Origin of the sequence: Nocardioides sp. Bht2, from assembly GCF_047308515.1 — a bacterium.
Taxonomy (GTDB): domain Bacteria; phylum Actinomycetota; class Actinomycetes; order Propionibacteriales; family Nocardioidaceae; genus Nocardioides.
Map to the genome: position 1 here is coordinate 53316 of NZ_JBLBWI010000008.1, position 57671 is coordinate 110986.

The window sequence follows — 57671 nt, forward strand, 5'->3', positions numbered from 1 at the left end:
AAATGCGCCTAGCGTTCGTGACCTGCGTCTCTTCGGAGTTCTGTGGCGCAATGTGTAACTCAGAGTTACATTTTCTCTATGTCCCTCCTCAAAGCAACCAAGGACGCCGTCTCACCCGGTGGCAAGTACGGGGTGAGCAAGAGCGAGTCCCGCGACCCCATCGGCCTGGCTGTGCTGGCCCTGAACAAGCTGGCCCAGAGTGAGTTGATCGACCGGATCGGCCTGCGCAAGCAGACCGAGCGGGGCGTCTTCAACGTCACCCGCAGCGGCTTCAAGGCTGCCGGTTCGGCGAGCCGCGCCTTCGCCCGCAAGGGGAAGAAGGACGTTGCCGGCGTGCGGGTGCCGGCCGCGAACCCGACCGGGATCTTCGACCTCACTCCCTCCGAGGACGAGCAGATGCTGGTCGACGTGGTCAGCGACTTCGCCGCCGAAGTTCTGCGGCCCGCCGCGGCCGAGGCCAACGAGGCGTGCGTCGCCCCCGCTGAGCTTCTCGCCGCCAGCCTGGAGATCGGGCTGCCGATCCTGGGCGTACCGGAGTCGCTCGGGGGCATCTCCGAGGAGCGTTCCGCGATGGCGGGAACCCTGGTTGCCGAAGCGCTGGCCAAGGGCGACATGGGCCTCGCGGTCGCCGCGCTGGCTCCCGGCTCGGTCGCCACCGCGCTGTCGTTGTGGGGCAGCGACCAACAGCAGGCCACCTACCTGCCGGAGTTCACCGGCGACGCCGTTCCGGCCGCGGCACTGGCGCTCAACGAGCCGACCGTGCTCTTCGACGTCCTCGACCCGAAGACCACCGCGGTCAAGGACGGCAGCGACTACCTACTGAACGGGACCAAGTCCTTGGTCGTCCGGGCAGCTGAGGCGGAACTCTTCGTCGTCGGTGCCCGGCTCAACGGCGCGAACGTGCTCTTCCTGCTGGAGTCCGGCAGTGAAGGCGTCACCGTCGAGGCCGACCCGTCGATGGGTGTCCGCGCAGCCAGCCTCGCGACGCTCCGCCTGGAGAACGTCCGGGTCAGCGCCGACGCCGTCCTCGGCAGCACCGACGGCAGTACCTACCTGGAGTGTGTCCGGCTCGCCCGCCTTGGTTGGTGCGCGCTCGCCGTCGGCACCGGCCAGGCAGTGCTGGAGTACGTGACCACCTACGTCAACGAGCGTCAGGCTTTCGGTGAGCCGATCAGCCACCGCCAGGCCGTCGCTTTCATGGTCGCCGACATGGCGATCGAGCTGCAGGCGATGCGTCTGTTGACCTACCGGGCCGCCTCGCGTGCCGCCCAGGGCAAGGATTTCAGCCGCGAGGTCGCGCTGGCCCGCAAGGCCTGTGCCGACAAGGGCATGCGGATCGGCCTCGACGGCGTCCAGCTGCTCGGTGGCCACGGCTTCGTCAAGGAACACCCGGTCGAGCGGTGGTACCGCGATCTGCGGGCCATCGGAGTGATGGAAGGAGGAGTCCTGGTCTGAGGCTCTGGCCTTAGACAGGAGACACCACCATGATCAATCTTGAGACTCCCAAGAAGCACCGCCAACTCATCGACCAGGCCCACCAGGTCGCGATGAACATGCTGCGCCCGATCTCGCGCAAGTACGACCAGGCCGAGCACTCCTACCCCAAGGAGCTCGACATGCTGGCCGCGATGATCGACGGGCTCGCCGACTCCGGCGCCTCCGAGGGTGCCGGCGCGACCGGCGTCCGCCGTGACGACAAGGCCGACGAGAAGGGCGTCAAGAACGGCGCGAACCTCGCCTCGGTGCAGTCCGTCGCCGAGATGTGCTGGGGCGACACGGGCCTCACCCTCGCGATGCCGCGTCAGGGCCTCGGCAACTCCGCGATCGCCTCGGTCGCCAACGACGAGCAGCTGAAGCGGTTCGAGGGCACCTGGGCATCGATGGCGATCACCGAGCCGTCGATGGGTTCGGACTCCGCCGCGCTGACCACCACCGCAGTCAAGGACGGCGACGAGTACGTCCTCAACGGCGAGAAGATCTTCGTCACTGCCGGCGACCGCTCCGACTCCGTCGTCGTCTGGGCCACCCTCGACAAGTCGCTCGGCCGGGCCGCGATCAAGTCCTTCGTGGTCACCAAGGGCACGCCCGGGCTGAAGGTGGAGCGGCTCGAGCACAAGCTCGGCATCCGCGCCTCCGACACTGCGGTGATCACCTTCACCGACTGCCGGGTGCCGGCCGAGAACCTGCTCGGCAGCCCCGACATCGATGTGAAGCAGGGCTTCGCCGGTGCGATGGCCACCTTCGACAACACCCGTCCGCTGGTCGCCGCGATGGCGGTCGGCTGTGCCCGGGCCGCCCTCGACCTGACCCGTGGCCTGCTCGAAGAGGCCGGTGTCGTCATCGACTACGACCGTCCGGCCCAGGTGCAGTCGGCGGCCGCCGCGAAGTTCCTCCAGTTGGAGTCCGACTGGGAAGGTGGCCGTCTGCTCACCCTGCAGGCCGCCTGGATGGCGGACAACCGGCAGCCCAACTCGCTGGAGGCCTCGATGGCCAAGGCGAAGGCGGGCCGGGTCGGTTCGGACGTCACCCTCAGCTGTGTCGAGCTGGCCGCCTCGGTCGGCTACAGCGAGACCGAGTTGTTGGAGAAGTGGGCCCGCGACTCCAAGATCCTCGACATCTTCGAGGGCACCCAGCAGATCCAGCAGCTGATCGTGGCACGCCGCGTGCTGGGTCTCTCCAGCGCCGAGCTCAAGTAGCTCAGGCACAAGCAACTGGCCCGGCCTCCAGGGGGGAAGCCGGGCCAGTCTTGATTTCAGTTGGCGGGGGAGTGCGGGTCATGCGACCTCGCGGAACGGGTCGTGCTCAGACAGGATCCGGTCGACGCGGGCCTGGTCGATCCGGGCATAGACGGCCTGGTTCTCCTGGGCATCGCGCACGCACTTGGCGAGGGTGAACGACGAGGTGGTCAGGAAGAGCGTGCCGAGCGCCAGGAAGGCGCGGATCCACGGGTCCACCGGGAGGTAGCAGACGGCGAGGACCATGGTCAGCAGCGCGATGCCGAAGGCGATCGCAGCCTGCAGGAAGAAGGCGTTGGTGTTCTTGGTGGGGATCGTGTTGGTCATGGTTACCAGCCTGGACGCTGGCAACGGCCAGCACAGTGGGCGAACTACCTGAATGCGGATGAGTAGCGGCACTCAGACCGATTTCCCCCAGCGGGGCCTGGATCTCTGATCGGATAGCGCCATGAGGTTGTACTCCGGACACGAGCCGCGCCGTCGCCGTCAGATCACCACCGACCTCCTGGTCGGCCTCTGGGTCGTCTTCTGGCTCTGGCAGGGATGGAGCATCGCCTCCTCGATCGACCAGGCCGCCGAACCGACCCGACGGGCCGAAGTGATCACCACCCGGATGGCCGAAGACCTGACATCGCTGAAGAGCCAGGTCGAGGCCGTCCCGCTGCTCGGCGGTTCGATGGGGTCGATCATCTTCACCATGACCCAGCGGGTCGAACAGTTGGCGGAGCTCAGCGCTGACGGCACCGAGACGGTCGAGGGAATGGCGTGGAAGGCCGGGCTCGGTGTGGCGTTGACGCCGAACGTGCTGATGCTGGCCACCTATCTGCCCCGCCGGGCGCGGTTCGTCCGTCGCGCCCGCGTCGAGGGTCCGCTCGATCCCGCCGTCTATGCCCTGCGGGCGATCACCACCCAGCCCACCGATCTGCTCAGGGAGTTGGTTGCAGACCCGGTAGGCGGCTGGCGCGCCGGTGACCCGGAGACGATCCGGGCCTTGGCCGAGTTCCAGGCGCGGTACGAGGGCGTGCGTTAACCCGCGTCGATCAGACCGGCACGTGGCGCCCCGCCACCGGTGTCCAGCAGTTTCAGGCCGTTCCAACCCCAGGCCTCCCACGCCGCGTCCAGCGCGGCGAGGACCCCTACGGCGTGTTCGTCCGGAACGAGCAGGACGGCGGCCCCACCGAAGCCCCCACCGGTCATCCGAGCACCGGCCGCTCCGGCGTCGAGGGCGGTGGTGACCAGCAGGTCGAGTTCGGGACAGCTCACCTCGAAGTCGTCGCGCAGGGAGAGGTGAGAGGCGGTCAGCAGGTCGCCGATGATCCCCAGGTCGCCGGCGGCCAAGGCGGCGACGGCGTCCCGGACCCGCTGGTTCTCGCTCAGCACGTGCCGCACACGACGGCGGAGCACGGGATCGCTCAACTCAGCTACGGCGTTTGGGTCCGCCTGGGAGAGGTGCTCGACGCCGAGCGCGGCAGCCGCCCGGTGGCACTCGTCGCGTCGCTCGGCATATCCACCGGCGGCGAGATCGTGGCGCACTCCACTGTCCACGACGAGCAGGCGGTAGCCACCCAGCCGCACCGGGACCGCTGTTGCGCCAGGAGTTCCAGCGTCGTCGGGTCGCCCGAAGTCCAGGAGCAGCGCGCCGTCGGCCGGGGCCAGCATCGCGATGGTCTGATCCAAACCCCCGGTCGGAGCACCGACCACCTCGCGCTCTGCCCGCATCGCGGCCGCAGCCAACCGCGGACGTCCGACATCAGTCACCAGGTCGGGACGGACGGCGCTCGCCACCGCGCAGGTGAGCGCCGCCGAGCTGGAGAGGCCGCTCCCGGCCGGAACCCGGGAGTCGATCAGCAGGTCGGCACCGCGCTGGATCCCCAACGCCCACAGGGTTCCGGTCACATAGCCCGCCCAGCCCTCCGCCGTCGGGAGGTCAGCCAGCGAGCCACTCCAGGTTCCGACCCCGAGGCTCTGGACCCGCACCTGGTCGTCGTCGCGCGGAGCGAAGGCCACGTACGTGGCGTGGGGAAGGGCCATCGGCAGACAGAGCCCGCCGTTGTAGTCGGTGTGCTCACCGATCAGATTGACCCGCCCCGGTGCCCTGGCGAGCTGGTGCGCCGGGTGTCCGTACCGGGCGACGAACTCGGTGCGCAGCGCCGCGGCGATCTGAGACGGCTCGCCGGGAGTGATCGCTTCCACGAGCGCAGGTTACGTGGCTGTGGAGCGGCGGCGTAGATTGCCGACGTGCGATTCCTCCATGACAGCAGGCCGCCCCACGATCTGACCTATGACGATGTCTTCATGGTCCCGGCGCACTCGAAGGTGTCGAGTCGCTACGACGTCGACCTGACCACCGACGACGGCACCGGGGCGACCCTGCCCATCGTGGTCGCCAACATGACCGCGGTCGCGGGCCGCCGGATGTCGGAGACCGTCGCCCGTCGTGGTGGCCTCACCGTGCTGCCGCAGGATATTCCGGCGTCGGTGGTGCGTGACGTCGTCGGCTGGGTCAAGGCGCGGCATCTGGTGCTCGACACCGCGATCGAGCTCGCCCCGGACCAGGCGGTCGAGGCCGCGCTCTCGTTGATCCCGAAGCGAGCCCACCGGGCAGCGGTCGTGGTGGACGCCGAGCGCCGCGTGCTCGGTGTTGTCTCGGAGAAGAACTGCGCCGGTGTCGACCGGTTCGCGCAGGTCCGTGACGTGATGGTCGCCAACCCGGTCACCATCTCCGCTGACGCCGACCCGCGCGAAGCGTTCGAGGTGTTGGACCACGCCCGGGTGCCGCTGGCACCGGCCATCGACGCCGACGGTCGGCTGGTCGGCGTGCTGACCCGGCTCGGTGCGCTGCGGTCCACCGTCTACCGCCCGGCGCTGGATGCCCAAGGACAGTTGGCGATCGCGGCCGCGATCGGCGTCAACGGCGACGTCGCCGGTAAGGCCGCGGAACTGCTGGCGGCCGGCGTCGACGCGTTGGTGATCGACACCGCCCACGGGCACCAGGACCGGATGCTGACGGCACTGCGTGCCGTGCGGGCACTGAACCCGCAGGTGCCGCTGGTGGCCGGGAACGTGGTCTCTGCGGCTGGAACCCGGGACCTGATCGAGGCCGGTGCCGACATCGTCAAGGTGGGCGTCGGCCCGGGCGCGATGTGCACCACCCGGATGATGACCGGCGTCGGACGTCCGCAGTTCTCAGCCGTCCTCGAGTGTGCGCAGACCGCCCGCGACCTCGGCGGCCGGGTCTGGGCCGACGGCGGCGTGCGGCACCCGCGCGACGTCGCGCTGGCGCTGGCCGCCGGTGCCTCCTCGGTGATGGTCGGCTCGTGGTTCGCGGGCACCCATGAGTCACCCGGCGACCTGATGCGGGACGGCGAGGGCCGCGCTTTCAAGTCGTCCTTCGGGATGGCCTCGGCGCGAGCCGTGGCGAACCGGACCTCGGGGGAGTCCGCCTTCGACCGGGCCCGCAAGGGTCTTTACGAGGAGGGGATCTCCAGCTCCAGGATGTACCTCGACCCGCAACGTCCCGGGGTCGAGGACCTGATCGACCAGATCACCGCAGGGGTCCGCTCCTCGTGCACCTATGCCGGTGCCAGCACCCTTGCGGAGTTCCGCGACCGTGCCGTGGTCGGGATCCAGTCCGCCGCCGGCTACCACGAGGGTCGTCCCCTCTCCAGCTCGTGGTGAGCTACCTGGTCGTCTCTGCCACCAAGGCCGAGGCGGCGTACGTCCCTGCCGATGTTCCGGTGGTGATCACCGGTGTCGGGAAGACTGCCGCGGCGGTCGCGGTGACCCGGGCACTGGCCGAGCTGCCGAACCGGGATGACCTGGTCGTGGTCAACATCGGCAGTGCCGGTGCCCTCCGCGACGGGATGGCCGGGGTCTACGAGCCGGCCGCCGTCTGGAACCACGACCTGAGCGCGGACGCGATCCGCGCCCTCGGTTTCGACCCCCAGGACGTCCTCGAGTTGAGTGACGAGGAGGGCGTCCTGCTGGCCACCGGCGACATGTTCGTCAGCGACCCGGCGGTCCGAGACGCACTTGCGCAGCGGGCCCACATGGTCGACATGGAAGGGTTCGCCGTGGTCTGGGCCGCCCGGAGCTTCGGCGTCCCCGTCCGGTTGATCAAGCACATCTCCGACAACGCCGACGAGGGTGCGATGGAGTGGGTGACGCTGGTCGACCGATCGGCCCGCGCCCTCGCCGAGCGGCTCGCCGAAATAATGTCGGCCGCGGAGCGAACCTAAACCGCTGCTGGTGCGTCATACCCAGCGACGCCGGTTTTCCGGGGCTGCCGGGTGAGGACGAAGGAGTAGGTAGATGAGATTGCGACGAGGCTGGGTGACCTTGGGTGTCGCCGCGCTGCTGGCGTTGGGCGGGCTCTCGCCGGCGTTGGCGGAGCCAACGGGCGAAACGTCCACGACGGCGGAGACGCCGCGCGGAAGTTGGCGGGTCGATGCGACCCCCGGCGGATACCTGGTGAGCTGGACCTCGCCGACCGATCTGCCGATGGGTGCCGACCGGCCGAGCATCGTGGACGCGGCCGGTCTTCCGCTCGGTCCGACCAGCGTGGACGCCACCGGCCGGGTGGTCTCGGTGGAGGTCACCGGATCCGCCCCCGAGGGGGCGACCCTGGATGTCGTCCTCTCCGGCGACCGGCTCGACGTCGAGGGTGACGATCGGGCGCGGACCGATCTGTTCGCCGTCGACACGCTGCCGCGCCTGGTGGCCGGCCGGAGTCCGCTCGCCAGCGACCCCAGCAAGAAGGGCCCGTACGCCGTCCGGACCTCGAACTACACCCGGCCCGGGGTGAAGATGCCGGGGATGCCGCAGCCGATCGAGATGGTCGGCCATGTGGTGGAGCCTGTGGCAGACGCGGTTACCGGTCCACGCCCGCTGGTGGTCTTCCTGCACGGACGCCACAGCGTCTGCTACGGCAAGGGCCAAGGCCCGCAGACCGGCGATGGCTGGCCCTGCAAGCCGCAGAAGGAGATCCCGAGCCACCTCGGCTACGACTACGTCCAGCAGGTGCTGGCCAGTCAGGGCTACGCCACCGTCTCGATCCGAGCCAACGGCATCAACGCCCAGGACTACCGGCTCGCAGACGGCGGTGCAGAAGCGCGGGCCTCGTTGATCGACGCCCACCTCGACTACTTCAAGACGCTCGCCGCCGCGCGCCAGATCGACCTGGACAAGGTGATCCTGATCGGGCACAGCCGTGGTGGCGAGGGCGTCAACCGGGCCTCGCTGCGGACGCCGCTGGACGCCGGTTACACGATCGCTGGCCAGGTACTGGTCGCGCCGACCGACTTCGCCAGTCAGAGCGCGCCCTACGTGCCCACCGTCTCGCTGCTGCCGCACTGCGACGGCGACGTCTCCGACCTGCAGGGGCAGCGGTTCGTCGACTTCAACCGCGACGTGATGGCCGACGACACCTCGCTGAAGAGCGCTGTGATGGTCTTCGGGGCCAACCACAACTACTTCAACACCGAGTGGACGCCGAGGATCGCTGCGGCTCCGTCCTGGGACGACTGGGGCGGCAACCCCACCGCCTTCTGCGGCCGGAAGCACGAGGGGCGCCTCAGCGCCGCCGAGCAGCGTCGGGCCGGGACCGTGCTGATGGCTGGGGCTGTGCACCTCTTCGCCAAGGACGACCAGCAGATGCTGCCGCTCTTCGACGGCACCGGTGCCACCCTCACCTCGCTGGGTGACGCCAAGCTGATGTCCGCCGCGATCGGTGGTGGCCGCGACGCCCGGCGCCCCGGCGTCGACGCGACGCTGACGGCCAGCCCGACCGCCACCTCGCGGCTGTGCCGGACCGTGGTCAGCGGCCGTCCCTCGACGGCGTGTGAGGTGATGGGCGACAGCACGTCGCCACACTGGACCCAGGCCGAGGAGCGGGTCGCCGTCCGCAAGGCGTGGGAGGTCTCCTGGAAGGCGGTCGGGCAGAGCGCCGGCCTCACCTTCCCGACGCCGTTGGACGTGACCGGACGTCGTCTGGAGCTCCGGACCGTCGTCGACGCCAAGACCGGTTCGACCCGGGTCGGGGTCCGCCTGACCGACGCGGACGGTGCCAGCGCCACTCTCACCCCGACCAGCGGTGAGAAGCTGGTTCCGCTGCCGGGGAGCCGGTACCTGGTGCGGAACTGGGCCCAGAGCGTGATCGTGGACCCGAGCAGTGCTGCGATCGACCTGTCCCGGATCAAGTCCGTCGAGCTGGTCGCGAAGTCCGCGAAGGGCAAGGTCTGGGTGCTCGACATGGCAGCCGCTGACACCAACCTGCCTGCTGCTCCGGCCAAGCGGGCTCCGATCATCGATGTCGGCAAGGTGACCGTCGACGAGGGTGATGCGCCGAAGCAGGGCACCGCTCAGGTGCCGCTGAAGGTGCACGGCACGCTGACGGCACCGGCGACGGTCCGGGCGGTGCTGGACGGCGAAGGCAGCTGGGGCGGCCGCCCGGTGACGATCACCATCCCGGCGGGTGCGACCAGCGGCATGGTCGACGTCAGCTATGAGCGCAACACCACCCACGAGCTCTACCCGCGTCGGCACCAGGTGGCGCTTGCCGCGCTGTCGGGGGCGATGACCAACAACTACATCGGTGGTCTGACGATCCGTGACGACGACCCGGCCCCCAAGGTCACCATCAAGGTGCTCACCAAGAAGGTGCGTGAGGGGCAGCCGATCAAGATCGCGGTGATCGGTGACGCGCGGGTGGGCGACTGGTGGCCGGTGAAGTACCGGTTCGTCAAGGGAAGGGGTCCGGTGCTCCGGGTCGCCGACGTCGGCAAGTGGTGGGAACAGCGCTTCGGCAAGACACCTGGAACCAAGCCGCTGTACGTGAACAGCTATCCGCTGGGTGCCGATCTCTCCGCGGAGCGCCGCCGGGTCGTCGTCAAGGTTCCGACGGTGCGAGATGGGAAGAAGGAGGGCACCGAGTATGTGACCCTCCGGTTCCGCGACAAGCAGATGACCAAGAAGGTCACCGTCCGCGTCGTGGATTGATCGCCCACCGGCCAGGTAGGTTGCCGAGCATCGGGTGCTGGAGGAGGCGCGGTGCGACTGCAGATGATCGTTGAGGCGTGGGAGGCCGTACGGGCCACTCGGTCTCGACTGGCGAAGCGGGCGGCATTGGCTGCGATCCTTGCCGAAGCCGGCGAGAGTATCGAACTGGCAGCCAGCTACCTGGCCGGTGAGCTCCAACAACGCAGGACCGGAGTGGGGTGGGCGACCCTCCGGGACCTGCCACCAGCGTCGACCTCGGCCACCCTGTCGGTGGCCGAGGTCGACGCTGCATTTCAGGAGATGGCCGAGCTTGCCGGGCCCGGGTCAGCCGGACGGCGTACCGCGTTGGTCTCCGAGCTCTTCGGACGGGCCACCGAGCCGGAACAGGCGTTCCTTCGCGGGCTGATCACCGGTGAACTGCGCCAGGGGGCGTTGGATGCGGTGCTGCTCGACGCGATCGCCGAGGCAGCTGCGCTGGACGTCGCCCTGGTGCGGCGGGCTGCGATGCTCGGGGGCTCGATCCCGGCGGTTGCTCGCGCAGCGTTCCGAGGCGGTGCCGAAGCGCTGGAGGAGTTCTCGCTGAAGATAGGGCGTGCGGTCCGGCCGATGTTGGCGGGCAGCGCGCCCGACGTCCTCAGCGGTTGGGAGAGCATCGACGGCGGTAGCGCCACGGGTGCGGTCGGCGTCGACACCAAACTCGACGGGGTCCGGGTGCAGGTGCACCGCCGCGGCGAACAGGTATGGATCTTCACCCGCAGCCTCGACGACGTCACGGACCGGATGCCCGGCGTCGTCGCTCAGGCCCTGACGTTGCCCTGCGACACCGTGGTGCTGGATGGCGAGGCGTTGCTGATCGGCGGCGACGGACGGCCCCGGCCGTTCCAGGAGACGGCGTCCCGCTCGGCGACCCGATCCGGCGAGGAGGAGCTCCAGGCGTTCTTCTTCGACCTACTGCACCGCGACGGAGTCGACCTGATCGATGCACCATTCGCGCAGCGACGCGATGCCTTGGTCGAGCTGGCGCCGCGGATGGTGACCGACTACCGAGCCCCGGGCCAGGTCACCGAGGCCGAGGCTTTCTTCGTCGACGCCGTCGCAGCCGGTTACGAAGGGGTGATCCTGAAAGCGCTCGATGCGCCCTACGCCGCCGGGAGACGCGGCGCGGGCTGGGTGAAGGTGAAGCCTCGGCACACCCTCGACCTGGTGGTGTTGGCCGTCGAGCGGGGGAGCGGGCGGCGCCGCGGCTGGCTCTCCAACATCCACCTCGGCGCGCGCAACCCGGACGGCACCTTCACCATGCTGGGCAAGACGTTCAAGGGGATGACGGACGAGATGCTGGCCTGGCAGACCGAACGATTCCGTGAGTTGGAGGTCGCCGACGACGGCTACGTGGTGACGCTGCGGCCCGAGCAGGTGGTGGAGATCGCCTTTGACGGCGTGCAGCGGTCCAGTCGGTATCCGGGTGGCGTCGCGCTCCGCTTCGCACGCGTGTTGCGGTACCGCGACGACAAGAACGCGGCAGCGGCCGACAGTCTGGCGTCGGTCCAGGCACTGCTGGTCTGAACCACAGCACCTGATCACTGCCGGTTCGCGGCATTCGGCCCCGCTGCAGCGCTTTCTGGGCTTGGCTTCAGGTCAGCGACCGCGCCCGAGAGCGGTCGCCCGGAGTGAGGAAGAGGGTAGAGCGATGAGGTTTCATCACCTGGCCGTGGGCCTGGCGTCGGCAGCGTTGGCCATCGGACCGTTGAGCATGGTGCAGAGCGCTGAGGCGGCGATGCCCAAGCAGTTCAAGAACTGCACCGCGTTGCAGAAGGTCTATCCGCACGGGGTGGGCCGCAACAATGCAAAGGACCGGACCAGTGGGAAGCCGGTGACCAACTTCAAGCGGTCGACCGCCATCTACAACAAGGCGATGAGCCACAACAAGCGGCTCGACGCCGACAAGGACGGTATCGCCTGCGAGAAGCGCTGAGCCGGTGCTACCGCTCGGGGTAACTGGTCGGGTCGTATCCGATCAGCGCCGCGTGCTCCTCGTAGAGCGCACGCGTTGCCGCAGGCAGGATGAAGACTCCCTCGGCTTCGACGCAGATGCCGTCCGCGTCGCTGATCGTGCCGCTGACGAAGGTCTTGACCCCTTCGTGGTGGGTGGCCTTCGCCTCGACCCGCAGTGCCCCGAGCGGGGTGCCTCGGCGGTAGCGGACGGTCAGGGTCCCGGTCATCCCGGGGGCGCCCGAGACCTCGGCAGCGACACCCAGGGCCTGGTCCAGGATCATCGCGGAGACGCCGCCGTGGATCAGGTGGTTGGGCCCCTCGTAGGCGGCCCCCAGCGTGAACTCCGCCCAGACCGTGCCATCCGCCTCGGCGGTGAAGTTCACCGGCGGAGCGATCGGGTTCCGGTGACCAACCACGGCATTGCCCCAACTGAGCCGCTTGCCCTGTGAGGTCCAGGTGACCCCGAGCGGACCGTCGACCTGCGCGTCGCGCAGCCGGGCGGTCTGGGCCCGGACGATGGCGGCGACGTCATCGAGCTCTTCGGTTCCGACGGTGGTCCGCACCGTTGCGTCGATCAACTCGCGCACCGCCTCGGTGAGCCCGGCGTAACGCTCACGCTCCGCGGCGATCCCGGCGTCGTCGAGATCGATCAGACGGGGCGGCGGGGGAGTCTTGTCGGTGGAGATCGCAGTCACGTCGGGAACCTACCCGACCGACTTCTGCATCCGTAGAACGGCCCGGAACTCCGTCGCGATCGCTGCAAACGAAGAATCCCACTGCAGTCCGGCTGATGAGCCGATCTTGCAGTGGGATTCTTGCTTGTTACTTGTGTCCGAGGGGGGACTTGAACCCCCACGCCCGATAAAGGGCACTAGCACCTCAAGCTAGCGCGTCTGCCTATTCCGCCACCCGGACGAGTGCGGTGAAACCATAACAACATCAAGGCCTACAACGCACATCGGGCCCCCATCAGTGAGATGACAAGATGGCGGCATGGCTGATCAGAGCACCCCGAAGACCTATGACGCGGCCGCTGAAGTCGTCGAGTTGTGCCGCGACCTGATCCGGATCGACACCTCCAACTACGGCGACGCCGAGGGCCCGGGGGAGCGCAAGGCGGCGGAGTACGTGGCCGCACTGCTCGATGAGGTCGGGATCGAGAGCACTCTCATGGAGTCCGAGCCCGGACGCACCTCGCTGGTAGCCCGCTGGGGAGACGGCGACGGCGAGCCGCTGCTGATCCATGGCCACCTCGACGTCGTCCCGGCTGCGGCCGAGGACTGGAGGTTCGATCCGTTCGCCGCCGAGATCCACGACGGCTACCTGTGGGGACGCGGGACCGTCGACATGAAGGACTTCGATGCGATGGCGCTCTCGGTGGTCCGGGCACGCGCCCGCACCGGCGCCCAGCCCCGACGCCCGCTGGTGCTCTGCTTCACCGCCGACGAAGAGGCAGGCGGCCACAAGGGGGCGCAGTACGTCGTCGAGCAGTACCCCGACCTGATCGCCGACTGCACCCAGGCGGTCGGCGAGGTGGGCGGCTTCACCACCACGGTTCGCGGTAAGCGGATCTACCTGATCGAAGCCGCCGAGAAGGGGATGGCCTGGCTCAAGCTCACCGCCCGTGGCAAGGCGGGGCACGGCTCGATGATCAACACCGACAACGCGATCAGCCGCCTCGCCGGTGCGGTGGCACGGATCGGCGCCCACCAGTGGCCGGTACGGCTCACCCCGGCGATGGAGGTCCTCCTGGCAGCCGTCGCCGACATCGCCGGTACCGAGGCCACCCCGGAGAACGCGCGGGCCCTGGTCGAGGAGTTCGAGTCCAGTGCCGCGATGTTGGGCTCCACGATCGCGAACATCTGCAACCCGACGATGTTCGACGCCGGCTACAAGGTGAACGTGATCCCCAGCGAAGCGATGGCGCACGTCGACGGGCGCTTCCTGCCCGGCTACGAGGAGGAGTTCTTCGCCACCCTCGCCGAGCTCTGCGGGGACGGCGTCACCTGGGAGGCGGTCTCGCACCAGCAGCCCTGGGCCTCTCCGTTCGAAGGACGCATCGTCGACGCGATGACGGCCTCGCTCCTGGAGGCGGATCCGGACGCCGTGGTGGCGCCGTTCCTGATGGGCGCTGGCACCGACGCCAAGCACTTCCGCAAGCTGGGGATGGACTCCTACGGCTTCGCGCCCTTGCGGCTGCCGGCCGACCTCGACTTCGGCTCGCTCTTCCATGGCGTCGACGAGCGGGTGCCGTTGGAGGCGCTCGAGTTCGGGGCGCGGGTCTTCGACCGGTTCCTCGACCTCGCCTGATCAGCGGATGCTGGGCTGATCAGAAGGTGAAGGTGGGCCGGGTCTGCCGGATGATCTTGCGGCGCAACACGATCCGGCGGATGCCGTCGCTCTTGATCTGAACGCGATCCAGCTCCCAGCCGCCGTTCTCCGCGCGGTCCACCAGGATCCTGGTGACCAGGCTACGGCTGAGCTCGCGCGGCAGTACCAGGCGATCGAACTCCCACTCCATGCCCTTCCGCAGGGCGCGTCGCTCAACCGCCGGCATCGTTCACTCTCCCGCTGAGACGTCGTCGAGTGCGTCGATCAACGCCGGCGGCAGGGCCAGCTCGTCGATCGTCAGGGAGGCCCGGAGCTGGGCCGCCGTACGGGCGCCCACGATGGGCGCGGTGACACCGGTGCGGTCGCGGACCCAGGTCAGCGCGACCTCGATCGGCGTCCAGCCCAGACCGTCTGCAGCAGCGATCACAGCCTCCACGATCCTCTGATTGCGCGGAGTCAGGTAGCTGCCGACGAAGTTGGCGAAATGCGCGGAGGCGGCGCGGGAGTCGGCGGGGGTGCCGGTGCGGTACTTCCCGGTCAGCACGCCGCGGCCCAACGGGGACCACGGGAAGACGCCGAGACCCATCGCCTCGGCGGCGGGGAGCACCTCCTGTTCGACCTGACGGGCCAGCAGCGAGTACTCGACCTGGGTCGAGGCCAACGTCGCCCGGCCGGGCACCGCGCGCTGCCAGGTCGCTGCCTGGGCCGTCTGCCAGCCGCTGTAGTTCGAGATCCCGACGTAGGCGGCGCGGCCGGTGCTCACCGCGTAGTCCACCGCCGAGAGCGTCTCCTCCAGGGGGACGTCGTCGACCCAGGTGTGCACCTGCCACAGGTCCACGTGGTCGACACCGAGCCGCTTCAGCGACTGGTCGAGCGACCGCAGCAGGGTGCCGCGTGAGGTGTCGGACTCGCGGACGCCGCGCCGTCGGGAGATCCCTGCCTTGGTCGCGATCACGAGCTCGTCACGGTCCACGACGTCGCCGATCAGGCTGCCGATCAGCTCCTCGGAGGCGCCGTCGCCGTAGCCCGCCGCGGTGTCGATCAGAGTGCCGCCGGCCTCGGTGAAGGCGATCAGCTGGTCACGTGCTTCGTGCTCGTCGGTGTCGCGACCCCAGGTCAACGTGCCCAGGCCGAGACGAGAGACCTTCAAACCGGTGTTGCCGACGGCACGCTGCTGCATGCGGGAAACGTTAGGTCACACACCCACACGGCTCGGACGCGGCTCGCCGTGGAGGGTGCAAGCTGAGGCTTTCCGTGGCATCTAGGCTTCGGATTTGTGATCGAGTTCCTCAAAGCGGTGTTCCTGGGCGTCCTGCAGGGTCTGACCGAGTTCCTGCCCATCTCCAGCAGCGCCCACCTGCGGATCTTCCCGGAGCTTTTCGGCTGGGGCGACCCCGGTGCCGCGTTCACCGCGGTGATCCAGATCGGTACCGAACTGGCGGTGCTCATCTACTTCCGCAAGGACATCTGGCGGATCGCCACGATGTGGCTGCGTTCGCTGGTCCGCGCCGAGTACCGAGGCCACGCCGACGCCCGGATGGGTTGGTACATCATCATCGGCTCGCTGCCGATCGTCGTGCTCGGTGTCCTGCTCAAGGACATCATCGAGAAGGACTTCCGCAACCTCTGGGTGATCGGTACCGCCTTGATCGTGCTCGGCGTGATCCTCGGGATCGCGGACCGCACCAGCCGCTCGAACAAGACCATGAAGGACGTCGGCGTCCGTGAAGCGCTGCTCCTGGGCGGTGCCCAGGCCGCGGCGTTGATCCCGGGTGTCTCCCGCTCGGGTGCCACCATCTCGATGGGCCGCTTCCTCGGCTTCGACCGTGAGGCCGCAACCCGCTTCGCCTTCCTCCTGGCGATCCCGGCGGTGGTCGGGGCTGGGCTCTTCGAGTTGAAAGAGATCCCGAACGGTCACAACGATTTCGGCTGGGGGCCGACCCTGACCGCCACCGTCGTCTCCTTCATCGTCGGCTACGCCGCGATCGCCTGGCTGTTGCGCTACGTCTCCACGAAGTCCTACACGCCGTTCGTGATCTACCGGGTCGCGCTCGGCGCGTTCGTGCTGGTCATGTTGGCCGCCGGCGCGATGGCGGCCTGATCACAGCCAGCCGGACCGCTTGAAGAAGATCCACGCGGCCAACGAGGACAACGCCATCAGGCCGAGCGCGAACGGATAGCCGAGCGCCCAGTGCAGCTCGGGCATGTGGTCGAAGTTCATCCCGTAGACCGAGCCGATCAGGGTCGGCGCGGCGACCAGGCCGACGCCTGCGGAGATCTTCCGCATGTCGTCGTTCTGCTGCACCGAGATCCGGGCCTGCTGGGCGTCGAACGCCGACGAGAGCAGGCCGTCGAGGTTGTCGATGGTCTCGCTGACCCGGATCAGGTGGTCGCCGATATCGCGGAAGTACGGTGCGGCTTGGGACGACAAGCCACGGACCCGAGCCTCGGTGATCCGCCGGATCGGCTCGCGCAGCGGCAGAACCGCGCGGCGCATCTCCGCAAGCTCGCGCTTGAGGATGTAGATCCGTGGGGAGTCGTCGCTGCGGACGGGGGAGAAGACCGACGCCTCGACCTCGTCCACGTCCTCCTCCACCTCTGCGGCGACCGCCTCGTACGCGTCGACGACGCGGTCGCAGATCGCGTAGACGACGGCTGTCGGCCCGTGCGCGGCCAGCTCGGGGTGGGATTCCAGGTAGCCCCGGGAGGTCCGCAGTTCGCTGCCCTCACCGTGCCGGACCGAGACCACGAAGTCGGGACCGATGAAGAGGTTCACCTCGCCGGTCTCGACGGCGTCCTCCTCGTCGACGTACCAGAGGGTCTTCAGCACCAGGAACAGCGAGTCCTCGTACAGCTCCAGTTTGGGGCGCTGATGGGCTTTCACGGCGTCCTCGACGGCGAGGCGATGCAGTCCGAAGATCTCGGCGACGGTGGCCAGCTCCTGTTGGTCGGGTTCGTGGAGACCGACCCAGATGAAACTGTTCTCGTCCTGGCAGCTGGCGCGCACCGACGCCAGGTCCGAGATGGCACTGTTCAGCGGTACCCGGACGCCGTCGCGATAGAGCGCACTGTCAACGATCACATTCGCGAGGGTACGCCGCGTAGGCTCCCCGGCATGGCAACCGTGATCCTGTTGCGCCACGGGCGCAGCACCGCCAACACCGGCGGAGTCCTCGCCGGCCGCTCGCCGGGCGTCCACCTCGACGAGGTCGGTGCGGCGCAGGCCGACAGCGCCGCGGAGCGGTTGGCCGCGCTGAGGTTGAGCGCCGTCGTCTCCAGCCCGATGGAACGGTGCCAGCAGACCGCGGCTCCGGTGCTCGCCGGACGTGAGCTTCCACTGCGGATCGAAGAGGGCCTCACCGAGTGCGACTACGGCACCTGGACCGGCCGTCCGATCAAGGAACTGGTCAAGGAGCCGCTGTGGGGAACGGTGCAGCAGCATCCGGCCGCGGTGACCTTCCCCGAGGGTGAGTCGATGCCCGCCCTGGCCGCACGCGCGGTGGCGACGGTGCGTCGGATCGACGCCGAGCTCGAGGCCGCGGACGGCGCCTCGGCGGTCTGGGTGGCGGTCAGCCACGGCGATGTGATCAAGGCGCTGCTGGCTGATGCGCTGGGTATGCACCTCGACCTCTTCCAGCGGCTGCACGTCGACCCGGCGTCGATCTCGGTGATCCGGTACACCGCGCACCGGCCGTTCGTGCTGGCCAGCAACACAGCGGCCGGAGAACTCTCCTGGCTGGCCCCGAAGGAAGCGTCCGCCGACGCGCCGGCGACCGATGCCGTCGTCGGTGGTGGCTCCGGCCACTGAGTGGCACGGGCTACTAGGCTTACTCACATGGCTTCTGTGGTGCACCTGTTCGATCCGCCGGACCGTTTCATCGTCGGGACGGTCGGCGAGCCTGGGCAACGTGCCTTCTTCCTGCAGGCGCGTTCGGCGCGCCGACTGGTCACGGTGGCGATCGAGAAGCAGCAGGTCGAACTGTTGGCGCAACGCCTGGACAACATGCTCGACAACCTGATGAACGACGAGGGCACGAAGTCGTTGATCCCAGCGGTCGCACCGGTGCTGCTGGAGGACAACGGTCCTTTGGAGCAGCCGATCGAGGTGGAGTTCCGGGTCGGCACCATGACGTTGTCGTGGGACACCCGCGACGACCAGGTGATCATCGAGGTCTTCCCCCACGATCCGGACTTCGACCCCGAGGCAGAGCTGGAGGATGATCTGGACGGTGAGGCGGACGAGGTCTTCCTGGTCCGGTTCGCTCCGGGCGCCGCTCGGGCCTTCGTCAAGCGGGCCGAGACCGTTGTGGGTGCGGGCCGGGACACCTGCCCGTTCTGTGGCGGCCCCATAGACCCCAGCGGACACCTCTGCGTCCGGGCCAACGGCTTCCGGCGGCGTGACCCGTGACCCTGCCCGAAGCGGTAGGGGAGCTGGTGCTGCGCGGACGGGTGATGCCGGCGTCCAACGCCACCTTCATCTGTCAGCTCGGTGAGTTGCAGGTCGTCTACAAGCCGGTCCGCGGTGAGCAGCCACTCTGGGACTTCCCGGACGGCACGCTGGCCGAACGGGAGTACGCCGCCTATCTGGTGTCCGAGGCGTTGGGCTGGGACGTCGTCCCTCCGACCGTGCTGCGCGACGGTCCGCACGGCGTCGGGATGGTGCAGGAGTGGAAGGAACCCGATCCCGCCTTGGCTCCCGTGGACATCGTCGCCCGTGGCGAGCTTCCCGAGGGCTTCCTCCACGTCTTCGACGCCGAGGACGGCGCCGGCCGTCCGGTCGCACTCGTCCACGAGGAGTCGGAACCACTGCGCCGGATGGCGATCTTCGACGCCGTGATCAACAACGGTGACCGCAAGGGCGGCCACGTGCTGGCGATGGCGGACGGGCACCGATACGGCGTCGACCATGGCGTCGCCTTCCACGTGGAACCGAAGCTGCGCACGGTGCTCTGGGGCTGGGCGGCCGAGCCGTTGCGGGCCGACGAGATCGCTGCGGTCCGGCGGCTCGCCGACGACGGGGAACTGCGGGAACGGCTCTTCGAGCTGTTGACGGTCAGCGAGGTCGAACAGTTCGGCGTGCGTTGCCGGGAGCTGGTTGCGGACGGTGTTTTCCCGCTGCCCGACGGCTCGTGGCCCGCGATTCCCTGGCCTGCCTTCTGAGCGGGTTTCCGCGATCCTCTAGGCTTCGCGGCATGCGCACCTGGTCAGCTCCAGAGGTCCCGTCCCTGCCCGTGAACGGTCCGCAGGTCAGCCTGCACAACACCGCCACCGGCCAGTTGCAGAAGACCTCGCCGACCGGTGCCGCCCGGCTCTACGTATGCGGGATCACCCCGTACGACGCCACCCACATCGGTCACGCCGCCACCTACGTGGCCTTCGACCTGCTCAACCGCGCCTGGCGCAACGCCGGTCACGACGTCACCTATGTGCAGAACGTCACCGACGTCGACGACCCGCTGCTGGAGCGGGCGAACAAGGTCAAGGTCGATTGGGTCGAGCTCGCCGAGCGGGAGACCCAACTGTTCCGCGAGGACATGGAAGCGCTGCGGGTGCTGCCCCCGGCCCAGTACGTCGGTGCCGTGGAGTCGATCCCGCTGGTGATCGAGTTGATCCAGCGTCTTCAGGAGACGGGAGCGGTCTACCAGGTGGAGACCGACCTCTACTTCTCGGTGAGCGCCGACGCCGCCTTCGGTTCGGTCTCGAACCTGGAGCGCGACGTGATGCTCTCGATCTTCGCCGAGCGCGGGGGAGACCCGGAGCGCGCCGGCAAGAAGGACCCGCTGGACTGTGTGTTGTGGCGCGGTGAGCGTGAGGGCGAGCCGAGCTGGGACAGCCCGTTCGGTCCGGGACGTCCGGGATGGCACATCGAGTGTGCTGCGATCGCTCTCGAGCACCTCGGCACCAGCTTCGACGTCCAGGCCGGGGGCAGTGACCTGGTCTTCCCGCACCACGAGATGTGCGCCGGCGAAGTGCAGGTGGCACACCCCGGCTCGACGTTCGCGCAGCTCTACGCGCACGCCGGCATGGTCGCTTTCGACGGTCAGAAGATGTCGAAGTCGTTGGGCAACCTGGTCTTCGTCTCCGCATTGCGGCTGAGCGAGGTCGACCCGATGGCGATCCGGCTCACCCTGCTCCGCCAGCACTACCGCAGTGACTGGGAGTGGACCGACGACCAGCTGTGGGCGAGCGTCGACACCCTCGACACCTGGCGGCTCGCGCTGGCCCGTCCGGCCGGTGCCCCGAGCGCTCCGCTCGTCGCGGAGGTGCTGGCTGCGCTGGCTGACGACCTCGACGCCCCGCGCGCGGTTGCGGCTATCGAGAAGTGGGTCGCCGACTCCAACGCCGGCGACACCAGCGAGCCGGAGGCCGGCGCCGTGGTTGCCAAGCTGCTCGACGCCGCGCTAGGCCTCAGCATCTGATCCACTGCAGTATCTGAATCAACGCCGGGGACCGGCCAGGGCACTCAGCCCTGGTCGGTCCCGCGTCGTTTGAGGTAGCGCTCGAACTCCTTGGCGATCGCCTCTCCGGACGCCTCCGGGAGATCCGCGGTGTCGCGGGCCTCTTCCAGGGCACGGACGTAGTCGGCGATCTCTTCCTCCTCCTGGGCGAGCTCGTCGACGCCGCGCTCCCAGGCGCGCGCCTCCTCGGGCAGATCACCGAGCGGGATGCTGGTCTCCAGCAGCTCTTCGAGGTGGCCGATCAAGGCGAGGGTCGCCTTCGGGCAGGGCGGCTGCGCGACGTAGTGCGGCACGGCGGCCCAGTAGCCGACCGCCGGCAGGTCATAGCGGGCACACGCGTCCTGGACGACGCCGACGATCCCGGTCGGGCCCTCGTAGGAGGACTCCTCCAGGTCGAGCCGGTCGACGAGCTCGGGTTCGCTGGCGATGCCGGTCACCGGCACCGGGCGGGTGTGCGGGGCGTCGGCCAGCAGCGCGCCGAGGGTGACCATCATCGTGGCGCCCAGTTCGTCGCAGGCGACCAGTAGTTCGGAGCAGTACTGCCGCCACCGCATGTTCGGTTCCAGCCCACGGATCAGGATGACATCGTGGTCGAGCCCGGACGGGGAGGCGACGGCGATCTGGGTGCCGGGCCAGCTGATCGTGCGGTGCCCGTCGTCGTTGCTGCCGATCACCGGACGGTTCATCTGGTAGTCGTAGAAGTCGTCGGGATCGACGGCGCCGATCACCCGTGCCTGCCAGACATCCATCAGATGATCCACGACCCCGGACGCCGCCTCACCGGCGTCGTTCCATCCCTCGAAAGCGGCAATCACGACCGGATCCACCAGGTCGGGAACTTCTTCGAACTCGATCACCCCAAGAAGCCTAGGGCACCGGTCCTCACGTCGTCGGAGAGCGTGGATGCCCAGTGGACGGATGTTGTGCACATCCTGCGGGCCGGAGTCGTAAGATCACGGGTACCGAGAGGCGTTGCAACGGGCATCGACCCGCCACGCTCGGCGATGTTCAAGGACGCCTTCCATTACGGGAGGTAGCCATTTTGTCCGTCCAGGTGAACAGCAAGTCGAAGGTGAACGTCCGCCCGGACGCCACCGAAGCGCTGAAGGCTGCCTTGAGCGCCAAGATTCTGGTGATCGACGGCGCCATGGGCACGATGATCCAGCGGCACTCGCCCGGTGAGTCGGAGTACCGCGGCGAGCGTTTCGCCGACTGGCCCAGCGACATCAAGGGCAACAGCGACGTGCTGGTGTTGACCCAGCCCGCGATGATCCGCGGCATCCACGAGGAGTACCTCGCAGCCGGTGCCGACATCGTCGAGACCAACACCTTCTCGGCGACCACGATCGCCCAGGCCGACTTCGGCATGGAGGCGCTGGCCTACGAACTGAACTTCCACGGGGCCCGGCTGGCCCGCGAGGCGTGCGACGCCTACGCGACCCCGGAGCGTCCGCGCTACGTGGCCGGTGCGCTCGGCCCGACCAACCGGACGGCGTCGATCTCGCCGGACGTCAACGACCCCGGTGCCCGCAACGTCAGTTACGACCAGCTGGTCGCTGCGTACCTGGAGCAGGCCAACGGTCTGGTCGACGGCGGCGCCGACATCCTGCTGATCGAGACGATCTTCGACACCCTCAACGCCAAGGCCGCGATCTTCGCGCTGGAGACGTTGTTCGAGGAGCGCGGACGCCGTTGGCCGGTGATCATCTCCGGCACCATCACCGACGCATCCGGTCGCACCCTGAGCGGCCAGACCACCGAGGCGTTCTGGAACGCCGTACGGCACGTCCGTCCGCTGGCGATCGGCCTGAACTGTGCGCTCGGTGCCGCAGAGATGCGGCAGTACGTCGCCGAGCTCAGTCGGCTCGCGGACTGTTTCGTCTCGGCCTACCCGAACGCCGGCCTGCCGAACGCGTTCGGTGAGTACGACGAGACCCCGTCGCAGATGGCGACCGTGGTCCAGGAGTTCGCCGAGGCCGGACTGGTCAACCTGCTCGGTGGTTGCTGCGGCACCACTCCCGACCACATCGCGGAGATCGCGCGCTCGATCGAGGGCCTGCCGGTGCGGGTCCCCGCCCAGCCGCCGGTAGCGATGCGGCTCTCCGGCCTGGAGCCGTTGAACATCACTGACTCCTCGCTCTTCGTCAACGTGGGCGAGCGGACCAACATCACCGGCTCGGCCCGGTTCCGCAACCTGATCAAGGACGGCGACTACGACACCGCGTTGTCGGTCGCCGCGCAGCAGGTCGAGAACGGCGCCCAGATCATCGACGTCAACATGGACGAAGGCATGATCGACGGCGTCGCGGCGATGGACCGTTTCCTCAAGCTGGTCGCCAGCGAGCCGGACATCAGTCGGGTCCCGGTGATGGTCGACTCCTCGAAGTGGGAGGTGATCGAGGCCGGTCTCAAGTGTGTGCAGGGCAAGCCGGTGGTCAACTCGATCTCGATGAAGGCCGGTGAGGACGAGTTCCGCGCCCAGGCGAAGCTGTGCCGCAAGTACGGCGCGGCCGTCGTGGTGATGGCCTTCGACGAGGAGGGCCAGGCGGACAACCTCGAACGCCGTAAGGAGATCTGCGCCCGGGCCTACCGGATCCTGGTCGACGAGGTCGGCTTCCCGGCCGAGGACATCATCTTCGACCCCAACGTCTTCGCGGTCGCGACCGGTATCGAGGAGCACGCCAACTACGGCGTCGACTTCATCGAGGCCACCCGCTGGATCTCGCAGAACCTGCCGGGCGCCAAGATCTCCGGTGGTATCTCGAACGTCTCCTTCTCGTTCCGCGGCAACAACGTGGTGCGCGAAGCGATCCACGCGGTCTTCCTGTACCACGCGATCAAGGCCGGACTCTCGATGGGCATCGTCAACGCGGGTGCGCTGGTGGTCTACGACGAGGTCGATCCGAAGCTGCGCGACGCGATCGAAGACGTCATCCTGAACCGCACCCCGGCCGACGGCGGCGACGCCACCGAGAACCTGTTGGCGCTCGCCGAGCAGTTCCGCGGCACCGCCGCCGAGACCGAGGAGCAGGCCGAGGAGTGGCGTGCACTGCCTGCCGGTGAGCGGATCACCCACGCACTGGTCAAGGGGATCGACGCCCACGTCGAGGCCGACACCGAAGAGCTCCGGGTGCAGATCAAGGAGCGCGGCGGTCGCCCGATCGAGGTCATCGAAGGTCCCTTGATGGACGGCATGAACGTGGTCGGAGACCTCTTCGGCGCCGGCAAGATGTTCCTGCCCCAGGTGGTCAAGAGCGCCCGCGTAATGAAGAAGGCCGTCGCCTACCTGATCCCGTTCATCGAAGAGGAGAAGGCGAACGACCCCAGCCTGGCTGCCGCCAAGGAGACCAACGGCACCATCGTGATGGCGACCGTGAAGGGCGACGTCCACGACATCGGCAAGAACATCGTCGGTGTGGTTCTGCAGTGCAACAACTACGAGGTGATCGACCTCGGCGTGATGGTGCCTGCACAGAAGATCCTCGACGCCGCGCGCGAGCACAACGCCGACATCATCGGACTCTCCGGTCTGATCACGCCCTCGCTCGACGAGATGGTCAACGTGGCCTCCGAGATGCAGCGGCAGAATTTCGAGATCCCGTTGCTGATCGGCGGCGCCACCACCTCCCGTGCCCACACCGCGGTCAAGGTGGACGGCAAGTACGACGGCACAGTGATCTGGGTCAAGGACGCCTCGCGTTCGGTGCCGACCGCGGCCGCGCTGCTCAACGACGCCCAGCGGCCTGCGCTTCTCGCCGACGTCAAGGCTGACTACGACGCGCTGCGCGAGCGGCACGCCACCAAGCACGACCGGCCGATGGTGACCCTGGCCCAGGCCCGGGAGCGCCGGACGCCGATCACCTGGGAGGGCTACCAGCCGCCGGCGCCGAACCAGCCCGGCATCCAGGTGCTCAGCGAGTACGACCTCGGCGAGCTCCGTGAGTTCATCGATTGGCAGCCGTTCTTCAACACCTGGGAGATGAAGGGCAAGTTCCCCGACATCCTGAACAGCCCCACCACCGGTGAGGCTGCCCGGAAGCTGTACGAGGACGCCAACGCGATGCTGGACCAGATCGTGCAGGAGCGGTGGCTCACCGCGAACGCCGTCTTCGGTCTCTTCCCGGCGAACGCCGTCGGCGACGACATCGAGGTCTACGCAGACTCCGCGCGTAGCGAGGTCAAGGCGGTGCTGCACAACCTGCGCCAGCAGGGTGAACACCGCGAAGGTGTCGCGAACAAGTCGCTCGGTGACTTCGTGGCGCCGAAGGAGACCGGGCTGGCCGATCACGTCGGTGCCTTCGCGGTCACCGCCGGCCACGGAACCGCAGAACGGATCGCCAAGTTCCGCGCCGACCTCGATGACTACTCGGCGATCATGCTGGAGGCGCTCGCCGACCGGCTTGCCGAGGCGTTCGCGGAGCGCCTGCACCAGCGGGTCCGGACCGAGTTCTGGGGCTACGACAACGGAGAGACGCTCTCCAACGAGGACCTGATCGCCGAGAAGTACCGCGGCATCCGGCCCGCGCCGGGCTACCCGGCCTGCCCCGAGCACACCGAGAAGCAGGTGCTCTGGGAACTGCTCGACGTCACCGCCAACACCGGTATCGAGTTGACCGAGTCGATGGCGATGTGGCCGGGCGCAGCGGTGTCGGGCTGGTACTTCTCGCACCCGCAGTCGCAGTACTTCGTGGTGGGCCGACTGGCCCGCGACCAGGTCGCCGACTACGCGCAGCGGAAGGGCTGGACCCAGGCCGAGGCCGAGCGCTGGTTGGCGCCGAACCTCGGCTACGAGCCGGAGGACTGAGCCGGTGCCTTGGTTGCGCACGGTGCTGAATCCACCGCTGCGGATGCTGATGCGCGGCGTCGAGTGGGTCGGCGAGATCACGCCGGGCACTCGCGCCGCGGACCGGTTCGGCGCCTTCGGCGAGGCCAGCTGCATCGGCTTCCCACAGGCGACGATGTTCGGCGAGCGGTCGATCCATGTCGGTACCCGCACCCTGATCGGTCGGCACTGCACGCTGAGCGTCGGTTACGGCCCCAGCGCCGAGGTGCTTCCGGCGCGAGGACTGGTGATCGGTGACCGTTGCGTGATCGGGACCCGGACCACGCTCACCGCACACGAGTCGATCGAGATCGGCGACGACGTCTGGTTCGGCCAGGGGATCTTCGTCTCCGACGCCAGCCACGGCTACCAGGACCCGGACGAACCGATCGGGGACCAGCTCGGCGCGCACCTCCCGGTGCGGATCGGCTCCGGCTCCTGGATCGGCCACGGCGCGGTGATCCTGCCGGGCACCACAATCGGGCGCAACGTCGTGGTCGGTGCCGGCTCGGTGGTGCGCGGGGAGATCCCCGACCATGCTGTCGTGGCCGGGGCACCGGCCAAGGTGATCCGGCGCTACGAGCCCGGTATCGGCTGGATCGGGCGCGACGCCTCCGACATCCGGCCGATCGTCACCGCCAACGACATCGAGCGGCTCGCCGCGGAGATGGCCGAGGCGACCTCCGAACGGACCGCCTGAGCCACGCTGGACGATGGCGGCAACCGGGGACCTGAGAAGGTGAGCGGGTGAGCGCTAAGCAAGCCGCGAAGAAGCAGCCGGTCCTCGGAGTCAGCGGGTTGATCAAGAAGTTCGGTGACCACACCGTGCTCTCCGACGTCGGCTTCGCGGTCAAGGCCGGCCGGGCTGCGGTCCTGGTCGGCCCCAACGGCAGCGGCAAGACGACGGTGCTGCGCTGTGTGACCGGCGCCGACCCGGCCGACGAGGGCGAGGTCCGGATCGGTGGCGAACTCTATGACGACCGTTCGCCCTCGATCCGCTCGGCGATGGCCGTGGTGATGGACGACATCGACTTCTTCCCCGACCTGACCGTGGTCGAACATCTGGACCTCTATGCCCGTGCCCACCGGGTGCCGGACGCCGACGGGCTGGTCGACGACGTGATGCGGGAGGTCGGACTCTTCGCCCAGGCCGCCCAACTTCCCGGGTCGCTCTCGTCGGGACAACGCCGACGCCTCGCCTTGGCCGGTGCCTTCGTCCGCCCGCGTCGGCTGCTGATCCTGGACGAACCCGAACAACGGCTCGACGAGGAAGGCACCGACTGGCTGATCGAGCGGCTCAAGCGAGAGAAGCGGGAAGGGCTCGCTGTCCTCTTCGCCAGTCACTCCACCCGACTGGTCGAGGCACTCGCCGACGACGTGATCACCCTCGGTGGTGAGTCCTGAGCGGCATGGAGCGCTCGCCGTTCGCTGAGGTCCGCGAGCTCCGTGGCGAACTGCGGCATTGGCGCCGGAGTCGCGCCAACGCGACCCTGGGCCAGGCGATCTCGGACGCCTACATCGGGATCTTCGCGTTCCTGATGCTCAGCTCGATGCTGATCAACGCGCTGATCGGCGTCTCCGGGCTCTCGGATGAGCACTGCACCTCAACCGGGTGTCAGGCCGCGCGCGGGGTGATGCCATGGGTCGTCGCCGGGCTCGGGCTGGTGGTGATCTGGTCCTTGGCTCGAACCTTCGGACCGATCCAGGCGTCGCCGGCGTCGGCGAGCTGGTTGCTGGACACGCCTCTTGATCGTGGCGCGGTGCTCCGGGCCCGCGTGTGGGCCGCGTTCGCGATCGTGGCGGTGGCGGGCGCGGTGGTCGCGGGAACTGCTGCGCTGCTGGGTGGGTTCGGGCTACCGGCCGCGGTCGGCTTCGCCACCTTGGTCGGTGCGTTCGCAGCGGCCGGCGTTCTGCTCGGTGTTCTTGGCCAACCGGCCCGGGCGAATCCGTTGACCGCGGTGACCGTCGTGGTGCTGACCGCGGCCTGGGCGACCCTGCTGGCGCTCACCCTGCACCGGGTCCCGACGGTGGAGGCGCCCGCCGACGTACCGGCCTGGTGGTGGTTGGCGATCGTGCTCTGTTTCGGCGTCGTCCTGGTCGGTGTCGTCAGTGCCGCCCAGTTGGCGCGTCGACTGCGGCGCCGGGACCTGGTCCGCGGTGGCGCGCTGGTGCCGGGGCTCGGAGGAGCCCTGGCCACCTTGGATCTGGCGTTGACCTACGACGTCCTTCTCGCGCACCGCTGGCGTGGGCGCGGGACCGCCCGTCCGCGCCGTGGCGGCCCGTCCGGATCAGCTGCACTGATCTGGGCCGACCTCACCCGGATCAGGCGCAGCCCGGTCTGGCTGTTCCTGCTGGCGCTCGGCGTAGTGGTGCCGTACGCCGTCCGCACCGCGGGGGCCGAACGGGTGGTCATCCTCGCCGCAGCCGGCACGGCGTTCCTGGCGTTGTTGCCCTTCCTCGCGGGACTCCGGGTGCTCACCCGGACCGCAGGCGTGGCCCGCCAGTTCCCGAACGGGCTCGGTGCCACCCGTGGCGCCGCCCTGGTGGTACCGGCCAGCCTTGCCGGGCTCTTCGGATTGGCCTGTGTCCCCGCGGTCCATGCCGGGGTCGAGGTGTTGTGGTCGACGGCGGTGCTGCTCGGAGTCGCCGCTGGGGCCTGCGGTCTGGCCGCCTCCGTGCGTTGGGTGACCGGTCGCCCTCCGGACTACGGGCGACCGTTGGTGGCCAGTCCCGCGGGTGCGGTGCCGACCAACCTGTACGGCAGCGTGCTCCGCGGCTTCGACATCCTGCTACTGACCAGTGCCCCGTTCCTGATCGCGCCGACTCAGACCGGTGCGCTCTTCAGTCTGATGATCGCCTTCATCTGCCTCAGCTACTTCGCTGGACGGAAGTAGCGGGTAGCGCGGCCCGACGGCGTTGGTCGAGGGCTGAGGGCCGTCGACACAGCCGCTGATCGAGCAGCGCGGTCGCCTCCGCGACGCGCCCTGCTGCTGCCAGCGAGGTGATCAGGGTGTCTTCGAGGACCTCCCGCTGCGCCGCGCTGCCTCCTAGCGCGCGGGCTCGTGCGACGACCGGGGTCAGCGCATCGACGGCGGCGAGATGGTCGTCGGCGAGCACCGCGGCCAGCCCGTCGCAGAGGGGAGCGACCAGCTCCCTGATCACCGGGTCGCTGTGGCCGAACGCATAGCCACGCAAGGCGGCCAGGCGCCCGTCCGCCTGTGCCGCGGCGAGGGAGAGCGCTGCATGGAAGGCGGCGAACGGAGTGGTGGGCTGGTCGAGGCGGGCTGCGTCGACCGCACCGAGGACCTGGTCCGCCGCGGCGGTGTCGAGCCAAGCGCCGGTCACCCGGGCCCGCCAGAGCAGCGCGCCGGCGTCGACGAGGGCGCGCGGACCGTCGACGGTCGGCGGGGCGAGTTCGTTGGCGTAGCGCCGGCGCGCCGCGTGGAGGTCGCCAGACATCAGTTCGTGCAGTACCGCATGCCAGGAGAAGTGCGAGCGGTGATTCGCGCCTGGGCCGTGGTCGATGATCCAGCGATCCAGCCACCCGAGTCCTTCGCTGTGCCGCCCGGTCTCGTAGAAGACGTGGGCACGAGCGTGTGCGGCGTGGCCCGAGGCGGGCTCCACGGAGAGCGCGTAGGCGGTGAGCTCGTCGGCCTCCTTCCACCGTTCCTGGTCCTGGCGGACGAAGGCCAGTTGGCCGGCGTACCACCAGTCGTCGCCGTACGCCTTGCCGAGACCTTCGACCAGTTCGGCGGTCTGTGGTCCGGAGGTCAGCCCGCCGAAAGCAACCGTCGGTACCGCGACACTGACCGCCAGGGCGTCGCGCGGGAAGAGCCGGATGTGCCGGAGCAGGGCTGCGGCGCCGGTGGCCTCATCGGTCCGCAGGCGAGTGGTGACGGCGTCGAGGAAGCTGCTCTCGCGTTCGTCGAGGTGGCGGTCGCCGGCGACCTCGTGCGCGCGGGCCAGGTGTTGGCGCCACGTGGTGGTGGTGCCCCATTCGTGACCGAGCAGAGCCAGTGCGGCGTGCCCCTGGGCGAAGGCGGGGTCGAGGGTGACGGCTTCGGTGAGCTGTTCCTCGGCGCCCTCCTGGAGCCGGAGCAGCGAACCCAGTGCCTGGTCGTAGATCTCGGCGACCTCGGGACTGGTGCTGAGCGCCTGGCCGTAGCGGTCGGTCGGGCGCTGCCGGGTCTCGCCGTGCAGGGCCCGGACGACGGCGCGAGCCACGTTGTAGGCCTGGACCCGGATCTCGGGCATCGCGGTCGACTCGTACAGGTTGCCGCGGCGCAGCGACCCGACGGCGAAGAGGGTGGCCTGGGTGAGGGTGCCGACGACACGGCCGAGATCCGCGGTGTCGATACCCATGCCTGCGGGGCCCGGTCGGACCACTCCGGTTCGCGCGAGTGAGGCGAGGAGCGGATCGGCCGCCAGGGAGCTGAGCGGGCCGGTGCAGTTCACGACCGCCGCGACCTCGAGGCTGGCACCGTTGCTGAGCCGAACCCGGACGCCGTCGGGGAGTTCCTCGGCGGCGACCACCTCGCCCTGGTACTCGCGCCAGCGGCCGGAGTCGCGGAGGCGATCGAGGCGACGGGCGGTGATCGGTGGCATCCGGTGGCGGTGGATCTCCCACAACCGGGCGTCGTGGCGTAGGAAGTCGACGCGGTCGTCGTCGCTCAGGCCGCGCCACAGTTGCTGTGTGACCGGACGCAACCCGTCGATCGCGGCGCGCCAGTCGCCGGTCTCGCGGACGGTCCGTGCGACGTGTTCCTCGACGACGCGGCGCAGGTGCTCGAGGTCGCTGATCCGGGTGATCCCGGGTGGAGGCGGGACCGGTGGTGTGGTCGGCAGCACGTGCCGTGCCGGCACCAGGGCATGGCGCGAGACGGTGTGCAAGCGGCGTCCGGGACGGTCTGCGGCGAGGGCGACGTCGACCATGGTGAGGCCGGTACCTACCAACAGGATGTCGCCGTCGTCGGGTAGGGCGTCGCGCAGCGGACGGGACCATGGGTCGGCGATCAGCCGGTCGCTGTCGAGCAGGCTTTCCGGTGCCCAATGGGCGGCCGGTCTGGCGCTGGTCGCCAGGACGACGGCGCGGGCGTGGACCTGCTCGCCGGAGTCGAGATGCACGGTGCCCAGGCCGCCGTCCGAGGTCAGGTCGACGACGGTGGCGTGCCGCCGCACCAGGCGCGCGCTGCCGGGGAACTCGGTAGCGGTGGTCAGCAGGTGGTTGAGGTAGTCGCCATAGACGCGTCGCGGGACGAAGTCCTGCGGCTGGGCCTCACGGTCGTGGTGGGCCCGCACGTATCGGAAGAAGTGGTCGGGGTCGAGGGGAAAGGCGCTCATCCCGCTGGCCGGCACGTTGAGCAGGTGCCGGTCGTCGTCGGTGGAGTATGCGGGCCCGCGTCCGGTATCGGGCGACGGGTCGATCAGTTCGACGTGGAATCGGCTGGAGAGATGGGTGATCAGATGGATCGCGGTCAGGGTGCCAGCGGCACCCGCTCCGATGACGACCGCACACCGGTCGCCTTCTCGTCCCGACACAACGCCTCCTAAGTCAACTGAACAACTCGGATTTGTAGGTTATCAACTCATCCCTGCGGATGAGTCATAGGCCGCCATGTCGCGGACCGATTCGCCGCGGCCCGCCCTTCCATGGATGCACCCGGAGGTGCTGCTGTCAACCGGTGACCTTTGTCGCGGTAGATGGTTGGATCACGCGTCATGCAGGACTCCGCGCTGATCACCGTCGGGCTGCCCATCGCCCTTGCCATCATCATGTTCGGCCTCGGGCTCTCGCTCACGCTCGCCGACTTCGCCCGAGTGGCCCGCCAGCCGAAGGCGGTGATCGCAGCTCTCGCCGTCCAGGTGCTCGTGCTGCCGCTGATCACCTTCGGTCTGGTGAAGGCGTTCGATCTGCCGCCGCTACTGGCCGTCGGGGTGATGCTGCTGGTCGCCTCGCCGGGCGGGACCACGGCCAACCTGCTGAGCCACCTGTTCCGAGGCGACGTCGCGCTCAACATCTCGCTGACCGCGGTGAACTCGGTGCTCGCCGCGCTGACCATCCCGATCGTGGTCAACCTCTCGATCGACCACTTCGGCGCCGACGGGGAGCTCGGACTGCAGTACGCCAAGGTGCTCCAGGTGATCGCCATCGTGCTCGTGCCGGTTGCGATCGGCATGCTGGTGCGGGCGCGGAACCAGAGCTTCGCGCTCGCTGCCGATCGGCCGGTCCGGATCTTCTCGATCACCGTCCTCGCGATGGTCGCGATCGGTGCGATCATCGGCGAACGCGAGAACGTGGTCGACTACTTCGCCGATATCGGAGTGGTCGTGGTGCTGGTCTGCCTGATCAGCCTCTCGCTGGGTTACGCGGTGGCGCTGGCGTTGCGGCTCGGGCGGGCACAGGCCGTGGCCTGCTCGATGGAGGTCGGCATCCACAACACGACCATCGCGTTGGCGATCGCCCTCAGCGTGCTCGACAACTCGACCGTCGCAGTGCCCGCTGCGGTCTACTCGATCGTGATGTACGTGCTCGCGCCCACGTTCGGCTGGCTGGTGTCGCGGCGGGGCCCGGCTGGTGTGGAGCAGCCGGTCTGACGGACGGCGTGATGGTTGTGTCGGACGGTGGGTCCACGGTGGCGTTATGGATCTCGAGCGACCGGTTTCAGTGCGGGAGGTGCAGGCCTTGGGGGCCCGCCTCTCGGCTGTTGGCTGCGGTCGTGACGCGGCTGCTCTGATCGATCTGATTGCGGCGCTCGAGGAGTTGAAGTCGGCCGCCTGTGCCGTTCAGGCTGAAGCAGCGGCGGTCTTCGACACGGTACGCCGCGACGAACGGGCGCTCGCCGGAGTCGCCGAGGCGCGACAAGGGGCTGGTAACGGTCACGAGCTCGGGCTGGCGCGCAAGGAGTCGCCGCACCGAGGGCGTACCTTGCTGGGGGTAGGCAAGGCACTCGTCTCTGAGATGCCCCACACCTTGGCTCGGCTCCGTGACGGCACGCTGACCGAGTACCGAGCCCAGATCCTGGTTCAGCAGACAGCGTGTCTGAGTCGAGAGCACCGGGCTTTCGTGGACGAGGAGCTGTGTGCGGATGCCGCGGTGCTGAGTGGCTTGGGCAATCGGGCACTCACCGCCAAGGTGCGGCGGGTCGCCGTCGAGGTGGACCCCGCAGCGGTGGTGGAACGGGCTCGGCGGGCCGAGGCCGACCGGCACGCAACGGTTCGGCCCGCGCCCGACACGATGGGATACCTGACCTTCCTGATGCCGGTCGCCCAGGCCGTGGCCGGCTATGCGGCGGTACGGAAGGCGGCGATCAGTGCCCGGACTTCCGGCGATCCGCGTTCGCTGGGGCAGCTGATCTGCGACATCGCCCTCGCCCGGCTGACCGGGGTCGCTGACACCGGCACACCTGAAGAGGCTCCCGCTGTCCCGGTCGTGCTGAACCTGACGATGCCCGAGGCCACGTTGGCCGGAGGTCACAGGCCCGCCACCCTCAGTGCGCCGGGCATAGGCGAAGAGGTGCTGCCGGCCGAGATCGCTCGGCTCCTTGCCTCCCGGGCTATCTCGAGTGGCATCGGAGCCTGGTTCCGGATGCTCCACTACGCGCCGCGCGGCGGACTGGTTGCGATGAGCAGCAAGCAGCGGTTCTTCCCGCCGGGGATGGCGGAGTTCCTCTCGGTCCGGGGTGCGGGCATCTGCGCTACTCCGTATTGCAATGCGCCGATCCGACATTCCGATCACATCAACCCCTTCGTTGAGGGCGGTCCTACCGCAACCGTCAACGGTCAGGGGCTCTGTGAAGCGTGCAACCACGCCAAGCGAGACGGCGGCTGGCGCCAACGGGTGGTCAGCGATCCCGATGAGCGCCACGAGGTCGAGACGATCACCCTGACCGGTCACCGCTACCGATCCCGGGCGCCCGATCCGCCGGGCTGGAGACAGCCCTGCTTCCGCGAGACCCATCCCGGTTTCTACGCGCTCTCCAGCTAGTTCGTACCGAGTGCGACAATCGGCAGCGTGTACGTCAAGATCTGTGGCCTCCGCACGCCCGAGCACATCGAGGTCGCCCTCGCAGCTGGGGCCGACGCGATCGGCTTCGTGATGAACCAGACCAGCTCGCGCCGTATCGACGCCGATCAGGCGCGCTCGCTGGTGGCGACGGTGGCTGGCCGCGCCGACACGGTGCTGGTCGTCAACGACATGCCGGCCGCCGAGGCCGCGACCATCGCCAAGCAGGTGGGCATCGACGTGGTGCAGCTCCACGGATCGCGCTATGACGCGGACGAGTTCGCGGCGTCGTTGGCGATCCTGCCGCGGGTCTGGCGGGCGACCTCGCTCGCCGCGAACCCGGACCTCACCGTCGGAGCCTTCGGTGAAGAGGTGCTCCTGCTCGATGCGCCGAAGCCGGGGTCGGGGGAGACCTGGGACCTCTCCGCGCTCGTGGTGAACGCGCCGCAGGGCAAGTGGCTGCTCGCCGGCGGGCTCAACCCTGACAACGTCGCCGAGGCGATCGCCACCGCCGCGCCGTGGGGCGTCGACGTCTCCAGCGGTGTTGAGAGTGCGCCGGGGGAGAAGGATGCCGAGCTGATCCGAGCCTTCGCCACCGCTGCCCGTGGAGCTTGAGGTGCATGACGATCTCGGTCACCCGATCGAGCTGAGCGCGCGCCCCACGCGCGTCGTTTCCTTGGTGCCCTCGTTGACCGAGGCGATCGCAGCGACGGCGCCGGACCTGCTGGTTGGCGCGACCGACTGGTGCACCCACCCGGCGGAGCTCGAGGTCGCGCGGGTTCGCGGCACCAAGAATCCGAACCTGAACGCGATCGTCGAGTTGGCTCCGGATCTGGTGATCGCGAACCAGGAGGAGAACCGCGAGCTCGACGTGCGACGGCTGCGTGAGCGCGGGATCAAGGTCTGGGTCACCAGGATCGAGACGGTGCCGGAGGCGATCACCGCAATGCGGCGGCTCTTCGTCGAGGTGCTCGACGTCGGCGAGCCGGAGTGGCTGGTGCAGGCAGCTGCCGTATGGGCCGAGTCGACCCCGGCCTGGGTGCGTGCCGCGGTTCCGATCTGGCGGGACCCGTGGATGGTGGTGGGGCGCGATACCTTCACCGGCGATCTGCTTGCCCGGCTCGGCGTGGCCAACGGTTTCGCTGACGCCGCGGATCGGTACCCGGCGGTGCAGACCGCGGAGATCGAGTTGGCCGATCTCGATCTGGTGATCCTTCCCGACGAGCCGTACGTCTTCACCGCTGACGACGGTCCGGAGGCTTTCGCGACGCCGTCGGTGCTGGTCGAGGGGCGCCTTCTCACCTGGTACGGACCCTCGTTGGTGACGGCGCGTGCCACCTTGACCGAGGAGCTTCGCCGCGGCGTCACCGCCTGACGGCGATCTGTGACGTGAGCGCCGTCACCCTGGCTTGTCGCATATTGGTTGGACGTCCTACTATTTAGTTGGAAGTCCTACTAGTTGAATGCGGAGCGCCCTGTGAGCACCAACGCCTTGCACCAGCCGAAGCACCCGGTTCGGTTCGTCACCGCCTCGAGCCTCTTCGACGGCCACGATGCCTCGATCAACATCATGCGGCGGATCCTGCAGTCACAGGGGGCCGAGGTGATCCACCTCGGGCACAACCGTTCGGTCCAGGAGGTCGTCGAGGCCGCGATCGAGGAGGACGTCCAGGGCGTCGCTGTCTCCTCCTACCAGGGCGGCCACGTCGAATACTTCGAGTACCTGGTGCAGTCGCTCGCCGAGCGCGGCGCCGGACACATCAAGGTCTACGGCGGCGGTGGCGGGGTCATCGTGCCCGAGGAGATCGCGCGCCTCGCCAAGAGCGGCGTCAAGATCTTCTCGCCCGAGGACGGTCAGCGCCTCGGCCTCGTCGGCATGATCAACTCGATGATCGAGGCCTGCGACATCGACCTGTGGCAGGCCGGCGGCGTCACCGCCGAGGCCGTTCTGACCGGCGACCGGTTCTCGGTGGCCCGCGCGATCACAGGCGCCGAGCTCGGTGAGCTCCCCGCTGACGTGCTGGACGCGATCAACGCTGCGGCCGCCGCCAGGGTGGTGCCGGTGCTCGGTATCACCGGTACCGGTGGCTCCGGAAAGTCCAGCCTGACCGACGAGTTGGTGCGCCGCTTCCGCAACGACCAGCAGGACAAGATCAAGATCGCCGTGATCGCGGTTGACCCGACCCGCCGCCGCGGAGGTGGCGCGCTGCTCGGCGACCGGATCCGGATGAACGCGCTGCACAACCCGAACGGCGAGACCTCGGTCTTCTTCCGTTCACTGGCGACCCGCGGCAGCCACGAGGTGCCGACCGGCCTTACCGACGTGATCGCGGTGGCCAAGGCCGCTGGATTCGACCTGGTGATCGTGGAGACCCCTGGCATCGGCCAGGGCGACGCCGGCATCCTGCCCTTCGTCGACCACTCCATGTACGTGATGACGCCGGAGTTCGGCGCCGCCTCGCAGCTCGAGAAGATCGACATGCTCGACTTCGCCGACACCGTGGCGATCAACAAGTTCGAGCGCCGCGGCGCCAAGGACGCACTGCGCGACGTCGGGCGCCAACTGGTCCGCAACCGCGAGGCGTTCGGCCAGGGACCCGAGGCGATGCCCGTCTACGGCACGTCGGCTGCGACCTTCAACGACGACGGCGTCACCGCTCTCTACCAGCACCTGCGCGACGCTCTGGTCGAGCACGGCCTGGTGGTCTCCGAGGGCACGCTGGCTCCGGTCGGCGTCAAGTATTCCTCGGGCATCGCCCAGGTGGTGCCGACCAGCCGGGTCCGGTACCTCGCCGAGATCTCCGAGGCCGTGCGTGGCTACCACGACGAGACCGAGAACCTGATCGACGCGGTCCGCAAGGTGCAGCGCCTCGAGGAGGTCAGCGCCGACCTCGCCGCCGCCGACAGCGAAGCAGGCGGAGTCCCCGCACTGCTGGAGGCGGCCCGCAAGGACGTGCCGCACACCATCGCCGACCAGATCGACGGGTGGGCCGAGGTCGTCGACTCCTACTCCGGCGACGAGCAGGTGGTGAAGGTCCGCGACAAGGAGATCGTCACCAAGCTCACCAAGGAGTCGCTGGCCGGTACCAAGGTGCCGCGAGTCTCGCTGCCGAAGTTCGCCGACCGTGGCGAACTGGTCCGCTACTGGCGCAAGGAGAACCTGCCCGGGTACTTCCCGTACACCGCAGGCGTCTTCCCGTTCAAGCGGGACGGCGAGGACCCGGCTCGGATGTTCGCGGGTGAGGGCGACCCGGCGCGGACCAACCGACGGTTCAAGATCCTCTCCCAGGAGGGCGACGCCACCCGCCTCTCGACGGCGTTCGACTCCGTCACCCTCTACGGTCGTGATCCCGACCCGCGCCCCGACGTCTACGGCAAGGTCGGCACCTCGGGTGTCTCGGTCGCCACCTTGGACGACATGAAGGTGCTCTACGACGGCTTCGACCTGGTCTCGCCGACGACCAGCGTCTCGATGACGATCAACGGCCCCGCGCCGACGGTGCTGGCCTTCTTCCTCAACACCGCGATCGACCAGCAGGTCGACGCCTTCCGGGCGAAGGAGGGGCGCGAGCCCAACCTGGACGAGAAGGCCGAGTTGGCCGCCTACGCGGTCGCGAACGTGCGCGGCACGGTGCAGGCCGACATCCTCAAGGAGGACCAGGGCCAGAACACCTGCCTGTTCTCCACCGAGTTCAGCCTGCGGATGATGGCCGACATCCAGGAGTGGTTCATCCAGCACCAGGTCCGCAACTTCTACTCGGTCTCGATCTCGGGCTACCACATCGCCGAGGCCGGAGCGAACCCGATCAGCCAGCTCGCCTTCACCTTGGCGAACGGTTTCACCTACGTCGAGGCCTACCTCGCCCGTGGGATGAACATCGACGACTTCGCGCCGAACCTGTCGTTCTTCTTCTCCAACGGCATGGACCCCGAGTACTCGGTGATCGGCCGGGTCGCGCGACGGATCTGGGCGGTGGCGATGAAGGAGAAGTACGGCGCCAACGACCGTTCCCAGAAGCTGAAGTACCACGTCCAGACCTCGGGCCGCTCGCTGCACGCCCAGGAGATGAACTTCAACGACATCCGCACCACGCTGCAGGCCCTGATCGCGATCTACGACAACGCGAACAGCCTGCACACCAACGCGTACGACGAGGCGGTCACCACCCCGACCGAGGAGTCGGTGCGCCGGGCTCTGGCGATCCAACTCATCATCAACCGCGAGTGGGGCCTGGCGATGAACGAGAACCCGCTCCAGGGTTCCTACATCATCGACGAGCTGACCGACCTGGTCGAGGCTGCGGTGCTTGCCGAGTTCGACCGGATCAGCGAGCGCGGTGGAGTGCTCGGCGCGATGGAGACCGGCTACCAGCGTGGCCGGATCCAGGACGAGTCGATGCTCTACGAGCACAAGAAGCACGACGGCTCGCTGCCGATCGTCGGCGTCAACACCTTCCGCAACCCGCACGAGGACGACGAGGAGCACACCGTTGAGCTCGCTCGAGCGACCGAGTCGGAGAAGGAGTCGCAGCTCTCCCGGGTCCGCGCCTACCAGCAGACCCACCGCAGTGAGGCGGAGGCCGCGCTCGCTCGGCTCAAGGAGGCGGCGGTCAACGGTGAGAACGTCTTCGCGGTGCTGATGGACGCCGCTCGGGTCTGCTCCCTGCAGCAGGTCACCGAAGCCTTCTTCGAGGTGGGCGGCCAGTACCGCAGGAACGTCTGACACACCGCCACCGCCCGTGGCACGATCCCGGCATGAACATCCAGGATCCCGCCACGGGCGGTGCTGCGTCTCCCGACAACCCGCGCCGGAACGGCAGGCTCGCTGCCCTGGTGGTCGGCGGTGCCGTGGTGGTGCTGGTCGGTGTCGGGGCCGCGGTCTGGGCCCTGACCGGCGGTGACGCAGGTTCGGTCTCCGAGGTCGCCGACGACGCCGTCGCGGCGGCCGAGGAACTCGATGTGGACGCGGCGATCGATCTGATGTGCGACGCCCCGACCGCCGAGGAGCGGGCGGTGCTGGTGGACGGGATCGCGCAGGCACGGGCGGACGCCGGTACCCAGGACCCGCAGGTCGACTACCGGATCTCCGACGTGGAGGGCGAGGCGGCCGGCTCCTTCGTGGTCCACATCTCGACCGACGAGCCCGGGCTCCAGGACGAGGAGACCTACGGCGCGGTCAGCGTCAAGGTGATCGTGAAGGACGACGACGGCCGGTCCTGCATCTCCTCCTTCGACTCGGTGGACTGAGCCACGCCCGCTCGGTTGACGGCGTTCGGCGCGATCCTGCTGGCCGCGCCGGTCCCGGTGATCCTGGCGGGTCTCGGCGTCACTCCGTGGGAGTCGGGGCGGGACCTGGCCCGTCTCGGCGCCTGGTGGCACACCGTCTGGATCACCTGGTTCTACCTGGCGCCGCTGATGCTGGTGGTGGCGTGGTGGTGGCGCGGAAGGCTGGCCGAGCCGGTCGCTTCGGTGCTGTGGTGCGGCGTCGTGCTGCTCCATCTTGTGGTGATCGTCGGCGTCGCAGTCCGCTTCGCCGCGTGGGCGACCCCTGGGGTCTGGGCGATCGTCGCCCTCCACCTCGTGGTGGGTCTCGGCGCCTTGGCGAGCGGTGCCCGGCCCGCTGCGCCGGCTCCTGCGCGGCGTGCGCCGGCCCGGGGGTTTCGCTAGGCTGACGTGGCACCACGCACCTTGTCTCCTACGAAAGCGGCAACACGCGCCACCATGGACGGTTCTCAAAGTCCCTTGCTCGTTGATCCCGAAGCTGGGGGAGAGCGATGCTGACCGAATGGATCCTGCTCGGCGTGGCCGTGCTGTTGATACTCGCTTGTGGCGTCTTCGTCGCGGCTGAGTTCTCCTTCGTCACCGTCGACCGCAGTGCGGTCGAAGCGGCGGTCGCCCAGGGCGACGGCGGCGCGGCGGGCGTGCAGAAGGCGTTGCAGCATCTCTCCACGCAGCTCTCCGGCGCCCAGGTCGGGATCACGGTCACCAACCTGGCGATCGGATTCCTCGCCGAACCGGCTCTGGCGGCGTTGCTCAACGATCCGCTCCGTGCGCTCGGGGTCCCGTCGAGCGCGGTCTCACCTACGGCGCTCGGGCTGGCGCTGGCGCTGAGCACGGCCGGCACGATGATCTTCGGCGAGTTGGTCCCGAAGAACCTGGCGATCGCGATGCCGCTGGCGACCGCGAAGGCGACCCAGCATCTGATGCGGGGCTTCACCGCGGTCAACGCGATCCCGATCCGGTTCCTCAACTCGTCGGCCAACTCTCTGGTGCGCCGGCTCGGGGTCGAGCCCCAGGAGGAGTTGCGCTCGGCGCGGAGCTCCGGCGAGCTCGCGTCGCTGATCGCCCGCTCCGCCGACCAGGGCACCCTGGACGCCGACACTGCCGAGTTGATGGAACGCTCGGTGGAGTTCAGCACCCGGACCGCGGCCGAGATCATGACGCCACGGATGCGGACGGTGAGTCTGGACGCCACCGAACGCGCCAGCGCGGTGATCGACCTGACCCGGAGTACGGGCCACTCCCGGTTCCCGGTGCTGGACGAGCACGACCTGGTGGTGGGCACGGTGCACGTGAAGCATGCTGTCGCGCTGCCGCTTCACGAGCGCTCCACGACGCGGGTGAAGCGCATCATGGTGAAGCCGATCGTCGTCCCGGACTCGATCAAGCTCGATCCGCTGTTGGCGCTGCTCCGCCGTGACGGGTTCCAGATGGCGGTGGTGCTCGACGAGTACGGCGGCCAGTCCGGGATCGTGACGCTGGAGGATGTTGTCGAGGAGATCGTCGGCGACATCTCCGACGAACACGACCGGCTCGGTTCACGGGCCAGGCAACGCCGCGACGGGACCTGGTCGCTCTCCGGCCTGTTGCGTCCCGACGAGGTCGAGGACATCACCTCGATCACCCTCCCGGAGAACGAGGACTACGACACCATCGCCGGGTTGCTGGTCCGCGAACTCGGCAAGATCCCGGTCGCCGGCGACGTCGTCGAGGTGGCGTTGGAGCCGACCCGCACCAACGACGACGAGGTATCGGCACCGATCGTGACGCTCCGCGTCGAGCACATGGACGGTCTTCGGGTTGACCGGATCCGGCTCTCGGTTCGCGAGGGTGAGGAGGTGGCAGACGATGAGTGATCTCACTGCGGTGGGTGTCGCGATCGCGTTGCTCGCCTTCAACGCCTTCTTCGTGGGTGCAGAGTTCGCGCTGGTCTCCGCCCGACGTACCCAGATCGAGCCCAAGGCCAACGCCGGCTCGAAGATGGCGCAGACCACGCTGTTGGCGATGGAGAACGTCTCGCTGGTGATGGCGGGCGCCCAACTGGGCATCACCATCTGTTCGCTCGGTCTCGGTGCGGTCGGTGAGCCGGCCGTGGCGCATCTGATCCAGCCGATCTTCGAAAGGCTGGGCGTTCCGCACGACCTGCTGCACCCGATCGCCTTCGTGATCGCGCTCTGCGTCGTGGTCTATCTGCACGTGGTGCTGGGCGAGATGGTGCCGAAGAACATCGCGATCGCGGGCCCGGACCGGGCCGCCATCGTGCTCGGCCCGCCGATGATGGTGATCGTCACCCTGCTCAAGCCGTTGATCGTCTCGCTCAACGCGGTCGGCAACCTGGTGCTGCGGGCGATGCGGGTGGAGCCGAGGAACGAGGTCGCCTCCACGTTCACCCGCGAGGAGGTGGCCGCTCTGGTCGAGGAGTCCCGTGGCGAGGGCCTTCTGGCCCAGGGACAGTACGACCGCCTCGCTGGAGCCCTCGGGTTCACCGAGCGGACGGTCACCTCGGTGCTACTGCCGTTGGAGACGATGACGACGTTGCCCCGTGAGTGCACGGCGGCCGAGGTCGAGGACGTCTGCGCGGCGACCGGATTCTCCCGGTTCCCGGTCTGCGATCCCAGCGGCTTCCCGATCGGCTACCTGCACATCAAGGACGTGCTGGAGACCGACCCGGCGCGCCGGGAGCGGACCGTGGATGAGAAGTGGATCCGCCCGTTCGCCAACGTGCGACCCGGCGACATGCTCCACGACGCTCTGGAGACCTTGCAGCGCAAGGGCGCGCACATGGCCCGGGTAGTCACCGACGACGGGCGGACCGTCGGGTTCGTGACCCTGGAGGACGTGTTGGAGGAGCTGGTCGGGGAGATCCGCGACGGCGCTCATCTCGACGTGCCCTAGGGTTGGCCTCGTCCATTGTTGGAGTTGGAGATCGGCTGGTAGTAGTGCAGGACGTCGAGCGGACGAGCCCTCGGATCTGGACGGTCCCGAATGCGTTGAGCATGCTCCGGTTGGCCGGGGTCCCGGTCTTCCTGTGGCTCGTGCTGGGGCCGGAGGCCGACGGCTGGGCGTTGGCCCTGTTGATGGTCTCGGGTGTCACCGACTGGCTCGACGGCTACCTGGCACGTCGTCTCAATCAGTTCACCGCGTTGGGCCAGGTCCTGGACCCGGTCGCCGACCGGCTCTACATCTTGGCGGTCGTCGTCGGGCTGGCGTTGCGCGACGTGATCCCGTGGTGGGTCGCGATCCTGTTGCCGTTGCGGGATCTCTTCCTCTGGTTCCTGGTCCCGTTCCTGCGGACCCGTGGCTACAGCGCGCTGCCGGTGCACTTCCTCGGCAAGGCCGCCACCTTCAACCTGCTCTACGCCTTCCCGCTGCTTCTGCTGGGCGACGGCGAGGGCACCGTCGCGATGTTGGCCAACGTCTTCGGCTGGGCCTTCGCGTTCTGGGGGATCGGTCTGTACTGGTGGGCTGGCATCCTCTATGCCTGGCAGGTGCGCATGCTGTTGCGCACGACACCGAGACCCGTGGAGAGTGGCGATGTCGGTTGACCCGCGCGAACCACTCCTGAACCGGATCACCAACGCCTCACTCGACGAGGACTACGAGCATGTGGCGGCCCGCCGGGCGCTCCAGGGTCTGCCTGACGCTCCGGGCGGATCGCACCGTGCTGCTGCCGTGATCGTGGCGCTCTTCGGCCTGTTGATCGTGATCGCCGCGGTGCAGACCTCGCGGGAAGCAGCTGCGACCGAGGACGGTCGCCAGGTGGTGATCCGGCAGATCGGCGTCGCCCGTGAGGATCTCGCCGCCAAGCAGAGCCGGGTCGGTGAACTGCAGGAGGGCAACACCGCACTGAGCGCCGGGTTGAGCGATCTGGAGAAGCGTGAGCGCAGCGTCAGCCGCGAGGTCGACCGGCTCCGGTTGATCGGCGGCTACGCGGCGGCCCGCGGAAAGGGCGTCGAGGTCACTTTGGACAACGCCGCCGACGGAAGCGACGACGGGGTGGTCCGCGACGAGGACCTCGCCACCCTCGTCGCCGGTCTCTGGCAGGCGGGCGCCGAGGCGATCGTGGTCAACGGGCAACGGCTGACCGCGGTCACCGGTATCCGGACAGCGAACCAGGCGATCCAGATCAAGGCCCATCCGTTGCGGCCGCCGTACCTGATCGCCGCGATCGGCGACCCGGACACGATGCAGTCCCGGTTCGCCGAGTCGACCGCCGGCGCGACCTTCCTCGGCTTGCGCAATGCCTTCGACTTCGTCTTCGAGATGCGCAACGATGACTCGCTGGACCTGCCCGGTCGTGCGCGACCTCAGCTACGGTTCGCGAAGCAATATGACCCTCAGTTGGAGTTAGGGAGAATAGATCCGTGATCGCCGCACTCGGCCTACTGGTCGGGATCGTCCTGGGGCTGGTGCTCCAGCCCGACGTCCCGCTCTGGCTGGAGCCCTACCTGCCGATCGCAGTGGTCGCTGCCCTGGACGCCGTCTTCGGTGGTCTGCGCGCCTATCTCGACGGCATCTTCGACGACAAGGTCTTCGTCGTCTCCTTCATCAGCAACGTGGTCATCGCCGCCGCGATCGTCTTCCTGGGCGACAAACTCGGCGTCGGCGGCCAGTTGGCGACCGCGGTGATCGTGGTCCTCGGTATCCGGATCTTCTCCAACGTGGCAGCGATCAGGCGGCATCTCTTCCATGCCTGACCAGCCGATGCCTGACCAGCCGCAGGCGGACGACGCCGACCGCGCGGCCACCGAGGCCCGCAGCAGCCGTCAGCGTCTGATCCGCGCGGCCACCGAGCGCCCCACCCGCGGCCATTGGATCATCGGTCTGGTGCTGGCGGGGGTCGGCTTCGCGGCGATGGTCCAGGTGCAGTCCAACGAGCGTGACGATCAGTACGCCGGTCTCCGCCAGGGCGACCTGGTCCGGGTCTTCGACGGACTCTCCTCGTCGACCCAACGTGCCGAGCGCGAGATCGAGCGGCTCCGTTCGACGCGCGACGACCTCCAGTCCGACACCCGGCAACGTCAGGCGGCCCTCGAGCAGGCCCAGCAGGACCGCAAGGTCTACGGGATCCTGGCCGGCGTCCTGGGCGCCCAGGGGCCGGGCGTGCGGATCACCATCAGCGACGACGCCGGCGAGGTCCGCGCCAGCCTGCTGCTGGACACGATCCAGGAGCTGCGCGCCGCCGGCGCCGAGGCGATCGAGTTCAACGACGAGATCCGGTTCGTCGCGCAGAGCTCGGTAGGGGAGACCGCCCAGGGGATCACCATCGACGGTGCGCTGATCGAGGCGCCCTACGTGATCGACGTCATCGGCGACCCCGCCACCTTGGCTGACGCGCTGGTCTTCCCCGACGGTCCCGCCGAGCGGGTGGAGCGTGTCGGGGGCGAGTTGGACTACGTAAAATCTGACACTGTCGTGGTGGAGAGCGTCGTCCCCGACAAGGACACCGACTTCGCCGAGTCCGGCGAGGACCAGTAGCCTCCCACCTTGACTGCGATCACCGAATCAGGAGACATGCCGTGAACCCCGAGGACCTCAAGTACACCGTCGAGCACGAGTGGGTGCGTACCCCGGGCGAGAGCGCTGACTCCGTGCGGGTCGGGATCACCGACTACGCGCAGGACGCACTCGGCGACATCGTCTACGTCTCGCTCCCCGAGGTCGGCGAGACGATCGTCGCCGGCACCTCCATCGGCGAGCTGGAGTCCACCAAGTCGGTCAGCGATGTCTACGCGCCGATCGCCGGAGAGGTCGTGGCCTGCAACGCTGCGCTGGACGCAACCCCGGAGCTGGTGAACTCGGACCCGTACGGCGAGGGCTGGCTGTTCGAGATCCGTCCGAGCAACCCCGCGGACGTCGCAGAACTGTTGTCGGCAGAGGCGTACCAGGCTTCACTCGACGGCTGATAGGTTGACGACGTCAACCTCTACTTTTTATTGAGGGTTCACACGACTCAGGGAGGGGCGGCTCATGCCTTTCTGCACGAACTGCGGCAAGCAGAACCCCGATGACGCCCGGTTCTGTTCCCAGTGCGGCACGCGGATCGCTGTCGACACGCCAGCAGCGGAGTCGCCGGTGGAGTCCACCGCGACGATCACCTTCGGTGCCTCGGGAGTCACTCCGGAGACGGACGACCGTGGCGTCGGCGTTACCGAGAGTGCAGCGGTCGACGCGCTCCCTGAGGGCCACGCCCTGTTGGTCGTGCAGCGTGGCCCCAGCGCGGGTGCACGGTTCCTGTTGGACACCGACGTGGTGACCGCGGGCCGCCACCCCGAGAGTGAGATCTTCCTCGACGACGTCACCGTCTCGCGGCGGCACGCGGAGTTCCGTCGGACCGGTCTGACCTTCACGGTCACCGACGTCGGCAGCCTCAACGGCACCTACGTGAACCGGGACCGGATCGACGAAGTGATCCTGGCCGACGGCGACGAGGTGCAGATCGGCAAGTTCCGTCTGGTCTTCTTCACCGGCCGTACTGGACATGGTGGCTGAACCGGGTGCCACCGCCGCGGGGGCTTCTCGCGCGCGGATGAACATCGGGGAGGTCCTCGCTCACCTTCGTGAGGAGTTCCCCGGTACCTCCATCTCCAAGATCCGCTTCTTGGAGGCGGAGGGTCTGATCGACCCCGAGCGGACGTCGGCCGGCTACCGCAAGTTCTGCCACGCCGACATCGAGCGGCTCCGTTACATCCTGCGGATGCAGCGTGACCACTACCTGCCGCTCAAGGTGATCGGCGAGCACCTGGACGCGATCGACCGCGGCCTGGAGCCGCCGGCCATCGAAGCGGTGGGGCCGGTCGTGCCGCAGGTCGCGTTGGCCGACGACGGCCTGCCGTCCGCGGACTCGTTCCGGCAGCGTTCCGACCTTCGGGTCTCCCGCCGTGAACTGTTGAAGGTGGTCGGGATCGACGAGGCTCTGCTCGGCCAACTGGAGACCTACGGTCTGGTCAAGGCGGACCGCAAGGGCCAGTTCGACGCCGACGACCTGGTGATCGCCCGTACTGCCGCGGAGTTGGCCGACTTCGGCCTCGAACCGCGCCATCTGCGTGCCTTCAAGACTGCCGCCGACCGTGAGGTCGGGCTGGTGGAGCAGGCCGTCTCCACACTGCGTCGTGGCCGTGACAGCGCCGCCCAGGCGCGTGCCGACGACGCTGCGGCACAGTTGGCCGCGTTGGCGGTCAAGCTCCATGCCACGTTGGTGAAGGTCGGTCTGAACGACTGACGTCCTGCCGCTTCTGCGAGCGAGTAGGGTAGTGCCCATGCGTGAGGTAGACGTCGTCGGAGTCCGGGTGGAGATGCCTTCCAACCAGCCGATCGTGCTGTTGCGCGAGTCTGGCGGCAGTCGTTATCTGCCGATCTGGATCGGTGCCGTTGAAGCCACGGCGATCGCCTTCGCCCAGCAGGGTGTCGTGCCGCCGCGGCCACTGACCCACGATCTGTTGAAGTCCGTGATCGAGGAGACCGGCAACTCGTTGTTGGAGGTCCAGATCGTCGAGGTGCGCGAAGGGATCTTCTTCGCGAACCTGGTCCTCGCCTCGGGTGTCGAGGTGAGTGCCCGGCCTTCCGACTCGATCGCGCTCGCGCTGCGTACCGGTAGTCGAATCGTGTGCGACGAGGCGGTCCTCGACGAGGCTGGTCTTGCCGCTCCTGAAGAACAAGAAGACGAGGTCGAGAAGTTCCGTGAGTTCCTCGACCACGTCAGCCCCGAGGATTTCGAGAGCACCTGAGCGTGGGGTGAGGTTCAACTTGAGGTTGAGGGTCGCGACACGCGGCGTGGTTCGTTGACCGACCCTCCTCGGCGGCTTACCTTTGTGAATGTCTCCGTTGTAACTCCAACGTCGTGCGGCCCGCCCGGGTTCGAGCGGCGACCTTCCCCCTCGGGAGTTACGCTGAACGGAGTATTGGACCGGAGAGTCAATGTGCGTGTGAACGAGAACGGGTCGCCACAGACCCCACCAGACGAGGTGGCAGTTCAAGCTGCCGAGGAACAGGGTCTGCTGTTCACCGATGACGTCTCGCCGCTGCCCCTCGATGCCGGCTACCGCGGTCCGACCGCGTGCAGTGCCGCCGGGATCACCTACCGCCAACTCGACTACTGGGCCCGTACCGGCCTGATCGAGCCGAGTGTCCGTGGCGCCAGTGGCAGCGGCTCGCAGCGTCTTTACAGCTTCCGTGACATCTTGATCCTCAAGGTGATCAAGCGCCTGCTGGACGCCGGCATCTCCCTGCAGCAGATTCGCACCGCGGTGCAGCATCTGCGCGAGCGAGGTACCGACGACCTGACCCGCGTCACCCTGATGAGCGACGGCGCCTCGGTCTACGAATGCACCAGCAACGACGAGGTCATCGACCTGCTCCAGGGCGGTCAGGGCGTCTTCGGAATCGCGATCGGCGGTGTCTGGCGCGAGATCGAGGGGTCGCTGGCCGAGCTGCCGAGTGAGCGTGCCGAGGCTCCCGACGAGCGGGTGGCCGGCGATGAACTCGCTGCCCGTCGGGCGGCGCGCACGGCCGGCTGAACACGGACCACCGAACGGGGTCGACTGCATCCACAGTCGGCCCCGTTTCGCATGCTGGCCGCAGCCTGCAGCAGTGGTAGATTCCTCCTGCTGACTATCCCGCACGGGAGAGTCTCCTGGAGATCGCTGATCCTCAGGAGCGCCGAAGGGGCAACACTCCCCGGAACCTCTCAGGCGCCAGGACCGTGCAGGGCAGGCAACTCTGAAGCCGACGCGTTCGTCAACTGCGAGCGCGGGGTGACAGAGGGGGAGGTGAACGGTGTGTTCCCTACCCCAGGAGTGATTCGTGTCCGATCAGCTCAGCCTTGCCGCCCTCGACAACGCGGTGCCCTTCGAGCGCCGCCACATCGGCCCTGACACCGACGCGGTCGGTGTGATGCTGGCCAAGGTGGGCGTCGACTCGCTGGCCTCGCTGATGGCTGCCGCACTTCCTGACGACATCCGTACCCAGCGCGCGCTGGCATTGCCGGAGCTGGCCAGTGAGCGTCAGGTCGCCGCCGAACTGCGTGCCCTCGCCGAGCGCAACGAGCCGGGCGAGTCGTTGATCGGGCTGGGCTACCACGCCACCATCACCCCGCCGGTGATCCGCCGCAACGTGCTGGAGGACCCGAGCTGGTACACCGCGTACACGCCGTACCAGCCGGAGATCAGCCAGGGTCGCCTGGAAGCGCTGATCAACTTCCAGACCGTGATCGGTGACCTGACCGGTCTTCCGGTCGCCAACTCGTCGCTGCTCGATGAAGGCACGGCCGCGGCCGAAGCGATGACCCTGGTCCGTCGCGCCAACCGCAAGGCGTCGGGCCCGTTCGTGGTCGACGCCGACGCGCTGCCGCAGACCATCGACGTGGTCCGGACCCGGGCCGAGGCGATGGGTATCGAGGTGGTCGTCGCCGACCTCGGGGCCGGACTGCCGGACGGCGAGCTCTGCGGCGTGCTGATCCAGTACCCGGGTGCCTCGGGCCAGATCCGCGACCCGCGTGCCGTGATCGAGCAGGCACACGAGCGCAACGCGCTGGCCGTCGTCGCCGCCGATCTGCTCGCGCTGACCGTGCTGGAGTCGCCAGGCACGCTGGGCGCCGACGTCGCGATCGGCTCCTCGCAGCGGTTCGGCGTGCCGCTCTTCTACGGCGGCCCGCACGCCGGCTACATGTCGGTCGGCACCGGCCTGGAGCGACACCTCCCGGGCCGGTTGGTCGGCGTCTCGGTCGACTCTGCCGGCCGTCCCGCGTACCGGCTGGCCCTGCAGACCCGGGAACAGCACATCCGGCGGGACAAGGCCACCTCCAACATCTGCACCGCCCAGGTGTTGCTCGCTGTCGCCGCCTCGATGTACGCCGTCTACCACGGCCCCGACGGCCTGCGGAGCATCGCGACCCGGACCCACCGCTACGCCACGGTCCTCGCCCAGCTACTGACCGACGCCGGATTCGAGCTGGTCCACCGCGACTTCTTCGACACGATCAGGGTCCGCGTCCCGGCCGGCGCCGCCGACGTCGTCGCCGCTGCGCGCAGCCGTGGGCTGCACCTGCACCAGGTCGACGCCGACACGGTGGGTATCTCCACCTCCGAGGTGACCACGCAGGCCACGATCACCGCGCTGCTGTCGGCCTTCGGCATCGACGGCGACGTCGACCTCGAGCAGCTCTCCACCGTCGTCGCCGACGCCCTGCCCGAGACGCTGCACCGTTCCACCGACTACCTCACCCACGAGGTCTTCCACCTGTACCGCAGCGAGACCTCGATGCTGCGCTACCTGCACCGTCTCTCGGGTCGCGACTACGCCCTCGACCGCGGGATGATCCCGCTGGGTTCGTGCACGATGAAGCTGAACGCGACCACCGAGATGGAGCCGATCAGCCTGCCCGGCTTCGCCGACCTGCACCCGTTCGCCCCCGCGGACGCCGCGCTCGGCTACCGCGAACTCGTCGGGGACCTGGAGGGTTGGCTGGCCGAGGTGACCGGTTATGACCGGGTCTCGATCCAGCCGAACGCGGGGTCGCAGGGCGAACTCGCCGGCCTGCTGGCGATCCGTGGTTACCACCGCGCGAATGGCGACACCCAGCGCGACGTCTGCCTGATTCCCTCCTCGGCGCACGGCACCAACGCAGCCTCCGCGGTGATGGCCGGGATGCGCGTCGTGGTGGTCAGCTCTGCGGACGACGGCAGTGTCGACCTCGACGACCTGCGGGCGAAGTGCGTGCAGCACGCCGAAGCGTTGGCCGCGATCATGGTCACCTACCCCTCGACCCACGGTGCCTACGAGGACACCATCGCCGAGCTCTGCCGGATCGTCCACGAGCACGGTGGCCAGGTCTACGTCGACGGCGCCAACTTCAATGCGCTGCTCGGTCACGCGAAGCCGGGTGAGTTCGGTGGCGACGTCTCGCACCTGAACCTGCACAAGACCTTCTGCATCCCGCACGGTGGCGGTGGCCCCGGCGTCGGTCCCGTCGCGGTCCGCGCCCACCTGGCTCCGTTCCTGCCCTCGCACGCGGACCACCCGGAGACCGAGAAGCGGTCCGGTATCGGTCCGATCAGCGCGGCGCCGTACGGCTCGGCCGGCATCCTGCCGATCAGCTGGGCCTACGTCCGGCTGATGGGTGGCGCGGGCCTGACCCGGGCGACCGAGGTCGCGGTGCTGGCTGCCAACTACATCGCCGCCCGGCTCGGCGAGCACTACCCGGTGCTCTACCGCGGCCACGGCGGTCTGGTCGCCCACGAGTGCATCCTCGACCTCCGTCAGCTCACCAAGGAGACCGGGGTCAGTGTCGACGACGTCGCCAAGCGGCTCATCGACTACGGCTTCCACGCACCGACGATGTCGTTCCCGGTGGCGGGAACCCTGATGGTGGAGCCCACCGAGTCCGAGGATCTGGCCGAGATCGACCGCTTCTGCGAGGCGATGATCGCGATCCGTGAGGAGATCGCGCGGGTCGGGGCAGGGGAGTGGACGCCGGAGAACTCGCCGTTGCGTGGCGCTCCGCACACCACCCGCGACCTGGTCGGCGACTGGGACCGTGCCTACAGCCGGGAGACCGCGGTCTTCCCGCGCGGGATCGACGCCGACAAGTACTGGCCGCCGGTCGGCCGGATCGACCAGGCCTACGGCGACCGCAACCTGGTCTGCTCCTGCCCGCCGCCCGAGGCGTTCGCGTGAGCGACGGCGCCCTGCCCACCACAGCACGGGCGCTGCGGACGGTCCTGGCTCAGGCGCAAGCCTCGGGTCGGGTGCCGTCCGTGGTCGCCGGTGTCGCCGAGGACGGCGTACCGACCTGGTGTGAGGGCTGGGGCGCCGTCGTCGCAGGGCCCGAGGAGACGCAGTACCGGATCGGCTCGATCACCAAGACGTTGACCGCGGTGCTCATCCTGCAGTTGGTCGACCAGGAGGAGCTCTCGCTCTCCGCCCCGGTCCGAGACGTCCTGGGACCGGTCCCGTTCGGGGAGGCGACGATCGCCGACCTGCTCAGCCACTCCTCGGGTATGCCGGCCGAGCCGAGCGGAACCTGGTGGGAGCGGGCCGGTCGTGGCTCGTTCGCCGAACTGATCGCCGCCGAGTCGCAGAGCGCTGCGGTCCTCGCGCCGGGCGAACGGTTCCACTACACCAATCTGGCCTACGGGCTCCTCGGCGAGTGCGTCGCCGTGTTGACCGGCCAGAGTTGGATGGAGGCGGTCCAACAGCGGTTGCTCGATCCGCTCGCGATGTCCCGGACCAGCTACGGTCCGGGTCCGAACGCAGCGCGTGGTTACAGCGTCGACGTGCATCGGGGCACGCTGCTGGAAGAGCCGACCCCGGACACGGGCGCGATGGCTCCGGCAGGCCACCTCTGGAGCACGGTGGGCGACCTGCTGCGCTGGGGCAGTTTCCTGGTCTCCGGCCACCCCGAGGTGGCCACCGTCGAGAACCTCGAGCGGGCCTTCATCTCCCGGTCCGCGGCGCAGCCGGGCTCGCTGGCCGCCGGACACGGGTTGGGGTTCGCCCTGCTGAGCTCCGGGGTCGGGACCTTGGTCGGGCATACCGGTTCGATGCCGGGCTTCCAGGCGGCCTGCTTCGTCGAGCGAAGCTCGCGCCGGGTCGCGGTGGTGCTCGGCAACGGCACCCACGGGTTGGCTCCCGGCGCTACGGCGGGCCGGCTCCTGGAGGCCTACGCCGCCGCGGAACCGCCGCTGCCCACGCCCTGGGTTCCGTCCACCCCGGTGCCTGAGCTGATCGAGCCTGCGCTCGGACACTGGTTCTGGGGGACGACGCGGTACGAGTTCTGTTGGGAAGGCGCCGAGTTGGTGGCTCGCGTCGAGGGCGCGGTGGCCTGGCGCTACCGGGTGGCGGGGGAGCGGATCGTCGGCGTCAGCGGCTACCAGGACGCCGAGGAGTTACGGGTCGTCCGCGGGCCGGACGGCTCGGTACACCTGAACGCCGCCACCTTCATCCTGACCCGGACGCCGTACGGCCGCTGAGCTCAGCGGACGCGGTTCCGCTTGCCGCGGTCCTTGACGGCGTCGACCTTGGTGATCGCGACGGTGTTGCGGTTCCCGCGCAGGATCACGTCGAAGGCGCGCTGACCCTTGAGGGTGTTCCGGTTCCCGGTGACGGTCAGGAAGTTGTAGCGGCGCGCCGAGAGGGTGCTGCCCTTGGCTCGGACCACGCCGCGGTCGAGCAGGCCGCTCAGGGTGACGTGCTGCTTGCGCCCGTTCATGGTCACCCGGGTCGCCGACGTGGCCCGGACCTTCGCGCGGTCGCCCTTGACGATGATCGTGGTGACCACGGTCGCAGTGACGTCGACGTTGTCGCCCTCGATGACCAGTCGCTGCATCCGATCGGCGTCGATGGTCACGTTGTCGCCGGTGATCTTCACCTCGTTGCAGTCGCCTTCGAGCCGGAAGCCGACGTTGCTGGAGTCGATCGTGATCCCGACGCCTCCGGTGGCATGGCAGGAGCGGGGCCAGAGGATGGGGCCCTTCGCGGCGTGGGCCGACGGCGCAGCGATCCCGCCGAGCAGCAGCGGCCCGATCAGAAGCGCAGGTGCGTAGGCGCGCAGGCCGTGAAACGGACGCGACATGGCGGGTTCCCTCCCCGTGACATTGACATACTGTCGGTAGGTAACAAACCCTAGGCGAGCGTCCGGGGCTACGGCACGGAGTGCCGGGGTGACCCCGGACACAGTGGGGTGCCTGATAGGGTCGAGCCCGCTTGCACATCCTTTAACGAGCCGTCCTGTGAGGCGGAGAAGGAGGTCCGGCGTGCCGCTGCATGCCACGAAGAAGCCCGCACTGCTCGTCCTCGAAGACGGCAGAACTTTCCGCGGGGAGGCCTACGGGGCCGAAGGTGAGACTTTCGGCGAGGCCGTTTTCTCTACCGGGATGACCGGTTACCAGGAGACCCTGACCGACCCGTCCTACCACCGCCAGGTGGTCGTGATGACCGCGCCGCACATCGGCAACACGGGCATGAACGACGAGGACCCGGAGTCGAAGCGGATCTGGGTGGCCGGCTACGTCGTCCGCGACCCTGCCCGGGTGCCGTCCAACTGGCGCTCGCAGCGTTCCTTGGACGATGAGCTCCGCGCCCAGGGCGTGGTCGGGATCAGCGGGATCGACACCCGCGCCCTGACCCGGCACCTGCGTGAGCGCGGCGCGATGCGCGTCGGCATCTCCACGGTGGAGACCGACCCAGCCGCCCTGTTGGCCCGGGTCAACGAGAGCGCCGCGATGGCCGGCGCCAACCTCTCTGACGCGGTCTCCACCGCCGAGGCCTACGTGGTACCCGCGGTCGGCGAGAAGAAGTACACCGTCGCCGCCCTCGACCTCGGCATCAAGGCGAACACGCCGCGGATGATGAGCGAGCGCGGCATCGAGGTCCACGTGCTGCCCGCCAACGCCTCGTTCGACGAGGTCCGCGCGATCAACCCGGACGGGCTCTTCTTCTCCAACGGCCCCGGAGACCCGGCCGCGACCACCGGACAGGTCGAGCTGCTCAAGTCGGCTCTCGGCGCCGAGCTGCCCTACTTCGGGATCTGCTTCGGCAACCAGCTCTTCGGCCGCGCTCTCGGCTTCGGCACCTACAAGCTCAAGTACGGTCACCGCGGCATCAACCAGCCGGTGATGGACCGGACCACCGGCAAGGTCGAGGTCACCGCGCACAACCACGGCTTCGCCGTCGACGCCCCTCTCGAGGGTGAGACCGAGACCCCGTTCGGTGTTGCCCGGGTCAGCCACGTCTGCCTCAACGACGACGTCGTCGAGGGGCTTGAGCTGCGGGCCTCGACAGGCTCGACCACCGAGGTGGGGCGGCTCAAGGCGTTCTCGGTGCAGTACCACCCTGAAGCAGCGGCCGGCCCCCACGACGCTGCCTACCTCTTCGATCGTTTCGTCCAACTGCTGGACAGCACTGCAGGAAAGGACGCCTGATCTCATGCCGAAGCGTGAAGACATCAAGTCTGTCCTCGTCATCGGTTCCGGCCCGATCATCATCGGCCAGGCCTGCGAGTTCGACTACTCCGGCACCCAGGCCTGCCGCATCCTCAAGGCCGAGGGCCTGCGCGTCATCCTGATCAACTCCAACCCGGCCACGATCATGACCGACCCGGAGTTCGCCGACGCGACCTACGTCGAGCCGATCACCCCCGAGTTCGTGGAGAAGGTGATCGCCAAGGAACGTCCCGACGCGATCCTGCCCACGCTCGGTGGTCAGACCGCCCTCAACGCCGCGATCGCGATGCACGAGGCCGGCGTCCTGGAGAAGTACGGCGTCGAGATGATCGGTGCCAACTTCGAGGCGATCCACCGCGGTGAGAACCGCGAGCTCTTCAACGGCATCGTCGCGAAGGTCGGCGGCGAGGTCGCCCGCTCGGTGATCTGCCACACGATGGACGACTGCCTGGCTGCCGTGGACACCCTCGGCGGCGTCTACCCGGTCGTCATCCGTCCCTCCTTCACGATGGGCGGGACCGGCTCCGGTATCGCCTACTCCGAAGAGGACCTGCACCGGCTGGCCGGCGCAGGCCTCTCGGCGTCGCCCACCACCGAGGTGCTGATCGAGGAGTCGATCCTCGGCTGGAAGGAGTACGAGCTGGAGGTGATGCGCGACAAGAACGACAACGTCGTGATCATCTGCTCCATCGAGAACTTCGACCCGATGGGTACCCACACCGGCGACTCGATCACCGTCGCTCCGGCGATGACCCTGACCGACCGCGAGTACCAGCACCTGCGCGACCTGGCGATCGGCATCATCCGTGAGGTCGGCGTCGACACCGGCGGCTGCAACATCCAGTACGCCGTCAACCCGGCCGACGGTCGTGTGATCGTGATCGAGATGAACCCGCGGGTCTCGCGCTCCTCGGCGCTCGCCTCGAAGGCGACCGGTTACCCGATCGCGAAGATCGCGGCCAAGGTCGCCATCGGCTACACCCTCGACGAGATCGAGAACGACATCACCGCCGGTCCGCAGGGCTCCACCGCGGCCTCCTTCGAGCCGACCCTCGACTACGTCGTGGTGAAGGTTCCCCGGTTCGCCTTCGAGAAGTTCCCGACCGCCGACGACACCCTGACCACCCACATGAAGTCCGTGGGTGAGGCGATGTCGATCGGTCGCAACTTCACCGAGTCGTTCAACAAGGCCATGCGGTCGATGGAGAACAAGGCTGCGCCGTTCGACTTCGCCACCCCGTTGGTCGAGCCTGTCGAGAACACGAAGGCGGCTCTTCTCGAAGAGATCCAGCGTCCGCACGACGGCCGCGTCCAGAAGGTGATGCAGGCGATCCGCGCCGGGGCCACCCCGGAGGAGATCTTCGACGCCACCAAGATCGACCCGTGGTTCGTCGACCAGCTCTTCCTGATCCAGGAGGTCGCCATCGCGACCGCCGAGTCGGCCGAGCTCGACGAGCCCGCCCTGCGGCTGGCCAAGCGGCACGGCTTCTCCGACGCACAGATCGCCGACATCCGCGGTCTCTCCGAGGCCGAGGTCCGCGCCGCGCGGCACGCCGTCGGCCTGCGACCGGTCTACAAGACGGTCGACACCTGTGCCGCAGAGTTCGAGGCGAAGACCCCGTACTACTACTCCTCGTACGACGAGGAGACCGAGGTCCAGCCCCGTGAACGTCCTGCCGTGCTGATCCTGGGCTCCGGCCCGAACCGGATCGGCCAGGGCATCGAGTTCGACTACTCGTGCGTGCATGCCGCTCTGGAGCTCTCCAAGGCCGGCTACGAGACGATCATGGTGAACTGCAACCCGGAGACGGTCTCGACCGACTACGACACCGCGGATCGGCTCTACTTCGAGCCGTTGACGCTGGAGGACGTCCTCGAGATCTACCACGCCGAGCTCGCCGCCGGCCCCGTCGCCGGCGTGATCGCCACGCTCGGTGGGCAGACGCCGCTCGGTCTGGCCCAGGGCCTCAAGGACGCCGGTGTCCCGATCGTCGGCACCCAGCCCGAGGCGATCGACCTCGCCGAGGAGCGCGGTGCGTTCGGCCGGGTCCTCAACGAGGCCGGCCTGGTGGCGCCCAAGCACGGCACGGCCGTCTCCTTCACCGACGCCCGCGACATCGCCCACGGGATCGGCTACCCGGTCCTGGTCCGGCCGTCGTACGTGCTCGGTGGCCGTGGCATGCAGATCGTCTATTCCGACGACCAGCTCGAGTCCTACCTGGCGGCTGCCACCGACCTGATCAGCGAAGACCGTCCGGTGCTGATCGACCGGTTCATCGACGACGCCGTCGAGATCGACGTCGACGCCCTCTACGACGGCACCGAGCTCTTCCTCGGTGGCGTGATGGAGCACATCGAGGAGGCCGGTATCCACTCCGGAGACTCCTCCTGCGCGTTGCCCCCGATCACCCTTGGTGCCTCCGAGATCGAGCGGATCCGCAAGGCCACCGAAGGGATCGCCAAGGGCGTCGGTGTCCGCGGCCTGATCAACATCCAGTTCGCGCTCGGCTCTGACGTGCTGTACGTGCTGGAGGCGAACCCGCGCGCCTCGCGCACCGTCCCGTTCGTCTCCAAGGCGACCGGCACCTCGCTGGCGAAGGCTGCCAGCCGGGTGATGCTCGGTGAGTCGATCGCCGACCTGCGGACCGCCGGGATCCTGCCGGCTACCGGTGACGGCGGCCTGCTCCCGGCCGACGCCCCGATCGCGGTGAAGGAGGCGGTCCTGCCGTTCAACCGGTTCCGCACCCCCGAGGGCAAGTTCGTCGACTCGGTGCTCGGCCCGGAGATGAAGTCCACCGGTGAGGTGATGGGCTTCGACTCCGACTTCGGGACCGCGTTCAGCAAGGCGCAGGCCGCTGCCTACGGTCCGCTGCCGACCGGTGGCAAGGTCTTCATCTCGATCGCCAACCGCGACAAGCGGACGATGATCTTCCCGGCCCGTGTCCTTGCCGACTACGGCTTCGAACTGCTGGCGACCCAGGGCACGGTCGAGGTGCTGCGGCGCAACGGCATCCAGGCCACGGTGGTCCGCAAGCACTTCGAGGGTGAGGGGGCGGCGGGGGAGAAGACCTCCGTGCAGCTGATCCTCGACGGTGAGATCGACCTGATCGTGAACACCCCCAACGGTTCGGCCTCCGACGCCCGGGTGGATGGCTACGAGATCCGTGCAGCCGCGGTGCTGACCGGTACCCCGTGCATCACCACGGTGCAGGGCCTGGCCGCTGCCGTGCAGGGCATCGCCGCGATCCGCTCGGGTCACATCGGCGTACGCAGCCTGCAGGAGTGGGGCGCACTCGCGGCGGCCGCCAGGTGAACGGCCCCTACCGGGTCGTCTTCGACAAGGTGTTGACCCGGATCGACCCCGAGCAGGCGCACTACGCCGCGTTCGGGGCGATCCGGGCCGCCGGTCCGGTGCTGGCCGGTAAGGCCGGCGCCGGGCTGCGGGTCACCGACCCCGTCGTCGCCTTCGGGATGACCTTCGAGAACCGGCTCGGCCTCGCTGCCGGGTTCGACAAGAACGCCGTCGGTATCGACGCACTGGCCTCGCTCGGCTTCGGCCACATCGAGATCGGCACCGTCACCGGACACGCCCAACCGGGCAACCCGAAGCCGCGCCTCTTCCGGCTCCCGGACGACCGTGCCATCGTGAACCGGATGGGCTTCAACAACGAGGGTGCCGAGGCGGTCGCGCAGCGACTCGCCGCTCGGGCCACCCGACGGGTGGGCCGGCGGGGTCCGATCCTCGGGGTCAACATCGGGAAGACCAAGATCGTCCCCGACGACGACCTGGCCGCGGTGATCGCCGACTACGAGTTCTCGACGCGCTCGCTCGCGCCGTATGCGGACTACCTGGTGGTCAACGTCAGCTCCCCGAACACCCCCGGCCTCCGCAACCTGCAGGCTGTGGAGAAGCTGGAGCCGATCCTCACCGCGGTCCGCCGTACCGCCGACCAGGTCACCGCGCGTCGGGTGCCGCTGCTGGTCAAGATCGCACCCGACCTCGCGGACGACGACGTCACCGCGGTCGCCGAGATGGCGCTCGCCGTCGAGTTGGACGGCATCACCGCCACCAACACCACCATCTCGCGGGAGGGGCTGCGGAGCCCTGCCGAAAAG

At 68.6% G+C, this 57671-nt stretch carries 50 protein-coding genes, 1 tRNA gene and 1 riboswitch (1 of these 52 only partly in view); of the genes, 41 read left to right on the forward strand and 10 right to left on the reverse strand.

Going from position 1 to position 57671, the window contains the following annotated elements; genetic code table 11:
• The first annotated feature begins 78 nt into the window (after positions 1 to 78).
• On the forward strand, positions 79 to 1455 hold the full coding sequence (locus ACLM5J_RS12055; protein ID WP_413656655.1) for an acyl-CoA dehydrogenase family protein: 1377 nt from the start codon (positions 79 to 81) through the stop codon (positions 1453 to 1455).
• A 29-nt stretch (positions 1456 to 1484) separates the two neighbouring features.
• Complete coding sequence (locus ACLM5J_RS12060) at positions 1485 to 2696, forward strand: acyl-CoA dehydrogenase family protein (RefSeq protein ID WP_413656656.1); 1212 nt, start codon at positions 1485 to 1487, stop codon at positions 2694 to 2696.
• 78 nt (positions 2697 to 2774) lie between these two features.
• Here ACLM5J_RS12060 and ACLM5J_RS12065 read toward each other — a convergent pair whose 3' ends face one another.
• Complete coding sequence (locus ACLM5J_RS12065) at positions 2775 to 3062, reverse strand: YiaA/YiaB family inner membrane protein (RefSeq protein ID WP_413656657.1); 288 nt, start codon at positions 3060 to 3062, stop codon at positions 2775 to 2777.
• Positions 3063 to 3183: 121 nt separating this feature from the next.
• Here ACLM5J_RS12065 and ACLM5J_RS12070 point away from each other — a divergent pair, with 121 nt between their 5' ends.
• Positions 3184 to 3765: a hypothetical protein gene (locus tag ACLM5J_RS12070; protein WP_413656658.1), complete on the forward strand. Its 582-nt coding sequence runs from the start codon at positions 3184 to 3186 to the stop codon at positions 3763 to 3765.
• On the opposite strand, the gene galK is transcribed toward ACLM5J_RS12070, so the two are convergent.
• Positions 3762 to 4928: a galactokinase gene (galK, locus tag ACLM5J_RS12075; RefSeq protein WP_413656659.1), complete on the reverse strand. Its 1167-nt coding sequence runs from the start codon at positions 4926 to 4928 to the stop codon at positions 3762 to 3764. The genes ACLM5J_RS12070 and galK overlap by 4 nt on opposite strands.
• Before the next feature lie 45 nt (positions 4929 to 4973).
• Here galK and ACLM5J_RS12080 point away from each other — a divergent pair, with 45 nt between their 5' ends.
• The 5 genes from ACLM5J_RS12080 to ACLM5J_RS12100 all read left to right on the forward strand — a co-directional run bounded on the left by ACLM5J_RS12080 (position 4974) and on the right by ACLM5J_RS12100 (position 11703).
• The gene (locus ACLM5J_RS12080; RefSeq protein ID WP_413656660.1) at positions 4974 to 6413 is read left to right on the forward strand and encodes a GuaB1 family IMP dehydrogenase-related protein; all 1440 of its coding nucleotides are present in this window, start codon (positions 4974 to 4976) and stop codon (positions 6411 to 6413) included.
• Positions 6410 to 6973: a nucleosidase gene (locus tag ACLM5J_RS12085; RefSeq protein ID WP_413656661.1), complete on the forward strand. Its 564-nt coding sequence runs from the start codon at positions 6410 to 6412 to the stop codon at positions 6971 to 6973. Before ACLM5J_RS12080 ends, ACLM5J_RS12085 begins: the two co-directional genes overlap by 4 nt.
• Positions 6974 to 7046: 73 nt before the next feature.
• Complete coding sequence (locus tag ACLM5J_RS12090; protein ID WP_413656662.1) at positions 7047 to 9731, forward strand: hypothetical protein; 2685 nt, start codon at positions 7047 to 7049, stop codon at positions 9729 to 9731.
• Positions 9732 to 9782: 51 nt separating this feature from the next.
• The gene (locus ACLM5J_RS12095) at positions 9783 to 11294 is read left to right on the forward strand and encodes an ATP-dependent DNA ligase (RefSeq protein WP_413656663.1); all 1512 of its coding nucleotides are present in this window, start codon (positions 9783 to 9785) and stop codon (positions 11292 to 11294) included.
• Between the two features lie 124 nt (positions 11295 to 11418).
• A complete protein-coding gene (locus ACLM5J_RS12100) occupies positions 11419 to 11703 on the forward strand; it encodes an excalibur calcium-binding domain-containing protein (protein WP_413656664.1) in 285 nt (94 codons plus the stop codon).
• Positions 11704 to 11710: 7 nt separating this feature from the next.
• Here ACLM5J_RS12100 and ACLM5J_RS12105 read toward each other — a convergent pair whose 3' ends face one another.
• Both ACLM5J_RS12105 and ACLM5J_RS12110 read right to left on the reverse strand, forming a co-directional pair.
• Positions 11711 to 12418: a PaaI family thioesterase gene (locus ACLM5J_RS12105; protein WP_413656665.1), complete on the reverse strand. Its 708-nt coding sequence runs from the start codon at positions 12416 to 12418 to the stop codon at positions 11711 to 11713.
• A gap of 134 nt (positions 12419 to 12552) precedes the next feature.
• Positions 12553 to 12638: transfer RNA gene (locus ACLM5J_RS12110), tRNA-Leu, on the reverse strand.
• A 78-nt stretch (positions 12639 to 12716) separates the two neighbouring features.
• Between ACLM5J_RS12110 and ACLM5J_RS12115 the strand changes: the two genes are divergently transcribed.
• Positions 12717 to 14033: a M20/M25/M40 family metallo-hydrolase gene (locus ACLM5J_RS12115; RefSeq protein WP_413656666.1), complete on the forward strand. Its 1317-nt coding sequence runs from the start codon at positions 12717 to 12719 to the stop codon at positions 14031 to 14033.
• 19 nt (positions 14034 to 14052) lie between these two features.
• On the opposite strand, the gene ACLM5J_RS12120 is transcribed toward ACLM5J_RS12115, so the two are convergent.
• Together ACLM5J_RS12120 and ACLM5J_RS12125 are read right to left on the reverse strand one after the other, a co-directional pair.
• Entirely contained in the window at positions 14053 to 14280 is a 228-nt protein-coding gene (locus ACLM5J_RS12120; protein ID WP_413656667.1) for a DUF5703 family protein, read from the reverse strand.
• A gap of 3 nt (positions 14281 to 14283) precedes the next feature.
• Positions 14284 to 15234, reverse strand: a complete 951-nt coding sequence (locus ACLM5J_RS12125; protein WP_413656668.1) for an aldo/keto reductase — start codon at positions 15232 to 15234, stop codon at positions 14284 to 14286.
• Positions 15235 to 15330: 96 nt separating this feature from the next.
• On the opposite strand from ACLM5J_RS12125, the gene ACLM5J_RS12130 reads away from it, so the two are divergent.
• On the forward strand, positions 15331 to 16155 hold the full coding sequence (locus ACLM5J_RS12130; protein ID WP_413656669.1) for an undecaprenyl-diphosphate phosphatase: 825 nt from the start codon (positions 15331 to 15333) through the stop codon (positions 16153 to 16155).
• On the opposite strand, the gene corA is transcribed toward ACLM5J_RS12130, so the two are convergent.
• Complete coding sequence (gene corA, locus ACLM5J_RS12135) at positions 16156 to 17136, reverse strand: magnesium/cobalt transporter CorA (RefSeq protein ID WP_413656670.1); 981 nt, start codon at positions 17134 to 17136, stop codon at positions 16156 to 16158. It abuts the gene before it with no gap.
• Positions 17137 to 17169: 33 nt separating this feature from the next.
• Between corA and ACLM5J_RS12140 the strand changes: the two genes are divergently transcribed.
• Genes ACLM5J_RS12140 through mshC form a run of 4 tightly spaced genes read left to right on the forward strand, consistent with a single transcriptional unit; the run spans position 17170 to position 20473 of the window.
• Positions 17170 to 17862, forward strand: coding sequence for a histidine phosphatase family protein (locus ACLM5J_RS12140; protein WP_413656671.1), 693 nt, complete (start codon positions 17170 to 17172; stop codon positions 17860 to 17862).
• A gap of 27 nt (positions 17863 to 17889) precedes the next feature.
• Positions 17890 to 18462 carry a DUF3090 domain-containing protein gene (locus ACLM5J_RS12145; RefSeq protein ID WP_413656672.1) on the forward strand — a complete coding sequence of 191 codons (573 nt, stop codon included), beginning with the start codon at positions 17890 to 17892 and terminating at the stop codon, positions 18460 to 18462.
• Positions 18459 to 19214, forward strand: a complete 756-nt coding sequence (locus ACLM5J_RS12150) for an SCO1664 family protein (protein ID WP_413656673.1) — start codon at positions 18459 to 18461, stop codon at positions 19212 to 19214. Before ACLM5J_RS12145 ends, ACLM5J_RS12150 begins: the two co-directional genes overlap by 4 nt.
• 32 nt (positions 19215 to 19246) lie before the next feature.
• A complete protein-coding gene (gene mshC / locus ACLM5J_RS12155) occupies positions 19247 to 20473 on the forward strand; it encodes a cysteine--1-D-myo-inosityl 2-amino-2-deoxy-alpha-D-glucopyranoside ligase (RefSeq protein ID WP_413656674.1) in 1227 nt (408 codons plus the stop codon).
• Positions 20474 to 20517: 44 nt separating this feature from the next.
• Here mshC and ACLM5J_RS12160 read toward each other — a convergent pair whose 3' ends face one another.
• Positions 20518 to 21369: a PAC2 family protein gene (locus ACLM5J_RS12160; RefSeq protein ID WP_413656675.1), complete on the reverse strand. Its 852-nt coding sequence runs from the start codon at positions 21367 to 21369 to the stop codon at positions 20518 to 20520.
• A gap of 185 nt (positions 21370 to 21554) precedes the next feature.
• Between ACLM5J_RS12160 and metH the strand changes: the two genes are divergently transcribed.
• Genes metH through ACLM5J_RS12180 form a run of 4 tightly spaced genes read left to right on the forward strand, consistent with a single transcriptional unit; the run spans position 21555 to position 28228 of the window.
• On the forward strand, positions 21555 to 25316 hold the full coding sequence (metH, locus tag ACLM5J_RS12165; protein WP_413656676.1) for a methionine synthase: 3762 nt from the start codon (positions 21555 to 21557) through the stop codon (positions 25314 to 25316).
• A gap of 4 nt (positions 25317 to 25320) precedes the next feature.
• A complete protein-coding gene (locus tag ACLM5J_RS12170; protein WP_413656677.1) occupies positions 25321 to 26034 on the forward strand; it encodes an acyltransferase in 714 nt (237 codons plus the stop codon).
• Positions 26035 to 26081: 47 nt separating this feature from the next.
• The gene (locus ACLM5J_RS12175) at positions 26082 to 26738 is read left to right on the forward strand and encodes an ATP-binding cassette domain-containing protein (protein WP_413656678.1); all 657 of its coding nucleotides are present in this window, start codon (positions 26082 to 26084) and stop codon (positions 26736 to 26738) included.
• Between the two features lie 5 nt (positions 26739 to 26743).
• On the forward strand, positions 26744 to 28228 hold the full coding sequence (locus ACLM5J_RS12180) for a DUF6297 family protein (protein WP_413656679.1): 1485 nt from the start codon (positions 26744 to 26746) through the stop codon (positions 28226 to 28228).
• Here the strand turns inward: ACLM5J_RS12180 and ACLM5J_RS12185 are convergent.
• Complete coding sequence (locus ACLM5J_RS12185; RefSeq protein ID WP_413656680.1) at positions 28203 to 30872, reverse strand: FAD/NAD(P)-binding protein; 2670 nt, start codon at positions 30870 to 30872, stop codon at positions 28203 to 28205. The two genes, ACLM5J_RS12180 and ACLM5J_RS12185, sit on opposite strands and share 26 nt — an antisense overlap.
• Positions 30873 to 31052: 180 nt before the next feature.
• On the opposite strand from ACLM5J_RS12185, the gene ACLM5J_RS12190 reads away from it, so the two are divergent.
• The 20 genes from ACLM5J_RS12190 to ACLM5J_RS12285 all read left to right on the forward strand — a co-directional run bounded on the left by ACLM5J_RS12190 (position 31053) and on the right by ACLM5J_RS12285 (position 51584).
• Entirely contained in the window at positions 31053 to 31928 is an 876-nt protein-coding gene (locus tag ACLM5J_RS12190; protein ID WP_413656681.1) for a bile acid:sodium symporter family protein, read from the forward strand.
• A gap of 79 nt (positions 31929 to 32007) precedes the next feature.
• On the forward strand, positions 32008 to 33318 hold the full coding sequence (locus ACLM5J_RS12195; RefSeq protein ID WP_413656682.1) for an HNH endonuclease: 1311 nt from the start codon (positions 32008 to 32010) through the stop codon (positions 33316 to 33318).
• A 27-nt stretch (positions 33319 to 33345) separates the two neighbouring features.
• Positions 33346 to 33951, forward strand: a complete 606-nt coding sequence (locus ACLM5J_RS12200) for a phosphoribosylanthranilate isomerase (RefSeq protein ID WP_413656683.1) — start codon at positions 33346 to 33348, stop codon at positions 33949 to 33951.
• A gap of 1 nt (position 33952) precedes the next feature.
• Positions 33953 to 34711: a helical backbone metal receptor gene (locus tag ACLM5J_RS12205; RefSeq protein WP_413656684.1), complete on the forward strand. Its 759-nt coding sequence runs from the start codon at positions 33953 to 33955 to the stop codon at positions 34709 to 34711.
• A 102-nt stretch (positions 34712 to 34813) separates the two neighbouring features.
• Positions 34814 to 38059 (forward strand): fused isobutyryl-CoA mutase/GTPase IcmF, encoded by a 3246-nt coding sequence (gene icmF, locus ACLM5J_RS12210; protein WP_413656685.1) that lies wholly within the window; start codon positions 34814 to 34816, stop codon positions 38057 to 38059.
• A gap of 32 nt (positions 38060 to 38091) precedes the next feature.
• Entirely contained in the window at positions 38092 to 38583 is a 492-nt protein-coding gene (locus ACLM5J_RS12215; protein ID WP_413656686.1) for a hypothetical protein, read from the forward strand.
• 15 nt (positions 38584 to 38598) lie between these two features.
• Positions 38599 to 39003, forward strand: coding sequence for a hypothetical protein (locus tag ACLM5J_RS12220; RefSeq protein ID WP_413656687.1), 405 nt, complete (start codon positions 38599 to 38601; stop codon positions 39001 to 39003).
• Between the two features lie 107 nt (positions 39004 to 39110).
• A complete protein-coding gene (locus ACLM5J_RS12225; RefSeq protein ID WP_413656688.1) occupies positions 39111 to 40472 on the forward strand; it encodes a hemolysin family protein in 1362 nt (453 codons plus the stop codon).
• Positions 40465 to 41511, forward strand: a complete 1047-nt coding sequence (locus tag ACLM5J_RS12230; RefSeq protein WP_413656689.1) for a hemolysin family protein — start codon at positions 40465 to 40467, stop codon at positions 41509 to 41511. The genes ACLM5J_RS12225 and ACLM5J_RS12230 overlap by 8 nt, the downstream gene beginning before the upstream one ends.
• Before the next feature lie 44 nt (positions 41512 to 41555).
• Positions 41556 to 42161 (forward strand): CDP-alcohol phosphatidyltransferase family protein, encoded by a 606-nt coding sequence (locus ACLM5J_RS12235; protein WP_413656690.1) that lies wholly within the window; start codon positions 41556 to 41558, stop codon positions 42159 to 42161.
• Positions 42151 to 42984 carry a DUF881 domain-containing protein gene (locus tag ACLM5J_RS12240; protein WP_413656691.1) on the forward strand — a complete coding sequence of 278 codons (834 nt, stop codon included), beginning with the start codon at positions 42151 to 42153 and terminating at the stop codon, positions 42982 to 42984. The genes ACLM5J_RS12235 and ACLM5J_RS12240 overlap by 11 nt, the downstream gene beginning before the upstream one ends.
• Positions 42981 to 43313 (forward strand): small basic family protein, encoded by a 333-nt coding sequence (locus ACLM5J_RS12245; protein WP_343992499.1) that lies wholly within the window; start codon positions 42981 to 42983, stop codon positions 43311 to 43313. Before ACLM5J_RS12240 ends, ACLM5J_RS12245 begins: the two co-directional genes overlap by 4 nt.
• Entirely contained in the window at positions 43306 to 44094 is a 789-nt protein-coding gene (locus tag ACLM5J_RS12250) for a DUF881 domain-containing protein (protein WP_413656692.1), read from the forward strand. Before ACLM5J_RS12245 ends, ACLM5J_RS12250 begins: the two co-directional genes overlap by 8 nt.
• Before the next feature lie 41 nt (positions 44095 to 44135).
• Positions 44136 to 44522: a glycine cleavage system protein GcvH gene (gene gcvH, locus ACLM5J_RS12255; RefSeq protein WP_413656693.1), complete on the forward strand. Its 387-nt coding sequence runs from the start codon at positions 44136 to 44138 to the stop codon at positions 44520 to 44522.
• Between the two features lie 64 nt (positions 44523 to 44586).
• Positions 44587 to 45108 (forward strand): FHA domain-containing protein, encoded by a 522-nt coding sequence (locus ACLM5J_RS12260; protein ID WP_413656694.1) that lies wholly within the window; start codon positions 44587 to 44589, stop codon positions 45106 to 45108.
• Positions 45101 to 45838 (forward strand): MerR family transcriptional regulator, encoded by a 738-nt coding sequence (locus ACLM5J_RS12265; RefSeq protein WP_413656695.1) that lies wholly within the window; start codon positions 45101 to 45103, stop codon positions 45836 to 45838. Before ACLM5J_RS12260 ends, ACLM5J_RS12265 begins: the two co-directional genes overlap by 8 nt.
• A gap of 37 nt (positions 45839 to 45875) precedes the next feature.
• Positions 45876 to 46343 carry a bifunctional nuclease family protein gene (locus tag ACLM5J_RS12270; RefSeq protein WP_413656696.1) on the forward strand — a complete coding sequence of 156 codons (468 nt, stop codon included), beginning with the start codon at positions 45876 to 45878 and terminating at the stop codon, positions 46341 to 46343.
• A 192-nt stretch (positions 46344 to 46535) separates the two neighbouring features.
• Entirely contained in the window at positions 46536 to 47132 is a 597-nt protein-coding gene (locus ACLM5J_RS12275) for a MerR family transcriptional regulator (protein ID WP_413656697.1), read from the forward strand.
• 94 nt (positions 47133 to 47226) lie between these two features.
• Positions 47227 to 47328, forward strand: a riboswitch (glycine riboswitch).
• A 90-nt stretch (positions 47329 to 47418) separates the two neighbouring features.
• The gene (gene gcvP / locus ACLM5J_RS12280) at positions 47419 to 50289 is read left to right on the forward strand and encodes an aminomethyl-transferring glycine dehydrogenase (protein WP_413656698.1); all 2871 of its coding nucleotides are present in this window, start codon (positions 47419 to 47421) and stop codon (positions 50287 to 50289) included.
• On the forward strand, positions 50286 to 51584 hold the full coding sequence (locus tag ACLM5J_RS12285; protein WP_413656699.1) for a serine hydrolase domain-containing protein: 1299 nt from the start codon (positions 50286 to 50288) through the stop codon (positions 51582 to 51584). Before gcvP ends, ACLM5J_RS12285 begins: the two co-directional genes overlap by 4 nt.
• A 2-nt stretch (positions 51585 to 51586) precedes the next feature.
• On the opposite strand, the gene ACLM5J_RS12290 is transcribed toward ACLM5J_RS12285, so the two are convergent.
• Positions 51587 to 52186 (reverse strand): hypothetical protein, encoded by a 600-nt coding sequence (locus tag ACLM5J_RS12290; RefSeq protein WP_413656700.1) that lies wholly within the window; start codon positions 52184 to 52186, stop codon positions 51587 to 51589.
• Between the two features lie 181 nt (positions 52187 to 52367).
• Here ACLM5J_RS12290 and carA point away from each other — a divergent pair, with 181 nt between their 5' ends.
• The 3 genes in view from carA to ACLM5J_RS12305 are tightly spaced (at most 4 nt apart) and all read left to right on the forward strand, a layout consistent with a single transcriptional unit that may run on beyond the window.
• A complete protein-coding gene (gene carA / locus ACLM5J_RS12295; protein WP_413656701.1) occupies positions 52368 to 53534 on the forward strand; it encodes a glutamine-hydrolyzing carbamoyl-phosphate synthase small subunit in 1167 nt (388 codons plus the stop codon).
• Between the two features lie 4 nt (positions 53535 to 53538).
• Positions 53539 to 56868, forward strand: a complete 3330-nt coding sequence (gene carB / locus ACLM5J_RS12300) for a carbamoyl-phosphate synthase large subunit (RefSeq protein ID WP_413656702.1) — start codon at positions 53539 to 53541, stop codon at positions 56866 to 56868.
• Positions 56838 to 57671: the 5' portion of a quinone-dependent dihydroorotate dehydrogenase gene (locus ACLM5J_RS12305; protein WP_413656703.1), read on the forward strand. 249 nt of this gene lie beyond the right edge of the window; 834 of the gene's 1083 nt are visible here — the first part of the coding sequence; the start codon lies at positions 56838 to 56840; the stop codon falls past the right edge of the window. The genes carB and ACLM5J_RS12305 overlap by 31 nt, the downstream gene beginning before the upstream one ends.

What these genes read in the sequence shown, in the direction of transcription:
- ACLM5J_RS12055 (WP_413656655.1), top strand. Translation starts at nt 79, where the DNA reads ATGTCCCTCCTCAAAGCAACCAAGGACGCCGTCTCACCCGGTGGCAAG.
- ACLM5J_RS12060 (WP_413656656.1), top strand. Translation starts at nt 1,485, where the DNA reads ATGATCAATCTTGAGACTCCCAAGAAGCACCGCCAACTCATCGACCAG.
- ACLM5J_RS12065 (WP_413656657.1), bottom strand. Translation starts at nt 3,062, where the DNA reads ATGACCAACACGATCCCCACCAAGAACACCAACGCCTTCTTCCTGCAG.
- ACLM5J_RS12070 (WP_413656658.1), top strand. Translation starts at nt 3,184, where the DNA reads ATGAGGTTGTACTCCGGACACGAGCCGCGCCGTCGCCGTCAGATCACC.
- ACLM5J_RS12090 (WP_413656662.1), top strand. Translation starts at nt 7,047, where the DNA reads ATGAGATTGCGACGAGGCTGGGTGACCTTGGGTGTCGCCGCGCTGCTG.
- ACLM5J_RS12100 (WP_413656664.1), top strand. Translation starts at nt 11,419, where the DNA reads ATGAGGTTTCATCACCTGGCCGTGGGCCTGGCGTCGGCAGCGTTGGCC.
- ACLM5J_RS12115 (WP_413656666.1), top strand. Translation starts at nt 12,717, where the DNA reads ATGGCTGATCAGAGCACCCCGAAGACCTATGACGCGGCCGCTGAAGTC.
- ACLM5J_RS12120 (WP_413656667.1), bottom strand. Translation starts at nt 14,280, where the DNA reads ATGCCGGCGGTTGAGCGACGCGCCCTGCGGAAGGGCATGGAGTGGGAG.
- ACLM5J_RS12125 (WP_413656668.1), bottom strand. Translation starts at nt 15,234, where the DNA reads ATGCAGCAGCGTGCCGTCGGCAACACCGGTTTGAAGGTCTCTCGTCTC.
- ACLM5J_RS12140 (WP_413656671.1), top strand. Translation starts at nt 17,170, where the DNA reads ATGGCAACCGTGATCCTGTTGCGCCACGGGCGCAGCACCGCCAACACC.
- ACLM5J_RS12145 (WP_413656672.1), top strand. Translation starts at nt 17,890, where the DNA reads ATGGCTTCTGTGGTGCACCTGTTCGATCCGCCGGACCGTTTCATCGTC.
- mshC (WP_413656674.1), top strand. Translation starts at nt 19,247, where the DNA reads ATGCGCACCTGGTCAGCTCCAGAGGTCCCGTCCCTGCCCGTGAACGGT.
- ACLM5J_RS12180 (WP_413656679.1), top strand. Translation starts at nt 26,744, where the DNA reads ATGGAGCGCTCGCCGTTCGCTGAGGTCCGCGAGCTCCGTGGCGAACTG.
- ACLM5J_RS12190 (WP_413656681.1), top strand. Translation starts at nt 31,053, where the DNA reads ATGCAGGACTCCGCGCTGATCACCGTCGGGCTGCCCATCGCCCTTGCC.
- ACLM5J_RS12215 (WP_413656686.1), top strand. Translation starts at nt 38,092, where the DNA reads ATGAACATCCAGGATCCCGCCACGGGCGGTGCTGCGTCTCCCGACAAC.
- ACLM5J_RS12225 (WP_413656688.1), top strand. Translation starts at nt 39,111, where the DNA reads ATGCTGACCGAATGGATCCTGCTCGGCGTGGCCGTGCTGTTGATACTC.
- ACLM5J_RS12230 (WP_413656689.1), top strand. Translation starts at nt 40,465, where the DNA reads ATGAGTGATCTCACTGCGGTGGGTGTCGCGATCGCGTTGCTCGCCTTC.
- ACLM5J_RS12240 (WP_413656691.1), top strand. Translation starts at nt 42,151, where the DNA reads ATGTCGGTTGACCCGCGCGAACCACTCCTGAACCGGATCACCAACGCC.
- ACLM5J_RS12250 (WP_413656692.1), top strand. Translation starts at nt 43,306, where the DNA reads ATGCCTGACCAGCCGATGCCTGACCAGCCGCAGGCGGACGACGCCGAC.
- ACLM5J_RS12260 (WP_413656694.1), top strand. Translation starts at nt 44,587, where the DNA reads ATGCCTTTCTGCACGAACTGCGGCAAGCAGAACCCCGATGACGCCCGG.
- ACLM5J_RS12270 (WP_413656696.1), top strand. Translation starts at nt 45,876, where the DNA reads ATGCGTGAGGTAGACGTCGTCGGAGTCCGGGTGGAGATGCCTTCCAAC.
- ACLM5J_RS12290 (WP_413656700.1), bottom strand. Translation starts at nt 52,186, where the DNA reads ATGTCGCGTCCGTTTCACGGCCTGCGCGCCTACGCACCTGCGCTTCTG.
- carB (WP_413656702.1), top strand. Translation starts at nt 53,539, where the DNA reads ATGCCGAAGCGTGAAGACATCAAGTCTGTCCTCGTCATCGGTTCCGGC.